Below are 57,671 nucleotides of genomic sequence, written 5' to 3' on the forward strand. Positions count from 1 at the left end.
CTTCTTAATAATTAAATTTGTAACGCGCATGTGCCCGTACGCGTGCGCGCATATATAATGTGTACGTATAAGTTAAAAAAAGAAAAAGTAAGGCACAGTAGGTATCAGTACGTACCGATACGTCACAGTACGTACCTACCCCATAAACTGAAATACTATATTTGCACAGTCTCAAAAAGCCAAGTGGAAAGAGGTCGCCCCCTTCGCTTGAGAGCAAAAAAAAGAAGCGACGCTGAAATATCAGCAATCGCTTCCTCCTAATAAAACCTACATAAATATGTCAGATTACTTATCTTATTCCAAGAAACGGAATACTATTCGTCCGGTTTGCGGTCCGTCCACCCATTTGGGTTGTGAAGAAGGTCCGCATAGATCCGTAGAGTTCACCTTATTGCGTACAGCCGGAATCACGTTCAACACGGAAATGCCACTTTCGGGCAGTGTGTATAGCAAACGATCGCGACCGTCACGTGGTTGGTATACCCCTATATACGAATCCGGAGTCTCGTTTGTCAGGCTGATCGTGCCCTCTTTCGTACGGATATTCATCCACAATACATTGTCGAAATACCCCTTAAACTCAGGATAGGTGAAAGTTTCACCCGGTATCGGATCGTTGTAGTCGTTTTCCCAAACATCGTATTGCGTACCGTGAATACGGTTCTGCCATACGCGGAAAGGACCTGCGCCCAACCAACGTTTGCTGAGTACCTGATCTTCGGGATAATCGAAACGAATTCCCATGAGATCTACCACGCCGGAAAAGTTATAGGTATAGTCGAGCATAGCCGTACCGCTGGAATCGATTGTCCATTGCGCTTTGTCGAGGTTACCCAGTTTATAGTTAGCTGTAACAACCAGATTGCCGTTGCCGTCTTCCTTCGCTTCCAGTTTAGTCAACACGCCAGCATCGGGGAATTCGCTATACGTACGGTCTTTGTCCTTGGCCTTTTCGTCGTCATGGTTGTAGAACTGATCCAGCGAACGGTCTGCACGGCGTGCTCCGATGAATCGGGGACCGTTGGAGAAGCTGATTTTCTTCTTGTTTACGGTCACTTCTTTCAACTGTCCGTCTTTCTTAGAGAAAGTCAACGTACGGTTGCTTGCTACTACAGTGATTTGATCGGCTGTTTCCGTAAAGCTGGGATGAGCAGCCAGAATCGAAATGACTTCAGCACGTTGGTTCAACTCCCTCACCGGGAATGTCCATCTCCACAACTCGTGACCGAATTTGTCGATAGCCGTCAAGAAAAGCGCATCGGCATCAGCGAGTACAGACGTTTTAATATCCAATACACCCGCACCATGAGCTGCAATATCACTACCCCGAAGTTCACCTCTTTTCAAAACCTGCATGGCTTTGTTGGAAGGATCGATGGCTGTCGGGAATTTAACCTGTTCCCATACGAAGCGACAGGTGTTCAGATTCAGGTAGTCGTATCGGTTTTCGACCGAGAATTTACCGTCAAACTTGCTGTCGATCTTTGTGTTCATGATCTGAACCGGGCTCCACAGCTGCTTAATGGTATAGAAGCTACCCTCTTTTTCGTGATGCGGGCCTACGATACCGTCGGCACCGAAGTTGCCCTGATTGTCAATGAAACCGTTCATATCCACACGTTTCACACCTTCGTCGGCCAGTACCCAAAGGAAGCCGCCGATGCAACGTGGATGCTTGCGCATCATTTCCCAGTAATCATACAAGCCGGCTCCGTGACCGCCGTCATACAAGCCGTGGAGGAACTCCGTCGGCATGAAGATTTCAGGCAGACGCATGTAGTTCTGGCTCTCACCATACGAACGGTAGTGCATCGTTTCAAAACCGGAGAAATTGCCTTGCGGATGAATAACCGGACGCTTTTGCGGATCGTACTTATGAAACTCTCCGTCGAGTTCGGTATTCCATCCCTTCTCGTTTCCATTGCTCCACCAGATTACCGAAGGATGATTCACGTCACGTTCTACCATTCCTTCAATCAGTCGTACACCTGTCGGCGTGTCATATTTGCCATGCCAGCCACCCAACTCATCCATTACGTAAAGTCCCAGCGAGTCACATGCTTGCAGGAATTCAGGATCAGCCGGATAATGGCTCAGGCGTACAGAGTTCATATTCATGTCCTTCATCAGAAGTACGTCTTCGATGTTCTTCGCTTTACTCAGCGTACGTCCACTTTCGGGACGGAAGCTGTGGCGATTGACTCCGCGTACATTGATGCGCACCCCATTGACATAAAGTCCGTCGCTCTCGCGCACTTCGATGGTACGGAAACCGAAGGTTTCTGTTTCGTTGTGCACCGCTTTACCGCTCTTATCCAACAGCGTGAATTGAGCTTTATAAAGATTAGGTGTTTCGGCAGTCCATAGTTCGGGGTTGGCAACCTTCAGGTTCAGCGTAGTCCAGTCACCTCCCGCTTTCACAGGCTGTGTTGTTTCGGCGATTTTCTTTCCGGAAGCATTCAGTATCTGCGTACGCACACTCATTCCGTCGTTGGACAGATTCAGGTGACAGTTGGCACGGAATGTTCCATCCGCCTGTGCATCGATGGCAATGTGCCGAAGGTTCAATGCCGGTTTGGCTTCCAGAAATACCGGACGAATAATTCCACCGAAGTTCCAGTAGTCGGCACGTCTTTCCGCCAGGTTCACACTTGCGTTCTCACTCTCTTTGGCTACGGTTACTTCCAGCAAGTTCTTCTTGCCATATTTAAGGAAGTCGGTCACGTTGTATGTAAAACGATAGAATGCTCCCTGATGCTTAGAACCTACTTTCCGACCATTCACTTTCACTTCGGTATCCGTCATGGAAGCTTCAAAAATCAGGTTCACCTGTTTCCCACGAAAGGTCTCGGGTACTTCAAATTCGTATTTATACATTCCCTTTTCGTCGGCAACACCTTCCGGAAAAGGTTTACCATAAAAAGAGATTCCATACTGATAGGTTCCGAAGCCTTGAAGCTCCCAGCAGGAAGGGACACCAATCTTGGTCCATTTGCCGGAGTTGCGGCCGCCGGTACAGAAAAAGTCCCATTCTACCATGTCGTCGCATCCGTGTCCGGAAAGATATTGTCTTTCCGTTTGGGCGGTCTGCTGAGCGTGCATGGTAGCAGCCAGCGCTAAGGCTGATAATAGAGTCGTTACTTTCTTCATTAATAAAACTGTTTATAATTGTAAGGTTTCAATCATTGTTTGGTTATACGTACATGCAAGGTATGCGCCTTCTTTTCGATGGCATATTTCTTCAACACACCGGGACCGCAACTGCTGTTGCCCAGTCCGAGTACGGCAGCATCCAGACTAAGGATCACTTCCGGGCGAGGTTTCAGGTCACAGTCATGCGTCTCTTTATACAGATACTGCGCAGTGAAGTTCAAGGCCGATGCTGAGAAGAGTTTATCCACCGCTTCAACGCATAACCCTCTACCCTGCCGATCGGTCAGTTTCAGGTAGCGCACCTCTTCCTTGTTGCCGCTATCTTGCGGACGGGGATAATGCACATACTGATCGGCTACCGAACCGCTCCAAAGCCCTACACCTGCCGATGTTTTACGGTCGGGGTAGTTATCCTGTGGCCCTCTGCCATACCAAGTAAACGTCTGGTAAGCGGCAGGCAGACAGAAAGCAATCCCCAAACGAGGAAGTTCGGGCAATTCACCCTGCGGCAGGAAAGTGGCTTCCAAATCAATCGTTCCGTCGGAAAGCACTGTATACGTATAATCGGTCTGTACAGAACCTGAAAGGTATTGATTGGCGGTACGAACCCGAATCACGGCCGCACCGTCTGCACGCATCTCGTGTGCAAAAGATAGCAGACTAACCTTCGGAGCATCCATACCGTGCTGTGCCCAGTCTTTCGCCAGCCAATTGCCAAAGCTCTTGTCGTTATCGGTCGGGGCACGGAACACTTGGGTAACAGGCTGTGAAGGGAAATCGCTCGGATGAGCCAACATCTCTTTACCCTGGTAAACCAGTGAAGAGATGCCTCCCTGTTTCTTATCCCATACGGCAGAGAATCCCTGTCCCTTGATGCTCAGCGATTGTGCATCTTCCTGCACGTTCAGGCGTCCTTTGTTGGCAACCTCCGAAGCGGCCAATTCTCCTTCGTGTAAGCAGAACTGCTCCCAAACGACTTCGTGTCCGGCTTTCGCCCAAAGTGCGTCGGCTTTCAGTTGGATACTCACTTTCAGTTGATAGTCCGAAGTAGCTGCCAGCTGCTTGCCCGTTAATGAACGGAAAGCGGGCAAAGCAATAGTCTTGCTCTCGCCCGGTGCAACCTCCGGTAACGTCAATTCTCCTTGTTCTTTCTGTTTGCCATCCACCGAAAGCGTCCAAAGGCAACGGTATTGAGACAGGCCGGTGTGGTGGTTGTGGTTTATAATTGTCAGCTGCCCGTTGTCCATCGTCATGTGAACGGGTGCGTATACCTTTTTCACTTCCCAGTATTTCGGTGTCGTTTCGCGGTCGCTCATCAGTAAGCCGTTAAAGCAGAACGCTTTCAAGTTCGGTTTGTCTCCGAAGTCACCGCCATAGGCTACCATTGTTCTGCCGTCCGGCAATGTCTTATAGATTCCCTGATCTACCCAGTCCCAGATAAAACCTCCCAGCATACGCGGGTTGCTGTAAATCTCGTCCCAGTATTCTTTGAAGTTACCCAACGCATTTCCCATTGAGTGCGCATATTCGCTTGTCAGCACCGGACGGTCGTCATTGGTACGTTCAGCTATCTCCAGCAGACGTTCCCAACGCGCGTTTTCCGCCCGTTCTTTATCATCTCCCTCAACGATGCCGGGGTTCAGGTATTCTTGCTTCACACGGGTATAGAAACGGCTGATTACGTCTACCGTGGCAGGGTCGGGTTCACCGTTCACTCCCTGCGCACCTTCGTAATGTACGGGACGTGTCGGGTCGAAGTCGTGCAACCAGGCAGAGATCGCGGCAAAGTTAGGTCCGTAACCGCTTTCATTCCCCATGCTCCACATCACGATGGACGGGTGATTCTTATCACGTTCCGCCATGCGGACGGCACGATCCATAAAGGCTGCATGCCAGTCGGGTGTACTTGCCAACGTACCACGCAGGCCATGTTCTTCAATATCGGCTTCGTCCATGACATAGAGCCCCAAACTGTCACAAAGCTCGTACCAACGGCTTACGTTGGGGTAATGGCTGGTTCGTGTCGCATTGATATTAGCTTGTTTCATCAAGAGAATATCTTGCAACATACGCTCTTCACTCACCACACGAGCCGTACGCGGATCATGCTCATGACGGTTCACACCACGAAAGCGAATGGGTTTATTGTTTATCAGTAATTGTCCTTTCTTTATTTCGATGCTGCGGAAACCTACTGCCTGCTTGACTCTTTCGATCACTTGCGCATCGGCATTCTGCAAAGTCAGTTCCAATTGATACAGGTAAGGAGTCTCGGCAGTCCAGAGTTCGGGCTTTTCGATTACGACGGATAAGCGTCCCATTTTACGAGGTCCCCGTTGCGGATACCATTCGTTCATCCGGCTTGCTTTATGTTCCAAGTCGAGAATATCTTCTACATCTCCTTTCAAGGTGGCAACCTCTTTTCCGGCGGCATCTTTCAACACGCCGTGAATGGAATAGCCTTGTCCCGTCAGGTTGCGGTATACGCTGAACTGCGGATCGATCTGCAAGGTGAAGTTCCGGTAATTGGTGTCCGGCAAGGTGCGTATCGCAAAGTCACGGATGCGCACATCGGGCGTATGAATCAGGTGAATGCTCCGGTGGATTCCGCCGAAACGCCAGAAGTCCTGATCTTCGAGGTAAGAACCATCGCTATATCGGTAGACTTCCAAGGCAATCTGATTGCGTCCCGGTTGTAGATAGGAAGTTACATTAAACTCACTCGGTTCCATACTTCCCTGACTGTAGCCTACCCGTTCTCCATTGATCCAGACGTAGAAGGCACTCATCACTCCTTCAAAGCGTAAGAACGTCTGTCCCTCGGCTTGCCATCCGGCTGGTAACATGAAAGTGCGGCGATACTGTCCCACGGGATTACGCTCCTTGAAAGTGGTATAATCGGCCTTAGGCTCTCCCATTACGCGGGGCGGATCGATCTTAAACGGATAACCTGCCGACACATAGATCGGAGTTCCGTAGCCGTTGTTTTCCCAGTTGGCAGGTACGGGAAAGTTAGTCCAGGCTTTATCATCAAAAGTTGTTTGGTAAAAATCAAGTACTCTTTCGTCGGGAACGGGTGTCCAGCGAAACTTCCAGGTTCCATCCAATGACAGGGAACTGTCACCTTGTTTTTGGGCAAAAGGAATGAATGCAGCCCTTGCGGGTTCACGGTTTATTTGGAGCACATGATGGTTCTCCCAGTCATGTACGTTTGTGCCTGCACTGCTCCAATGCACATCGCTCCAAGCAAAAAAGTAAATATCTTCATTTGTCTTTCGTTTTTCTACCTATCAGGTAGACGGATGAACTACCGTTTTGTACCCCTTTCTTAAAAAGATATATTCCCAAAAGACAACGGAGCAACCGAGGAATTGTTCGCTGAAAGAGGTATTATCGTTTGAATATGACTACGGTAATGACCAAGGAATTGGTCTTTGCGAAGGACACCGAAAGACTTAGGAAGAGAAAAAGGTTGATTGGCCTGTGTTGTTAAAAGATAAGAGCCCGGTATGACACCGAGCTCTTATACAAAAACACTATTTTATCAGGCGAAAAGCACTTACTGAATATCGAGTGCATCGAACGCCAATCCGTTCATATCATCAGCGGTAAGCAACACTTTATAATAACCGGCATTGATAAAGGTTCCGGTGGTAGTACTTACCATCTTCCATTTATCGGGAGTATCGGGGAAAGTGAGCACATCATCTTTCAGAACAACTCCTTTGGAATCGATGAACTGCATCCGCACAGGCATAGGCTTGCCGGTAGCGTTCAGGTATTTGAAACGCAAGGCGTATACCTGAGCCAATCCGGTAGATACATTCCACTCAATGCTGTTCTTCTTACCTTTACCAAAGAAAACTCCGGTTTGTTTGCGGTGTTCTTTCTTTGTAAAAGTACCTTTCAACAAGGCAGCTTCAGCTTCGTATGCAATGCTTACACGAGCATTCTTATCTTCGGGAAGCAATTCTTTCGGTGTCTTCTCCATAACATCCTTGTCAGCCTTTTCCCAACTCCAATCGGATGCGGGGAACTGCGCCGGTTTCAGTTCGGAGTTGGTAGAAGCAATCGCAATACCACTTATAATAGCTTGTCCGGCTTTCACTTCGGGGAAATGAACTTTCAAGAGCCCGCCCGTCACAGTAGCATAAACTACCTTCTTGCAAGCACCGTCGTGACCGCTTTCGGCCCATACATCCAAATCGTCCAATACAACCGAATCATTGATAGCCACATCGAAGATGCGAAGTCCTTCGCAATCGGTTGCCGCACTTCCGCCTGTTCCATGCCAAGGCTCGGTAAAGTAAAGTTCGACACGATACGTACCATCGGCTACCGGAAAACGGTACTCCAATTGGTGGCGTCCGAAACGGAAATGTTGGAACAGACTCCAGTCGCGCGTACCACGTATCGGATCGCTCGTTGTACGCTGGCTTGCCTGATAAGGACTCAATTCCTTGAAGCGCTCCGCCCATGAATGCGAGTAATTGGCATTATCTTGCAACCACAGCTGTCCGAAGCTATCGGTATAATCATCTCCTCCGCAATTGATGCGATAGAGATAATTGTAACCATCCGCTCCTTTCAATACCGGTGTTACGTCTTGGTAAAGAGCTTCGAAATGAGGCGCTTGTTCCAATCCTTTCAATACCAGTACATCTTCCGCTACGGCTTTACCTTTAAAATAACCTACGGCACGCAATACGTTGTAACGGATGTCGCGGTTCTCCCACATGAAGTGAGTACCGATTCCATTATTTTTCTTACGTCCGAGGAAAGTTACCCGCTCGTTAGTCGCATCGTTGTAAAGCAGTACGGAGTCGCAATTGCTATACGCTTCGATGGTAGCCCGGCGACGTCCCTTTTCAAAACGATCGGTCCAGGTGTGCGATACCAGATAGACCATCGGGTCTTTGGCAGCAGGCACGTAGTTGGCACGATACATATAATAAACGTCCAACGGCTCTTCCCACGGAGTTACCAACCTTTGTAATTGAAAGGCCCTACCTTGTCTATCTTCGATAAGCTTCATCGGGTTGGCGACGTCCGGGATTATCGTGGCTGCTGTATATCCATTGGAATTGTCCGCAAACACTGTCTCTCACCTGCTCTGCCAAGCGGATTTTAGTTTCCATCAGCTGACACATACGCTCTTCACTCCATACGCCATCGGCTTCAAAGGCTCCCGGTTCGGTATGCAGGTCGATGCTTCTCCAAGCGCCATACTCCCCGTTCAACAACTGATTGGGTTGAGCAAGTTCATTGGCATATTTGAATACATTGCCTCCGTATGTACCACTCCAGTTCTGAATTACATTCCAGTCGGTTCCTTCTCCCCCGTTACAGGTTGTTATGATTCGCATGTTACGTGCTGTAGGATCCATTTCCCGGATTATATCGCTACACTCCTGTGCAAACTCACGAGGGAGTGTGCTTTCGTTCTGTAAGCCCCAGATAACGACTGACGGAGAATTACGACGTTCCTTCACCCATTGGCGAAGCAGTTTTTTGAAGTTCTCGCGGAACTCTGGCGTATCATACCATACATGCGCGGAGAACTGAGTCCAAAACAAGACACCTTCTTTATCCCAGTAATTCTGGTAATCGAGGTGATGCGGTTGATGCGCGTCACGGAAAGCATTGAATCCTGCTGCACGCATCTGCTTCACACGAGAAGCTACCTGCTCGGTACTGAAAGCATGGCTTTGTCCGAACTGGTGTTCGTATTCGCAAACGCCATTCAGGAAGACCGGTTTATTGTTCAGGTAGAAGCGTCCGTCACCATCGTTCCGTTTCACCGGCCAACTAATGGTACGTATACCAAACGGCGTAGATACCTCGTCGGTTGTTGCCGTGCCCCGTTTAATCATACTAGCCAATTTATGCAAATACGGATTATCGTTGCTCCATAAGATCGGTGATTCGACAGGTGCTTGTTGACGGATTGTTTTAGTCTCTCCCGGAGCAAGAGTTACTTGCTCTACCAAACGGAATACTTGTTTACCATCGGCATTACTCAGTTTGTTTACCACTTCGATGCTTTCGGTGGTCTTTCCGTAATTCTTCACTTCGGTTTCTACGTACACATTAGCGGCTTTCTCATCATTCCAGATGTGAACACCGAACGGTTCGATACGAATGAGATCCGTAGCTTCCAGAACAACCGGACGGAAGATGCCCAGCGGTTGCGAACCCTCGCTGAATCCCCATTCCGAAGAACAACCGCCACATACCCAAGGCATATCAGCAATCATTTCGGGGTGCTCCGCTTTCACTTCCAATCGGTTAGCTCCTTGTTTCAAAGCCTTCGTTACATCCAACGTCAAGGTGGTTCGTCCGGCCGGGTGGCGTCCGAAGTCTTGTCCGTTCAGTTTGACAGTGGCATAGGTACCTACTCCTTCAAAGTGAAGGAAATATTCTTTTCCGGCTTCTACCTCTATATTGAAATCCTTCACATACATGGCAGTTCCGTGCATGTTGCCGTGAGTCAATTGGCGATAGCCATAATAGTCATCCCAGTTGTGCGGGATGTCAACCGTTTGAGCAGGCATCATAAAGTTGCCTTTCAAGTGTGTGGCTTCGGTAATCCAAGTCTTCCAGTCTTTATTCAACTCCGTAAGGATACGTCTGTTCTTGACTTCCGGTTTCGGGAAGCGAACAGCCGAACGTCCCATCGGTTTGCTGGTAGCTACGGCGATACCCCGTTGCTCGGCATTGTTGACCGCACAATAGAAGTGATAAATCACTCCATCGTGTTTGATCACGTAGCTCTTGTGGGCAAACAGTTCATCGTAGTTCTTGGAGGGAATAATCAGATCAGCACCTGTCCAGTCCGTCCAATGTACCAGATCATAGCTTGCGGCAAAAGTATTGTACGCTTTGTATTTGCGTGATGGTTCAAAAGCGGAGAAGTAGAACATGACATACACATCTCCCATCTTCTGAATATGAGCGTCACCGGTAATGGTACCGTCCACTTCATGCGCAAAGACCGGATTACCGGCATAGCGTTTCCACTTCTTCATATCCTTGGATAGCGCAATTCCCACACGTTCGCCTTTCAAATCGGTTTCCGGATGACGGCCGCCTGCATTGTAATACATCACAAACGGTGCACCGAGGGTCTTGTCTTTATCCCAATAGATGGTGCTTTTATACTGTGTGAGTTTCTCCCACCATTGCGCGTCTTTATCGTGAATGCTCAATATCGGTTTGTCGAGCGACTCCCATTCGTGCGCAGTGGCAATATTATCTTTTGTCCACGCGAGTCCGACATAAAGCGGGGCTTTCACGGCTTCGTAACCGGTACCTTCTCCACCGATATAGGTCATCCAGTGGCGTCCCTTATAGCTTTGGAGTTCATAGCTTCCTCCCCACTCCATGTCCGGCAGTGCAGGGAAACCGCCTCGTTGGTTAGCATCCCACGTACCGTCACGAAATGATAAAACCCGCCCTAGTGTGCGCCACTCGAGCAGGTTGTCACTTTCTGCCAGCCATGTTTCATAGCCGCGTCCGTCTGTGCCTCCTTTACCGTTATAAACAACATAAGTCATCAACACTTATCTCCCTGACGGAAAACGGTGGGACAGTCTATCTTATGATTATTATCTTCCGGAGCAACCACCATCCCGTATTTATACGGAGTCTTTGCTTCCTCATAAATCTGCTCCATCCGTTCCTGCGATACTTCACGCTGCGCAAAAGCAGCAAGTGTAGAAGCCAGATAAACAGCAGCCAATAAATACTTCTTCATCATTTAAAATCTAATCTTGTATAATGAAAGTCAGTAATCTTATTTCTTTTGTCTTGATACCTTTTCGGAGCATCAAGACAAAAGAATAAGTATATTAATAGAACAACCAGTCCATGGTTTCCTCGTCGCCAGCCAGACCGGCATTGCGAGTCTTCATATCGGTTGCACTTGTAAAGCCAAGTACTTGCAAGTAGCCTTTAGGCAGCATCAGCGTGTGCTTGCCTGCCGGGAAACTATAAGCGTGCACGTTAGCCAGAGGCATTCCGTTGATGCGTACAGCATTTGTAAGCACCGGTTCAGCCTGACCGTAGTCGTTGGCAGAAGCGTCAATCTCCAATTTAGGAGCTTTGGCGTATCTCTTTTGATCATCTTTGAAGTAAGCAACCAACAGTTTCACCGGAGCATCGTTTTCAAAGGTGAAGTTTGTTCCATCTTCGCGTTGCTTGTCACCATCGAAACGGAAAGCCGTAAGGCCCTTCAATTCGGGTGCAATCGCTTCTACTTTTCCGGGAACGTTCGTGAACAGAGATGTTCCTTCACCCAGTTTCACAGTCGGATAAGTAGACGCTACTAACTTCACAGTTGCAGGAGCCCAAGCTGTAAACGAAGCCGCAGTAGTAGCCACCTTTCCGCTTTGACGATCTTTCAGCAAAGCCAGATTCGCTTTGAAGTTCTCCAACTCCTTTTCATAATGTACTAACATCTCTTTCCAGGTTTTGTTCTTACCATCATCGCCACCGATCGGAATACGACGTTGCGCAGTCTGCATACTGTTGGCATACAAATAATGATCATCCGTCAATTCCACCAATTTGCGGTAATGCACCAAACCTTGCTCCATCAAAGGAATAGCTTCTTCGAGATTCTTAATATCTTTTCCCCACTGATAGTCGAGTACCAATTTGGCAGCTTTCACTTTGAGATTGAAAGCATACGCAAACTCGCGGTAGCAGTGCATATCGTTTTGCAAACGAGCAAACTCATCTTTATTGGCCGATACGGAATTGGCTGCTTTATCGATGGCAGCTACAGCCTTGTCGCCATGAGCGATAGCCTGAGCAATAATATCCAAGGGAAGTTCGCCTACATGAGGTTGTTTCTTCCATTCTTTCTCAACGTACTCAATCAACTTCTCTCCTTCCGGACCACAGCTTTCGTAGAATCCCGGATAGATGGTGTACTTATATGGATTAACGAACTGGCTCATGAACATACCCAGTAGGAGTGTCTGACGGTTTCCTTCGGTAATACCGAAACGGCGTAGCAGCTTAGGAGCTATCTCACCACTCTCTTCATAGGCTTCGCGGATATTTCCGGCATTCTCGTCGGAAGTTCCGTAGAACTTAGCCAACTGATGGTTCCAGTAGCCCATCTCTTCCGTACGATCGCGACGACTGTTCCATGCGTAGCTCCCCAAGTCTGATACCAGATCCAGTCACGGTCGAGTTGAAATTCACGTTTACCATCGGGCAATTTATCTGCCGTATATGGCCAATCCCAGTAAGAGGCTTGCGGATAGAGGTGCAAAGCATTCGCTCCGTGAATATCATGCATAGCTTTCACTACTTTCTGAACGAAGTCAGGAGATCCCCAACGGAAAGGTTCGAGGTTAGCGAGGATATGCACATTGCTGATGTGAATAGAACCCAATGAGCTCAAGTCCGTATGAATCTTTGTCCAAGGACCACGTGTTCGTAGGTAGTCAACGACTCTCCGTTGTACTTGTGCATGGTATAAAGATTCTTATAGATAGGTAGTGCGGCATCCATAACCAGTTTGCAATCGGTATCGTGCGCACGAACCATAATCGGAGGTTCGTCCGTACGGCCCAATGCCTGCAAACCATCTTTTACGCCCGGAATAATTGTTTTGGTAAACCATTCCACGTCATCTTCTACTGTTGCCATGGCTTCACCCAGACAAACAAGCAGACCAACATTCGGGTACTTCTCGATAAATGCGGCTATGCTCTTGCGGGTATAGTCGGCAATCAGCGGAGTAATGGGGCGGTTACGATCCTGAGTTTTCAGTCCGTAGTGTTCGGCAAAAGGTTTAGACAGAATGATATTGTAGAACATCTGTATAACGAATATTCCTCTTTTGTCGGCTTCTTCGGTCAGGAACGAGAACATTTCCTCGTTTTTCTTGAAAGTTTCTTCGTCCACTTCGAGTGCGAACGGATAATCTTTGAGCTTGACAAGGGAAGCGAACGGATGTCCGTTCCAGAGATAAAGCGAGTTCATGCGGTTGGCAACCAGCATATCGAGGTATTTGATCCACTGTTCTTTATCGTAGAACCAAGGGAAACTTTCGGGCGTATAAGGATATTCGTAAACTCCATGTCCCGGTAGGTAAGTCATTTTCTGCAAACCTACACAAGCACCACGCAGTACCATTTCGGGACCGTCTTTGAGGTCTTGCGGGAAGTCTAGCTTGTTATCGGAATCAGACACACGGTCGATCAGTTCCCGACAACCATATATTACTCCGCTTCCGTCACGTCCGGACACTTTGGTCAGATTCCCGGATGTTGTGATGTGAAAACCCTCTTTCTTCAGTGTAGTGTCATTTACTTCGGTAAGTAGAATGGTCTTGACGTCCGGATCGGAGAAGGTGGTATCTCCATGTTGCACGGTTACTTTGTAACCTGCTTTATCCAAGGAGTTTTGCAACTGTTCCGCACCAAACAGCACACGGTTTGAGGCTTCCGGCGGAGTCATGATTCTTACGGTTTGCTTACCACACGCAGCAAAAATGACAGCGCAGGCGGCAAACATGAATAATTTGGAATTCTTCATTATCTTTAAATATAGCATTTAGTTTACTATAAGAAAAGACGGGATTCTGTATTGTTTGTACTCAGTTCTGTCTACTTACATGCTGATTATAAAGCCTAATTAAAAGACTTATAGTAGTCTTTATATAGCTGTAAGTCAAATGGCAGACCGAATTCTTTTCTTTTTTATTTATTCGGCACGTTTCTCTTTTTCGGCTTCATATTTATAGAAAATCCCTGATTCATGTTCTTCCTTTTCGACAAAGAAGCATGAATCAGGATGATTGTTTTGTTTAGATACAACTGCTAACGGTAGTTCACGACTCTTTCTTGAGATGAATCAATCCAAAGACGCCATACACCTTCCGACACCTTTTCGACCTTACCCAGATTAGCTTTGGGTTGGCGACGACTTTGGATAGTCAGGTATCCCTTTCCTTCCGTAGCCTTCACTTTGATCGTTTTAGTGTCCATATAGACATGAATATCACCGTTCGGAGTAGGTACAGTTCCTTCCATCCATTTCAAGCCTCCCAGTACCGGAGTAACGGCAAACTCTTTATAACCTTCCTTCACCGGTGTAACTCCCAGGTAATATTTACCTAGCAGATAGATGGGACTTGCACCCCACGCATGACAAAGGCTTTTTCCGTAAGGACGGCCATACATAGCCAGATGCTCTGTACCCTTTTCCTCCGGATTGTATTTCTCCCAGAAAGAAGTAGCTCCTTCGTTAAGCATTCCTCCCCAATAGGCCTTCATCTCTTTCATCACTGCTTCCTGCTCACCAAGCGCACAAAGTGCTTCCAACTCATAGAAGCGCATATAAGGCGTGGTTATTTTCAGAATGCTATCGTTCAGTAGAACGGAGTGTTTGGTGGCTTGTTGTTTGTCCGCACTCATGTAATTGAAGAACACAGCGAACATATTGGCATAACGAGTCACGGCATCACTCTGCTTGCCCTCTACCCGGTTGTGTACAAACGCTTGTTTCTGATCACTCCAGAATGAGGGTTCCAGTTTCGCTTTCAAGGCACCGGCCAACTTCTCATATTTCTGTTGACCGGCTTTGTCGCCCGTCAGATTCGCGCAAAGAGCCATTGTCTCCAAGCTGCGACAGAATAAGATTTGCTCGAAAGAGAGTTCCCCTTTCTTATCGAGATAGCCGTCGGCCCAATCCACAAACACCCAGTCGCCGGAAAGTCCTTCAACCATGCCGTTCTTGTTGGTACGCCCCAGCACATAATCCATCATCGATTGCATACGGGGATATAGCTGGTTGACAAAATGAAGATCACCGCTATACATATAATAGTCATAAACACTGAGGAACCAGTAGAAGGTATAGTCCATGATTGTGTTGCTGTGGCTCGTTACCGGATCTTTTCCGCGCAACAACCAGATAGTACGCTTCACCGACTCACTATCAAAAAATAGATAGTAATTCATCAGATAACTCTGAATGGCATCGCCACTCCACACCCAACGGTCACGCTTGATGCCGTCGATAAAAAACTCCCGGGTGGTGAGATGCATCGTGTAAGCCCCCACTTCCCAAATACGGTTCAACTCTTCGTCACTCGAACGGAAACTACCTCTGTAGGTCTCCGGAAGATATTCGTACTGCATCGATACCGCGCCGATTTGTACGCCCGGATCGTGTGTTACATAAACATAGCGAAATGCTTTGCTGTTTTCCAGCGTGTATTCATTGCTCGCGCCGTTATCCAAAGAAGACGTACGGTTGATTGCCAAGTCCGTTACCCGGCCCGACTCTAATTGTAACTTATCCAAGGTTTCGCAGTAAGCTTTATCTTTGGCTTCTTCCGGACTTTCCCCGTAATAAAGAGCAATCGTTCCTTTGCCCGAGAGATTCTTCAAGGTGATAAAGCCGAATGTCTCTTTGCCGAAGTCATACAAAACGCCTCCCTCGGGTTGTGCGGTCTGCGCAACAGGTTGCTGAGGTTCGCGTTCTAACTGGAATGCCGAGGGACGTTGAGCCGCTTCGTTGAAGTTCCAACTGCCGGCATCCATATAAATCGTGGCGGACGTATCGCTGGCTTTACCACTCTCGTCGATCCATTCCTTATCTTCGTAAGTTACCTGCCAACTCGCGTCGGACTTGACTGTTTTACCTTTCACGTATACGGCAGGAGGAGTCGCCTGATTCCAAACTTTGATGTTCAGGCTATGTTTGCCGGCGGGAAGTTGAAACTTTTCCGGCATACCGAACTGCAATTTCCCATCAAGCTTTACGTTGTATTTCCCTTCGGCAGCAATCTGTATCTCTTCCGGTTCAGCGAGATTGATTTTCTTGCTGAACTCAACCACTACATAGTGGCTATCGGTTTTCCAAAAAGGAGGGAAAAAGGCTCCGCGCTCCGTACGGCGGTTGTTCATCTGGTTACCTAACCAGATTTCATAATCACCCGGATACCATATCCAGGTTTGTGCAAAAGCGCTACTTGCCATCGACAAGGCGCCTAGTAATATCATCCATCTATTTCTCATTTTTCTTTCAGTCAATAAGAGTTTCGTTATAGAAAATAATTCGTTCGACCTAGGTTTCCGGTTCGTTCCACCCGGGTTATCCTTTCGTTACACCAAGGTGTTTGTTTCGTTCGACCCAGGTGGAACGAATCGGGTATCGCATCCGCACTACTACACCAATGCTGATTTACCAAGGATTAATGGCGTATATCTTTATAGTTAGCTTCCAGTCCGGCACGCTCACGAATAGCCGGATCCACTTTCGGACCGTTATTCTCCCATACATTACCGGGACCGTTGGCGTTTTGTAAATACTGCTCTCCCTCCGTCCAATTGTCGCGCACGGTGATGAACGAAGAGCCTTCGTCGGTATAAAGATAGAACCAATGCTTCGGATCGTGTACATAACCCGGTTTATATATGCTATGCACACAGTTTTCGGTTACATAACTCTTCGGTTGCGAACCTAGCGTATAGATACCCGCCACATCATACATATGCTTGGCATAGTGATGAATTAAATTGCCATGTACCCGGTTGTTACGCATACAGTTTACCGTCTGTGTCCATCCCCAACCCAGGCTGATACCGGTATAAGGGACTTCGGATATTTCATTATGCTCGATATTTATATCGCTCACATAGCCTGCCGCGATGGCAAGACAACCCCAATCTTCGTTGGCTACATCGGTAAAGTAGCAATTGTTGATTTGCTGATGTGCACAGACCACCCGTCGGTCGGTCGGATCGTAGGGTAAATGCGTCTCGTAAGCAGCGGGAGAGAAACTTCCTACCAGCAAACCATTTCCGGCTATATCACGGAAAAGACATCCACGTACCACACCACCGTGTGTCGCTTCTTCGTAATCCAAACCGGTAGAGCCCAAACGCTCGAAACGACAACGTTCAAAGTCGATCCGGTTGGCTGCGGCTATGCGTACAGCTGCTGCCGGGCGTCCGAGCCATCCCTGATTGTCCAACGGATGGTTAAGGTAATCCCGCTGCATCATCGGATCGATCCGATAACCATCAGTCAGATACATACCGGCCTGAAGCGGCACATGTCCTTTTTCCGATGGACGCAACCAAGTGGTATAAGCGAATGTGATATTTTCAAAACGTACATGGGCTACCGGACGGTCTAAGGTGCCTTCGATCCGTACCAAGGTTTCGACAGCCGGCACAATAGCTTTTGTCTCGGTCGCCTGCATATTTTCCCCTTCACGCGGGTAGTAATAAAGCTTGCGGGATTCAATATCGTGATACCACTCTCCCGGAACATCGAGCAGTTCGCGGGCACTCGTCAGATAAAAAGCCGAATTGTGTCCGTCGGTAGTTACCATAGGCCGGGGCCAGGGATGTTCAAACTGAATCCGGCTCTCGGGTTGATGAAAGCGCACGGCTGCACTGTCTCCCCGCACTTCGATGGAGCGTATACGCAGATTGGCTACACACCACATTTGATGAAGCACCATTTCGGCATAAGCCGCTTTTAAATTCCCTTTTCCGTCAAGCAGCTTGCGAACGGCATTTGCCGGAACATAGAGAATTTCATTCTTCTCATCCACACTGCGAATACGGGACATCTTTTCAAAGTCCGCCACATCACGGGCCCGGTCGGCTTTTACACCATTCACCCACAATTGTCGGAAGTCCAACGGGCGACCGTTAAAACCCGGCACATCGGCTACCCAAAGCTTGCCTTGCTTCTTCCAACCGCCAATACGTACCCCACCACTCAATACCGCCTGATTCTTTTCAGCTGAGCGGATTATGGTAGGAGACGCCTCCGTTCCACTATCTTCGGGACGGATGAAAACCGATTCGTGAAGAGCGTACGTTCCACCCTCCAAACAAATCGTAATTCCTCCCTGAACGCGTTCATCTCCCACCCGACGCCATTCGCGTGCCTGACGCAAAGCGGAAGTCAGCGTTGCCTTGGGAGCTTGACGCGTACCGTTGTTCAGGTCGCTTCCTTGAGTCGAGACCCAGATTTCGCCTGCATAAGCGGTTGCTCCACTGCCGAGTATTCCGGCAAGAAGCAACCCGGCAGCCATTACTATTTTCTTATTCCACATATCTTATACTATCATTGTCTATAAATAGCCCGGAGCCTTAGCGGCTCAAAGGCATCCAAACAGTCATTTCTCCTTTACCCCGGTTTCCCCACGCATAGTAGGGTATCAAGCGCACTTGTACCGTTTTCTCTGCCTGTACTACCGGACGATACAGCGTACCATCCCAAGAGTTCGAGTTAACCAGCTTAGCTGTTCCCTCCAAGGCTACGATCGGGCTACCTTCAATGGTTATCTTTTTCGGAGTTAGTTGTATGTCGGCAGGAATCAGCACATCATCAATCTTCACATTCTTCGCGATGTCCATACTTTCCAAACAGTAAATGAGCGGACCACGCTTCACAACAACCTGATTGCGTATTTCTTCTGCCAACGGATGCGCTTCAAGCAGGCGTACAGGCATATCCATCGTTAGTTCGATAATATCTCCTTTCTTCCACGTACGGTTGACTTTGGCATACGCATTGGCTTTGGCATCAACCTGTACCGGCTGTCCGTTTACCGTCAGCGTAGCTTTTTCGCACCATTCGGGTATGCGGAAGAAGATTGAGAAAGCACCGGCTTTGCGCGGAAGCTTATCCAATGAAACACGTACTGCTCCGTCCCAAGGATAATCGGTAGTCTGTGTCAGCACGACTTCTCCCTTGTTCTGCCAGTTTGTAGTCAGTGTATTGGCGCCGTATAAGTTGCAATAGATTCCTTCCGAGCTCAATGTATAGGCATAGTTTTGTGCCTGACAAAGGGCACGCAAAGTGTTGGGCGGACAGCAGAAGCAGCTGATGTACTCTGTGCGTTCTTTAGGCCAGCGCAAGGTGTATGGCAGGTCTTCGCTGATACGAAGCGGGTTGGTGTAGAAATACTTCTTCCCGTCCAGGCTGATTCCACTCAACACGCTGTTGTAAAGGCATGTTTCTACCAATTCGGCATATTTGGCATCACCGGTCACTTCGAGCATACGCCAGTTGAAGAGCATATTGCCGATGTTGGCGCAGGTCTCGTTATGGGCGGTGCTATTGGGCAACTGATACGGACGACCGTAACTTTGATGCACTTTTTGTATGCTGTCCGGTTCGTAGCATGTACCGTCGGGCGAAGTTCCGTCATAAAGTGCTCCGCAAGCCCCTGTAACATACATTTTACGGGTAACAATATCATTCCAGATGCTTGTAAGATTCTTCATCAACTGTTGTTCTCCGGTCTCAGCATATACATCCGCTACGCCGGCATACAGATAATTGGCACGTACAGCGTGTCCCATGGCCTGGTATTGTTCACGGAAAGGAACCCGGTCCTGATTATCATCCGTACCGCTTTCTACCATTCCCCGAATGTCGATCAGGTTCTTCGATAATTCCAGATAACGAGGGTTTCCGGTGGCCCGATACATTTCGACTACTCCCATATAGTGAGAGGGGCAGATTGCGTTACGAGCCAACTCAGCCGAAGCGGTTTCATAAAAGTGACAAAGAAAATCCGTAGCCTTAACTGCTGCGTTGAAAAGTGTATTCTTTCCGGTTGCACGTTGGTGGACGATGCCTGCCATCATGAGGTGGCCCAGGTTGTATGTTTCAAAATTCAGGCGGTTGGCAAAAGCTCCTTTTTCCTCTTCCGAGCCGACTTTTGTACCGATGACGGTTTGTTTGTGCGGGTCGGCTGCGGCATGACTATCCACTCCTCTGTTCATCTCATCGATAATAACAGGGGTATGTATATACCCGTCGGCGCGTTGAGCTTTTACCACACAGGCTATAAAGCGATCCATCAACTTATCCAATTCAGGATCTTTGTTGACTGCATAAACCGAGGCAACTCCTTCCATCCATTTATACATATCGCCATCGTGGAACGGAGGTCCCCAATGTTCGCCCTGGCATGCACCGGAAGCTATTTCAAAGTTCCGAAAGCCATGGGAGAGTTCAGGGGTATCCCAGGTTTTCCACATACTTTGCAGGGATGTATGACTGAAAACATTGAAACGATCGCCCCAGAACCCATTGTTCCAATGTACGGCATCTATTCCGGTGTTCGTCATTTTGGCATAACGACTCTGACTCATATCCGTCAATCCATTGCTTTGCGCAAATGCTCCCGTGACAGAGGCGGAAGCTAAAAGAAATAACAGTTTAATCTGTTTCATGAATATTGGTAATTCTTAAAATAATACTTTCTCTATAAGAAAGAGACGGAATTAACTATATTTTGTACTCAAAAAACAGTAAGCAAAGGTTTATCAACAAGGATACTCCAAAGAGGTTGCAGGCAAACGAACGAGATTCACGGTTCGAGTTCCGACTGATGAGAAGAGGTATGATTTATGGCTGCTTTCCGAGCTTGTGCATGTTGATACTGCCGGGCAATCTTGTATTGCTGCCCGTCTTTCAGGAAATAGGTTCCGGTTTGCTTGAACCAGAAGCTGACATCGGCTTCCAGACATTGGCGACGAATATCCAACACCCAATCGTAATTGCACACGCGAACTTCCCTGCCCGACTCTCCGCCAGCCACGACCTGCTCTACCCAACCCCCGCTGAGTTCTCCTCCAAAGTCAATGGGGTCTAACAGTGGTTCGCAAATGATAATTTTATGCTTGATGGGAGCGGCTTTGTAGATAGGCAGGCGATGGTTGACCCGGTCTTGATTCTCCATCGTGCAACAAATCGTTACGTTGTCGTACCCATCTCCCAATCAGCCGGCAGACATTCCGCCAAGCGATCAATACGTTTGGTGATGAAGAGGAAACGGAGATCTTGCCGTATACGCATCATCTCCCACGCCTCGCTTCTCCATTCGTCGGCATCTTCTACCAGAAAATCGGAGGTAAAGCAGGTATAGACTAAATTGCCCGATGGTATTTTATATTCCTTATTCTTCTTTTGCTGCAAAGGCAGGTCAAACTTAGCCGTTTTCGTTACGACTGAGCTATCTTTCCCATATTTACCGTCCGACCGGTAAACATAACAATGCCGACAGCCTGCACTCCATTTGTGACAGCCATGCCAAGGATTCCATATCGATGCTTTTCCACTCATTTATGCTATATATGCTACTTTCTGAATCACCAACAGATAATCGTGTAATTGATTGAAGAATTTATTGCCTGCGAATATACGAATAATCATTCTTTTCCAAAAAAACTGGACGTTGAAATAAAAACTACAATCTTTTAAAGTACGAATAGCCGCTGCAATCAAAATTATCTTTATTTTTGCCTTTCAAGCCATGAAGACAGCGTATGAACACAGCCCGCGATTTGATTATCTATTACTTTTCCGGAACAGGCAACTCGAAACAAGTAGCCCTGTGGTGGGCCGAAGCTACTCTAAAAAAGGGAATAGCCGCTCGCGTAGTAGACATCACAACTGTTACAAATCCCAACTCGCTTGAAATTAACAGTGATTCGCTCATGCTGATTGTCTCGCCTACGCATGGTTTCAATTATCCTCCGGTCACGATTCGTTTTATCCGCAGACTTCCGAGAGGTAAGAATCTGGTCGTACTGGCCAATACGCGGGCCGGATTAAAAATAGGACGTTTCATTACGCCCGGACTAAGTGGGATTACGTTTATGTTGTCGGCAATCCTCCTGCTAAGTAAAGGCTACAAACTCGGCGGGTTGATATCATTCGATATGCCGTCCAACTGGCTTTCCATTCATCCGGCTTTGAGTGCTGAATCAGCCAATTATATCTTCCATTCCATGCAGCAGAAAGTGCAACGATATGCTGACAAACTGTTTGATGGTCAATCGGTGTTTCCGGCACTTCGGGATTTGATACAGGATCTGTTGATCTCGCCCGTCGCAATTGGTTATTACCTGGCGGGACGTTTCTTTTTGGCTAAATCTTTTTATGCATCCAATGCGTGTACGTCGTGCGGTTTATGCGAAAAGAACTGCCCGCTCCACGCCATAAAGAAGAGCCGCAAACGTCCTTACTGGACCTTTAGATGTGAAAGCTGTATGAAGTGTATGAATAGTTGTCCGCAGGAAGCCATTCAGACAACACACGGGCTCTGGGTGTTACTTTTCGGGCTGACTTTTCTGATCATGGGACTGTTGCAGCCTATACTGGCTGATTATTACCGGACATTCGCTGGCAAGCTTGCCTTGTTTACGCTTATACTGCTTGCGCTGGTAGCCATACTCTACCCGATACAGTATGTCTTAATAAAGAATAGACGGATCAATGCAGCGATCACATATATGTCGCTTACCTTTTATAAATTCTGGGGAAGATACAGATGCAAATAGGAGAATTTGATCAAAAAAGCAAGCAGCGGAAACAAGTTTTATGTTTCTCACTGCTTGCCAACCTTTGGAATTATTCTTCGGCTAAATTATAAGTGCTGAATTCGGAAGCGCGAACCGGCTTAAACAACAACTGCGAAAAAAGATATAAATCGTTCTTCCATACATCGAAGTCATGTCCTCCGGGTTCTACATAAAAGATGTGAGGCACACCCTTTGCTTGCAGGTATTCATGCGTACGTTTGCTGAAAGACATCAGGTTATCGCGGTCTCCACAAGAGATCCACAGAAGTTTCAATAGTTTCTTAGCGGCTTCCGGTTCGGGAACCAGAACTTCCGGAGCCTTGGTGTTAGGTGCTGATGAAAAGCCTCCTACCCAAGCAAATGTATCCAGATTGCCTAGTCCGAAGTTCAACGATTGCCCTCCTCCCATCGACAAGCCGGCGAGTGCCCGGTGTTCCCGATCTTTTAATACCGGATATTGCTTCTCGATATAGGGGATTAGGTCCTGAATAAGGTCTTGCTCGAAAGTAGAGAATGCTTCTACTTTATCGGCCGCCATGATATTGCCTGTAGCCCGGTCATCTTTCATTGCCCGGCCATTGGGAAGTACCACGATCATAGGTTCCAGTTTATTTTCAGCATACAGATTGTCAAGAATGACTTGTGGCCTTCCATTCTTCAGCCACTCTAATTCATCCCCTCCAATGCCATGTAATAAATAAAGTACGGGGTATTTCTTTCCTTTAGAGAATCCGGGAGGCGTATACACCAAGGCCTTGCGTTGAACACCAACCGTATTGGACTGATAGCGGACTGTATCGATTTTCCCTTTGGCTATTCCGGCTTGTTCGATATCAAATCCGGGACGGGAATGCGGGATGGCTTTCTGTGCCTGTCCCGCGAGTGTACACATACATGTACATAGAAATAAGAAAAAGATGCGTTTCATAATTATGATACTAAAGTTTTATGATTACGACGTAAAATTACAGCTTTTCTCGCCTGCATACCGCATATTTCTGTTACAAATTCTTTCTCTGTTGTTGCACTTGCCAATGAATTCAAATAAAAATCCCGGATAATCCTTACTTAAAAGGAATTATCGGGAATGACTTGCTAACTGTCTATTTTATTTGTTTACGATTTGCTTTTTCTTACCTTCTTTATTCACCACAGCAGGTTTGCCTTTGTACGTAATCTCTCCACTACCGGCTAATTTGGCGTCGAGTTGTTTAGATGCATAGCAGTCTATGTCTCCCGAACCGGCAACATCGGCAATCACATGAGCGGCTACTAGTTTCTGAGCTTCGATATCACCTGAACCCGCAACCTTAAGTACGGCTTTCTGCGCAGAGCCAATAACATTTATATCACCGGAACCCGCCACATTCACATTAACATTAGTTGCTGTGATATTCTTCAAATCAATATCGCCACTACCATTTACGATAGCTGTAATGTTAGTGTAGTCCAATTTATCTGCTTTTATATCTCCCGAGCCGGCAATCGCTAAGTTTAAATCGTTACCTTTTACACTTCCTTTAAGCGTAACATCTGATGAGCCTAGGATATCGACCTGTTTCAAAGCAGGAGAAGAGGCAATAACTTTTAGCCGACGCTCTCCGCCCCTAATATTCACGCCTTTTTTTATATTCACTTGCAATACACCGTTCTGAGTAGTTACCTCCAATAAATCGAGTAGATTATCGGAACCGTACAAAGTAACTTTAACTTGTTTGCCAGTACTTTGGGTATATTCTACATCCGGGCTTCCCAGTACTTTTATCGCACTGAAGTCGCTCATATTCTTCAACTCCCGCGTAATGTATTTCTTACTCGGAGTGACAGTTTGCGCTTCTACTCCTCCGACAAAAAGGAATAAAGCCATAAAAGCAAGCAATGTAATCGCTAATCTTTTCATAAGTTCTTGGTTTTTAAATATTGTAATGTACAAAAGTATGGAATAAAAAATATATTCAGTACTTTTAGAGTCATTTTTTAAAAAGTATTCAATGGGTACAAAAAGAGTTATTGACCGTCTTTTTATTAAAGAATAAAAGCGATAGAAGAGATATGAGTAAAAAAAAAATGGTTTGGATGTCTGCTTATCTTGATGTCCGCAAGTAATATCCATGCTCAGAAGGCCCAAACTTCGACACAGGAATACAAACTCTGGTATGACTGTCCGGCGCAGGTATGGACCGAGGCTTTGCCTCTGGGAAACGGGCGTTTGGGAGCTATGGTATACGGCACACCGGGAACGGAACAAATCCAACTAAACGAAGAAACAATCTGGGCGGGACGTCCCAACAACAATGCCAATCCGAATGCACTGGAATATATTCCGAAAGTGCGTGAACTAGTCTTTGCCGGAAAATACCTGGAAGCACAAACACTGGCTACCGAGAAGGTGATGGCAAAAACCAATTCCGGAATGCCTTACCAGAGCTTTGGCGATTTACGTATCTCTTTTCCGGGACATACACGCTACACAAACTATTACCGCGAACTAAGCCTGGACTCCGCGCGTACCATCGTTCGGTATGAAGTAGATGGCGTTCGGTATAAGCGCGAAACGATCACATCATTTACCGATCAGGTTGTTATGGTACGCCTTACCGCTAGCCAACCCGGTAAAATCACGTTCAACGCGCAACTGACTTCCCCGCATCAGGATGTGATGATCGCTTCCGAAGCTGGAAATCAAGTGAGCCTATCCGGGGTGTCTTCCTGGCACGAGGGATTGAAAGGGAAAGTTGAGTTCCAAGGCCGATTGAGCGCTATCCATAAAGGTGGTAAAATAGCATGCGCTGACGGAATACTTTCGGTCGAAAATGCGAATGAGGCGGTAGTCTATGTATCGATCGCCACCAACTTTAATAATTATCAGGACATCACAGGCAATCAGGTGGAACGGGCTCAGAACTATTTGTCTCAGGCCATGAAACACTCGTTTGCGGAAGCCAAGCAGAAACATACGGATTTCTATCGCAACTACCTGACACGTGTATCATTGGATTTGGGAGCAAACAAGTTTGAGGATGTAACGACCGATAAACGGGTGGAGAACTTTAAAACAACGAACGACGCGCATCTGGTAGCGACCTATTTTCAATTCGGACGCTACCTGCTGATTTGTTCTTCACAGCCCGGCGGGCAGCCTGCCAATCTTCAAGGCATCTGGAATGACAAACTGTTTCCGTCATGGGATAGTAAATATACCTGTAACATCAATTTGGAGATGAACTACTGGCCGTCGGAAGTCACCAACCTAACCGAATTGAACGATCCCTTGTTCCGCTTAATTAAGGAAGTCAGCGAGACCGGCAAAGAAACCGCTAAGATCATGTACGGAGCTGACGGATGGGTATTGCATCACAATACCGATATCTGGCGCATCACAGGGGCACTTGACAAAGCTCCTTCGGGAATGTGGCCAAGCGGAGGTGCCTGGCTCTGTCGCCACCTTTGGGAACATTATTTATATACCGGTGATGTTGAGTTCTTACGCTCGGTATATCCCATCCTGAAAGAATCCGGACGCTTCTTTGATGAAACAATGGTTCAGGAACCTGTACACAATTGGTTAGTCGTTTGCCCAAGCAATTCCCCTGAGAATGTTCATTCGGGTAGCAAAGGTGAATCGACCACAGCCGCCGGATGTACAATGGACAATCAGCTTATCTTCGATCTTTGGACAACGATCATATCGGCTTCGCAAATCTTAGGTACGGACCAGGAGTTCGCCACCCACTTGCAACAACGCCTTCAAGAAATGGCTCCGATGCAAATCGGGCACTGGGGACAATTACAGGAATGGATGTTCGACTGGGATGATCCGAACGATGTGCACCGTCATGTATCTCATTTGTACGGTCTGTTCCCTAGCAACCAGATCTCACCTTATCGCACCCCTGAACTGTTTGATGCAGCACGTACTTCGCTGATACATCGTGGCGATCCTTCCACCGGATGGAGCATGGGATGGAAAGTATGCCTTTGGGCACGCCTGTTGGATGGAGATCACGCTTATAAACTGATTACAGACCAACTAACGCTTGTACGTAATGAGAAGAAAAAAGGTGGAACTTATCCGAATCTGTTTGACGCTCATCCGCCTTTCCAGATTGATGGTAACTTTGGTTGCGCTGCCGGAATCGTAGAAATGCTTATGCAAAGTTACGATGGCTTTATCAATCTGTTGCCGGCTCTACCTAGTTTGTGGCAAGAGGGTTCTGTAAAAGGAATCATTGCACGCGGAGGGTTCGAGCTGGACTTGAGTTGGAAGAACGGGCAAGTAGAACGAATCGTTGTAAAATCGCACAAAGGAGGAAACTGCCGCCTGCGCTCTGCCCACCCATTAACCGGCAAAGGGTTGAAACAAGCTAAGGGTGAGAATCCGAATGCACTATTTGCTGTACCCGAGGTGGCTAAACCATTGATTAATGAAAAGGCCCAACTGAATAAGGTAGAGATCACAAAGACTTATTTATATGACCTGCCGACAAAAGCCGGAAAAGAATATCTATTGATTGGTAAATAACTAGTAACCTATATGAAACGAGAATTATTAAAATTATTTGTTGCTTGCGGAGCTGTTTGTTTAATGGCCTGCACAGCTTCTAAGAAAGTAGAAAAAGAAGAATGGAGTGTGCGCCTGGCCAAATCCGAGATTAAACGGTTTCCCGAACCTTGGATGATTGAGAAGGCTACAAAACCGCGTTGGGGCTACACCCATGGCTTGGTAGTAAAATCAATGCTAGAAGAGTGGAAACACACCGGAGATAGCTCGTACTATGACTATGCCAAGATTTACGCCGATAGCTTGATCGACGCAAACGGACACATCAAAACGATGAAGTATTTGTCGTTCAACATTGATAACATCAATGCCGGGAAAATCTTGTTCGACTTCTATGCAAAGACGGGCGACCAACGCTACAAGATAGCAATGGACACTTTGCGCAAGCAAATGACCGAGCAACCTCGCACGAAAGAAGGGGGCTTCTGGCATAAGTTGAAGTATACACACCAAATGTGGTTGGATGGTATCTTTATGGCTTCTCCGTTTCTGGCGCAATACGGGGCTACTTTCCAGGAGCCGGCCTTGTTCGACGAAGCAGTCAAACAAATCTTACTCATGGCCGAAAAGACCTATGACCCTGCCACCGGACTTTATTACCATGGCTGGGACGAGAGTCGCGAGCAAAAATGGGCAAATCCTGAAACGGGTTGTTCGCCTAACTTCTGGAGTCGGAGTATCGGTTGGTACGGAGCTGCCATCGTCGACGTATTGGATTACTTACCGCAAGAAACTGCCGGACGTGACAGTGTGGTTGCTATCTTGCAGGGATTGGCTAAATCAATCGTAAAATATCAGGACCCGCAATCGGGCACTTGGTATCAGGTTACCGATCAGGGAGCACGTGAGGGTAACTACCTTGAATCATCTGCCAGCGCTTTGTTTGTATATACACTTGCCAAAGCAGTCAATAAAGGATATATCGGCAAAGAATATATCGAGCTATCCGCAAAGCTTTCGACGGCATGACCAAAAACTTCCTGCGTGTAGAAGAAGACGGTTCGTATACGATTACCAACTGCTGTGCCGTAGCCGGTCTGGGTGGTGATTCTAAGAGATACCGCGACGGCTCATTCGAGTATTACATCAGCGAGCCGGTTATCGACAATGACCCCAAGTCAGTGGGTTCCTTTATCCTGGCTGCTATCGAATATGAAAAAATGACTCAAAAATAAATAGATTCAAAATTGAAGAACAAATGAGAACTTTCAAATTAATTCCTCTCTTACTATTACTACTGACATTGACAACCTCTGTCGCGGCGCAGAAGAAGGCTCCGAAAACGTACATCCCATGGAGCAACGGCCGACTGCTTGTCTCTGAAGAAGGACGCTATCTGAAACATGAAAACGGTGCCCCCTTCTTTTGGTTGGGTGAAACCGGTTGGTTGCTGCCTGAACGTTTGAATCGTGACGAAGCCGAATACTACCTGGAACAATGTAAACGCCGGGGTTATAACGTTATTCAGGTACAAACCTTGAACAACGTGCCTTCGATGAATATCTACGGGCAATACTCCATGATTGACGGCTTTAACTTCAAAAACATTAATCAAAAGGGAGTTTACGGATATTGGGACCACATGGACTACATTATACGTACGGCTGCCAAGAAAGGGCTTTATATCGGTATGGTTTGTATCTGGGGAAGTCCGGTGGGTCATGGAGATATGAATGTAGAACAAGCGAAAGCTTATGGAAAGTTCCTGGCTGAGCGATATAAGAATGAGCCGAACATCATCTGGTTTATCGGTGGAGATATTCGCGGTGATGTGAAAACAGCTGAGTGGGAAGCTCTGGCTACCTCCATCAAAGCGGTGGACAAAAACCACTTGATGACTTTCCATCCACGTGGCAGAACAACTTCCGCTACTTGGTTTAACAATGCACCTTGGTTGGACTTTAACATGTTTCAAAGTGGTCATCGCCGCTACGGACAACGCTTTGGTGATGGCGATTATCCGATCGAAGAAAACACCGAGGAAGACAACTGGCGTTTTGTAGAACGCAGCTTGGCTACACAACCGATGAAACCGGTGATTGACGGCGAACCTATTTACGAAGAGATCCCTCACGGATTGCATGATGAGAATGAATTGCTTTGGAAAGACTACGATGTACGTCGTTACGCTTACTGGTCTGTCTTTGCCGGTTCTTTCGGACATACTTACGGTCATAACTCAATCATGCAGTTTATCAAACCGGGTGTAGGTGGTGCATATGGTGCTAAGAAACCTTGGTATGAAGCGTTGAATGATCCCGGCTTTAGCCAGATGAGATATCTCAAAAACCTGATGCTGACTCTCCCCTATTTTGATCGTGTACCTGATCAATCAATCATAGCCGGAACGAATGGCGAACGCTATGACCGGGCTGTTGCTACACGCGGAAAAGATTACCTGATGGTGTACAACTATACCGGACGTCCGATGCAAATTGATTTCAGCAAGATTAGCGGAGATAAAAAGAACGCTTGGTGGTATACAACGAAAGACGGCAAGCTGGAATATATCGGCGAGTTTGGTAACGGCGTACAGAAACTCCAACACGATAGCGGCTACTCCAGTGGAAATGATCACATCTTGATTGTTATTGACAGCAGCAAAGACTACCTGAGCAAGGATTGGACAGAGCTGCCCGATGCACAACAAAAATGGAACAAATAACTCCATTTGATTCTCATCGGACGTTATCTAAAGCTGATTAATAAATAAAAATCAACGATTATGAAACATATTTATACGCTCATCTCTCTGCTGTTCCTCACCGGTTCGCTTTATGCGGCTACAGGAACAACCGATCTGCGTACCGAACAATTAAAGAATCCGTTAGGACTCGATATTCGTCAGCCCCGTTTGGGCTGGCGAATTGTGTCGGACGAACAGAATGTGATGCAAACCGCTTATCATATTCTGGTAGCTTCATCTCCGGACTTGTTGGCACAAGGAAAAGGAGATTGCTGGGATTCGGGAAAGAAAGAGAGTGATGCTTCTCAATGGATTAGCTATCAAGGCGCACCCTTGAAGCGCAACGCCGCCTACTATTGGAAAGTGAAGGTTTACACCAACAAAGGTGAAACAGCCTGGAGTACTCCGGCTTCATGGACCATGGGACTTTTCAATGAAGCCGACTGGCAAGGACAATGGATCGGACTGGATCGGGCTGCCCCCGGTGACAGTGAAACTCAATGGAGCCGGTTAGCCGCCCGTTATCTTCGCAAAGAGTTCTCTCTGAAGAAAGAAGTTAAACGAGCCACGGTACATATTTCCGGCATGGGCCTTTATGAGCTTTTCATCAATGGGAAGCGTGTAGGTGATCAAGTGCTGGCCCCTGCTCCTACCGATTATCGGAAAAGTATTTTATACAACACGTACGACGTCACCACACAATTGCAAAAAGAGAATGCGATCGGAGTTACGCTTGGTAATGGCCGTTTCTACACCATGCGCCAAGACTATAAGCCTTATAAGATACCGAATTTCGGTTATCCCAAACTTCGTTTCAATCTGATTGTCGAGTACGCAGACGGTAGCAAAGAAACAATCGTTTCGAATACGACTTGGAAACTGACTACCGAAGGACCGATACGGAGTAACAACGAATATGACGGCGAAGACTATGATGCTCGTAAAGAGTTGGGCAACTGGACACTTCCGGGCTATAACGACCAGAGTTGGAAAGCCGTAGAACGTGTCAGCATTCCCAGTGGTACATTACGTGCACAGATCATGCCGGGCATGAAAGTGACCGAAGTGGTGACTCCTGTTTCCATCAAGAAACTGGGAAATAAATACATTCTCGACATCGGACAAAACCTGGCAGGATGGGTACGCTTTCGTATCAAAGGCCAATCAGGTGATAGCATTCGCCTTCGTTTCGCTGAAACTTTGCAACCGGATGGTGAACTGTTTACCGTAAACCTGCGTGATGCCCGTTCCACGGATACTTATATCGTAAGTGGACGCGAAGCAGCTACTGCTACCTGGGCACCTCGTTTTGTATATCACGGCTTCCGTTATGTAGAAATTAGCGGCTATCCTGACGCACAACTGAAAGACTTTACGGCCGAAGTGGTGGAGGATGAAATGGAACATACCGGTTCTTTTACCTGCTCGGATGAGACTTTGAATCAGGTAGTACGCAACGCTTTCTGGGGAATCCGCAGCAACTACAAGGGAATGCCGGTAGACTGCCCGCAACGCAATGAGCGTCAGCCGTGGTTGGGCGACCGTACCATGGGATGTTGGGGAGAAAGTATGCTATTCGACAACAGAGCCATGTATGCCAAATGGACACGCGATATTCGGGATGCACAACGTGAAGACGGTTGTATTCCGGATGTAGCTCCTGCCTATTGGAACTATTACTCGGATAATGTGACTTGGCCTAGCGCACTGCCAATGGCTTGCGATATGCTCTTCACTAACTATGGAGATACGCAACCGATGGTGGAGAATTATCCGGCCATCAAACATTGGCTCAATCATATCCGTGACTATTACATGACACCGGATTACATTATCACGAAAGATAAATACGGCGACTGGTGTGTTCCACCGGAATCGCTGGAGTTAATCCATAGCAAAGATCCGGCTCGTAAGACGGATGGCGCACTGATCGCTACCGCTTATTACCTGAAGGTTCTACAATTGATGCACCGCTTCGCTACTTTGCAGGGCCTAAAGGCAGATGCTGAGGAATGGGAAGATTTCGAGCATAAGATGAAAGATGCGTTTAACGCTCGCTTCCTCCATGTAAAAGAAGGAACATCGCTTGTACCGGGTCACACCCTTTTCCCGGATAGTATCTTCTACGGTAACAATACGGCAACGGCTAATATTCTGCCGCTAGCTTTTGGACTGGTTCCGAAAGAATATGTGAAAGAGGTAGCCAAGAATGTAGTTACTACGATTATCACGACCAACAATGGGCATATCAGTACCGGTGTGATCGGGGTTCAATGGCTGCTACGCGAGTTAAGCCGCCGTGGCCACGCAGATGTAGCTTACTTGTTGGCAACGAATAATACGTATCCTTCATGGGGCTATATGGCTGCTCAGGGTGCTACTACAATCTGGGAATTATGGAATGGAGATCATGCCAATCCGGAGATGAACAGTGCCAATCACGTCATGCTGTTGGGAGACTTACTTCCGTGGTGTTTCAATAATCTGGCAGGTATTCGTGCCGACCGTTGGAAGCCCGGTTACAAACATATCGTTTTCCAACCGAACTTTGAAGTTCAAGATCTGAGTAAGGTAGATGCTTCTTATATGAGTGTTTACGGAAAGATAATCAGTCGTTGGACCAAAACTCCGATGCACTTGGAATGGGATATCGAACTCCCTGCCAATACAACGGGAGAAGTACATTTGCCAAATGGCAAAAAAGAGCTGATTGGTTCAGGTAAATATCACTTCAGCGTAGACATTCCTACCCGGAATGCCGCGATTCTGAGAGATGAGTTCCTATACGAAAAGGCTTCTTTCCCCGAATGCCACGGAGCAACAATTGTTGAGTTAAAGAATGGCGATCTGGTAGCTTCTTTCTTCGGAGGAACTAAAGAACGGAATCCCGACTGTTGCATCTGGGTTTGTCGCAAGCCCAAAGGTGCTAAAGAGTGGACATCTCCGGCACTGGCTGCCGATGGTGTCTTTGCCTTGAATGATCCGTTGGCTTCTATCGCCGGAATTGATGGGGAATGTACGGAAGTAAAAGATGCGAAAGGAAAACTCATTGCCCGGAGAAAAGCTTGCTGGAATCCGGTACTTTTTCAAATCCCCGGTGGTGATTTGATTTTATTCTATAAGATCGGTTTGAAAGTTAGTGACTGGACGGGCTGGCTTGTCCGTTCGCGTGACGGAGGAAAGACGTGGAGCAAACGTGAAGCACTGCCACAAGGTTTCCTTGGTCCGATTAAAAACAAACCGGAATATATCAACGGCCGGATTATCTGTCCCTCGAGCACGGAAGGAAGCAATGGCTGGCGTATTCATTTCGAGATCTCCGATGATAAAGGTAAGACCTGGAAGATGGTCGGCCCTTTGGATGCCGAACTCTCTGTGCTTACTCAGAACCGCTTGAAAGGCGGTGTGAGTGTAGACGATCAGGAAGCTGGAGAAGCAGTCAAAGGTGAAGGAGCGAAACCGATCTACGCCATTCAGCCAAGCATTCTGCGTCATAAAGATGGAAGATTGCAAGTACTCTGCCGTACACGTAATGCGCTATTGGCTACTGCCTGGAGCAGTGATAACGGAGATACCTGGAGCAAAGTTACATTAGTTAACGTGCCCAACAATAATTCGGGAACCGATGCGGTGACTCTAAACGACGGACGTCATGCCTTGATTTATAACAACTTCTCTACCTTACCGGGTACACCTAAAGGACCTCGCACGCCGCTTTGTGTAGCCGTATCGGAAGATGGAGTGAACTGGAAACCGGTTCTTACGTTGGAAGATAGTCCGATCAGCCAATATTCTTACCCGAGTATCATTCAGGGAAAGGATGGCAAACTACACGCTATCTATACGTGGCGTCGCCAACGTATCAAATATGCGGAAATAGATCTTTCGGGCATTCGATAGTAGAATCAGCCCTTCCTAGTGTTAAAACAATACCGTCCTGGATACATTTCAGGGCGGTATTGTCATTTATATTCGTAAAAGCAATATCTTTGCACTGTTTTATTGCTCTCTAAACACAACACTACCTAAAACTTTATAAATATGATAACAAAGAGCATGAGTGATGAGGAGCTTTTTCGAGCTTTGAAGACTGAGATCGATGAATTGGGATGGAACTTAATTAAACACAAAGGTCAAGCGTATCGCAAAGTGGTGCTTCGGCAGCGATTATTCCCCCTGTACTTTAAACCGTTTGAAGTAAAATCCAAAAGTAAAAACACCTGGTTAGTTATTCCGGTGGCACACTCACGTAAAGATGCGGACAACTCGCAATTTATGTTGTTATGTAAATTAGATTCCCCCGAAGGGATTTATTGGTACTCGATAGGAGCTGATTACTTCACGCGAGAAGCCGACGAAACAATCAGCGTATTGGCTCCGCACATGCTAAGGCGAATGAATGAGCGGTTAAATCTGCACATACTCAAGAGTGAAGACCTGCTTGTAGAGTTCATCAAACGCGAACCAAAGAATTACATGTCTTATCCACCGGAATCGAAGCAGTTCTTCCACTTGGTCAATGGAGGAATCGTTCTAGGAGAAGTGGTTGGCCGCAGATGGATACACAAAACTTTTATCGACGACGAGTCGTTTAGTAAAGTGAATAAGATGAAAGGCGATCGATTAATCTCGGGACAGAAAAGGCTAGAGTCGATTAAACAGTTATTAGATAGTTCTGATAATAAAGCAGCGGTCCTGGAGTTTATTGACTCTACCTTTGGCAGTTACAAGCATGAATTTAAATTAGAATAGATTATGGCAGACAACTATATTGAAAAGCAACACGAGCAGTACGAAGCTCGGAAAGCAGCTTGGCTACAAAGTCAAAAGAAACACGGAATAAAGAAAACCTCCGTAGTATCTCCCGCCGCTACTAAAGAGACGGCGCAAACTCAAAAGCAGCAACGAAGAGTCTTCGTAACCGGAGGAGCAGATGGCATCGGCAAAGCGATTGTACAAGCTTTCCGACAAGCCGATTGCCTGGTTGCCTTTTGTGATCAAAATGAAACCTTGGGTAAGCAAACCGCTGAAGAGACGGGAGCAATCTTCTTCCCGGTCGATGTAAGTGACCAAGCCGCTCTTGAACAATGCGTGCAGGCGTTGTTTACCCGGTGGGGCGATCTGGATGTGATAATCAACAATGTCGGCATCAGTCAGTTCTCTCCGATCACGGAAACGAGCGTGGAAGAGTTCGACCAGATATTGTCCGTCAACCTGCGCCCAGTGTTTATCACCGCAAGACTGCTTGCCATTCATCGGAAAGCACAAACTAAACCGAACCCATACGGAAGGGTTGTGAATATCTGTTCCACCCGCTATCTGATGAGTGAGGCGGGAAGTGAAGGATATGCCGCTTCCAAAGGAGGTATTTATTCGCTTACCCATGCCCTGGCCGTATCTTTGGGAGAATGGCATATTACAGTCAACTCCATTGCACCGGGATGGATACAGAACCATCAGTACGATCAGTTGCGTCCCGAAGACCACGCACAGCATCCGGCACGTCGGTAGGCAAGCCCGAAGATATAGCCCGTATGTGTTTATTCCTTTGTCAGGACGAGAATGATTTCATGACCGGCGAAAACATTACCATCGACGGAGGAATGACTAAGAAAATGATCTATATCGAATAATCGGAAGAGCTTGCGTAATCGGTCAATACCTTCCGGGTAACCTCTATACCTGTCTTTACAATGGGGCTTGCCCGGTGAAACTCAAGCATATCAAAGGCAGTGCCGGGCATCTGAATAAGTATGTCCGGCTGATATTGCTCAATCTGGTAACAGGTTATCTGCTGCATCATCATTCGTGACGACTCGGTCAGCACCATATACGGACTTAACCGGCCTTTCCTCCCACCCTCGGCCGGTGCATTTACATCTACGGCAATCAACAGGTCGTCTTCCGTACGCTGCACATGTTTCAAAGGAAGCGGATTCAAGATCCCTCCATCAATGAGTATCATTCCCTCTTTGCGCATGGGACGGAAAAGCATGGGGATGGAAATGGAAGCCCGAATGGCATCATGCAGACTACCGCTATCGAACCGCACCTCTTGTTCGCTTACAATATCGGTTGCCATCGCGACATAGGGTATCGGCAAGTCTTCGATATTCATGTCCGGAATGATTTCCTTTAATTCTTTGATAAAGCGGTCGCCCTTCACCAGTCCGTCCCGGCTCAGCGTAAGATCGACCAGTTGCCACATCTTCCGCTTATCCCAACTAAACAACCACTCTTTACATTCTTCCAATTTACCCGAAGCGTACATCGCTCCTACCATGGCTCCCATGGAACTTCCGGCAATGGAAGTTATCTCGAAGTCATGTCGTAATAATTCTTCGATGACTCCGATATGCGCAATTCCACGCGCTCCGCCCATGGAAAGAACCAGGGCTACCTTTCGCTTATTCATCCTATTTTCTCTTTGGTTTTCTACAAAGAAAATAAATTCTTGCGTAAAAAGGATATTTATTACCTAGAATGTATTGAATAATCTTTTATTATTCAATGTGATAAAAAGACACCTTGTAACATTTGTTACGCCCGTTCTGACAAAATCGTTGTACTTTTGTGCAATTAACTGGATCTTGTACTAAGAATGAGGAAGCTTCTATATATAATACCACACTATTTTGTTGTTCCGCTATTTGTTATTGCCGGAATAGCAGCCGGGCTAGGCGGTTATACCGTTTATATGTCTCGTGCTCATTCTTACTTATCCGACGATCCGTCATCCTGTACCAATTGCCACATCATGGCACCCTACTATCAGTCCTGGCAACATAGCTCGCACCAAGCCTGGGCGAACTGCAACGATTGCCACGTTCCTCAAGATAATGTATTAAGTAAATATGCGTTCAAAGCAATGGACGGACTTTATCATGCGGCCGTTTTTACAGTTAAAGCCGAGCCGCAAGTAATCCGTCCGCGCGATGCAAGCAAGCAGGTTATCATGAATAACTGCATTCGTTGTCACACGCAACTGAATACGGAATTTGTGAAAACCGGCATGATTAGTTATACGGAAGTAGAGCATGGCCAAGGAAAAGCCTGCTGGGATTGTCACCGGGAAGTACCTCACACGCAAGTGAGCAACCTCTCGTCCTCACCCAATGCCCTTGTGCCTCTACCGAAATCTCCCGTACCGGAATGGCTGAAGAAGAGTATGAAAAATAAAAAATAGCATATAGTTATGTTTAAGAAATTAGCGGAATCAATCAGACAAAGACCCATCATTGGATGGGCAATATTTGCAGTCGTAATGGTTGCAGTGTTTATTTTAGGGCTATTGGCTGCTTCCATAACCGAACGCAGGGCAGAGATCGCCACGCTTTATAATAATAAAAAAGTAGAGATCTCAGGAATCAACCCCAACAATGAAGAATGGGGCCTGAATTATCCCCGTGAGTATGACACTTGGAAGAAGACCAAAGAGATGGATTTCCGAAGCAAACATCTAGGCAATATGCCTGAAGACATCCTGGAAAATCGTCCTGAAATGGTTCTACTCTGGGCCGGATATGCTTTTTCAAGGGAATATACCGCTCCGCGTGGCCATATGCATACGATTGACGACATGACGCATACACTTCGTACCGGTACTCCGGATCATGACCATAAAGATATGCAACCTGCTACGTGCTGGACTTGTAAGAGTCCCGACGTGCCTAGAATGATGCATGAAGTCGGCATAGAGAACTTCTACAAAGCTTCCTGGAGTGAGTTTGGTAAAGAGATCGTCAACCCCCTAGGCTGTGCCGACTGTCACGACCCGCAGACAATGAATCTGATCATCACTCGCCCAGCGTTAATTGAAGCTTTCCAGCGACAAGGCAAAGATATCACACAGTCCACTCCGCAAGAGATGCGTACGTTGGTATGTGCGCAATGCCATGTGGAATACTTCTTCAAAGGAGACGGCAAGTATCTGACCTTCCCTTGGGATGGCGGTATGACGGTTGAAACGATGGAAGCGTATTACGACAATGCCGAGTACACCGACTGGGTTCACGGGTTGAGTAAGGCTCCGATGCTAAAAGCTCAGCATCCCGACTATGAAATATTCCTGTTAGGCCCTCACGCACAACGCGGATTGGCGTGTGCCGATTGCCATATGCCCTATATGGCCGAAGGAGGTATAAAATACTCCAATCACCAGATTATGAGTCCGCTTAAGAATATATCTTCCACTTGCCAGACCTGTCACCGGGATACCGAAGAGAACTTGAGAAACTATGTTTATCAGTATCAGGACAAGGCGTTGGAGATCAGAGATAGAATCGAAGTTGAACTTTCCAAAGCTCACGTTATGGCGAAGACTGCCTGGGATCATGGAGTAGACGAAGCGAAGATGAAGGAAGCGTTGAAGTTGATCCGTCAGGCACAATGGCGTTGGGACTTTGCAGTGGCTTCTCATGGGGCTTCTTTCCATGCTCCGGTAGAAACACAACGTATTCTGGCACACAGCTTGGACCGTACCATGCAAGCACAATTGGAATTGCAGAAAGTACTCTTCTCATTGGGCGTAACCGATGTCAAGATGCCGGATATCTCCACGAAAGCTCTGGCGCAGGCTTTATCGGTCTGGATATGAAAAAGCTTCGCAGTGAAAAAGACCAGTGGATTAAGACTACGCTTCCTACTTGGGTTAAGAAAGCGAAGGAACAAGTTGCTATAAACTAGGCTCTTTCTTCTACATTCATTGATGAAAGAAACCAATAGACGGCAAATGTGGCAAACCCCTTGGGGATATCCTGAGGGGATTGTTACGGTTATCGGAATCGTTATTGTAGGTTTTATGTTGCAGATAACGATCGGCAGCTTCAACTTTTACCTCTTGGCAGCTCCGGTAAATATGATACTGGGGGGAGTGTTAATCGGCTTATGCTACTCTCCTTACTCTTACGCAAAACTTCATTTTTCCGATGGTTCACAGGTGTTCCGGTTTCGGTATGCCTGACTGTCTCTTTATTAGTCCTCAGCTTAATCATGGGACTTACCCCACAAGGGACTCCCGCTACCGGCGAAACGGCTGATTGGTTTACCCGGTTGGGATTCACCGGCATGACCAGTTCGTGGGCATTCGTATTGATCTACTTCTTCACCCTCCTCTCCCTCGGCTGCTTGATAGCCCGTAAGTTGCTCCGTTTTCATTGGAGAAACTATGCGTTCTACATGAACCACATCGGTCTTTGGCTCGTTCTTTTCGCAGCCGGAATAGGCTACGCGGATATGGAGAGATACGTAATGCACGTGCGCGAAGGCGAAGTTGAATGGCGAGTGTACGATAGTGAGGGAGTTGTGAAGGAACTTCCCATTGCCATCCAACTCAATGATTTCGATATGGAAGAATATCCCCCACAGTTGACGGTTATCGATCGGCAAAGTGGCGCTCCGCAACCTGTTGTAAAGCCCGATTATTACCAGATAGATACCAAGTCGCCCAAAGGCCATTTGGATGGGTGGGATATTCAATTGGAAGAATACATTCATCACGCAGTCCGCAACAGTGACAGCACCTATCGGGAAGTTCCTATGCCCGGAGCAAGTCCAGCAGCCAGGATACAAGCAGTTCGGAAAGCGGACGGAAGTAAGGCGAGCGGATGGGTGTGCGGAGGAAATCAAGCACAACTCTACATGACTCTGCCGCTTAACGAGCAGCTATGTGTGGTCATGACTGCTCCCGAACCCAAAAGCTTCACATCCGATGTTGAGGTATATATGCCCGACGGAGTGACCAAAAAGGGTGTGCTGGAAGTAAACAAGCCCCTACGCATCGAAAGTTGGACTATCTATCAATATGGGTACGACAATAAAGCCGGGCGTCTGTCGTCATACAGCAGTATGGAACTGGTTTACGACCCGTGGATTATCCCCGTTTATATCGGATTCGCATTGATAGCTTTAGGCTCTGTTGCGATGATTTGGAACGGTCGGCTAGTGAAACGGAGGAAAGAGAATGACGAGCGAAATGATAACGATAGTCCTGAGAAAGAATAGTTATGAATTGGAATAATTTTATCTGGTTTGCTTTGCCGGCTATGCTACTTTGGGGTGCTGCCGGGATTACCGTGTACAAGTCTCAGAAGAAGCTGGCAAACTGCCTGATGCTCTGTGGCATCGGTGTATTTGCCGTCTTTATTGTAGGGTTCTGGATCAACCTGGAACGTCCGCCTATGCGAACCATGGGAGAAACTCGTTTGTGGTATTCATTCTTTTTATCGGCTGTGGGCTATGTTGCCTATCGTCGGTGGAAATATCCCTGGTTACTCTCTTTCTCGGCCTTAGTAGCTATCGTCTTTGTATGTGTCAATCTGTTCAAGCCTGAGATTCATTCCAAGAATCTGATGCCTGCCTTGCAGAGTGTCTGGTTTGTTCCCCATGTTACCTCCTATATCCTCTCCTACGCCATGTTGGGAGCGGCCACGATAGGCTCATTTGTTCAGTTACGGAATATTCACCGCCAACGAGCGACTGATCGTAAGTTGCTCGACTTTATAGATAACATTGTCTACATCGGTTTCGGTTTCCTCATACTGGGTATGCTCATGGGAGCCGTATGGGCAAAAGAAGCGTGGGGACACTATTGGTCGTGGGACCCGAAAGAGACTTGGGCGTTTATTACCTCGATGGCATACCTTGCCTACATACACCTCCGGTTGCATGAGAGTAAGCACATCAAGGTTGCGCTTTGGGCACTTCCTGTGGCTTTCCTGCTACTGATGATTACTTGGGTCGGGGTTAATTACCTGCCCGCTGCCCAGGGAAGCATTCACGTGTATTAGTTGTGACCGCGATATTCGGGCTTTAGGGTTGTACGTTTTTAGTCTTTCCGGAGATCTCCCGAATGTCGAGACGCAGAATATCGGTGCGGTGAAATGACTTCTCGGCATATTTCAGTCCGACTTCTTTATCCTCCGGCGAGTACTTATCCAAGATCAACGCTAAAGCCTTCATCCGTTCGTCTGTTGACAGGTTCATGCTTATGCGGCCACGAACGACGATACTTTCGTAAGCGGTCGTAAATTTGTGTGAGATTACATTCGTAGATCCGACCACACAGAACGATACGTTCGGATTTCCTTGCAGATTGTTCAACTTATGTCCCTCAGGTGCGCAGTGAAGGTAGATAGACGCAGCATGATCCCAGACATAGCTGATCGGAATCCCATAGCCTCCTACTCCCCCATTCACTTCTTCAACCATTGATAAGATGCCGTATTCTCCACGCTCCAACAGTTTGATTGCATTCTCTTCGTCCAACAGGCGGTCTTGTCTGCGAACCTCCGCATTGTTATATGGTATTTCACTCATTATCCTACTAATTGATTGATCCGATGGTAATCTAATATCTTGCCTTTCCCTGCTTCAAACTCAATGATGCCGTCGCGAACGATCTCCGATATCGCCCGGGATAAGGAAGGACGCTCTACACCGAAGTATTCGGCCAGACAAGCGATCGTTCTATCCAGTTCGAAATGCCCGCCCTTTTCACGTTGCAGAATATAATACGCGATCTTCGCCTTAATCCCCTTCTGAGAGAATATCTTTAAGCGATCGGCAAGCACTTGGGTTTGATTGGCTATGAAGGATATAACTCCTTTCAGGAATCCGGGGCATTTGAGCATCTGTCTTTCGATGGCTACTTTACTTATCAGAATAACTTCGCACTCTTCTAAAGCGATGACATCAACCGGGAAGCGGTTGTTCTCCGCAAACATAAAAGCTGCTGCCAATGGATAGGGCGCTATGATCTCTTCCACGGAAAGCGTCAATCCGGAGTTAGCTATTATTTCAGTCTTCACCCTCCCCTTGGTCAGCATAAACAAATAGGACACACGATCTCCTTGAGAAGCGATGTACTCGCCTTTCTTGTATTTCCGTATCGTATGTTCGATGCTGCACTGAACCCCTGCAATTTGTTCCGGAGTCTTTTCACGGCACATGGTACAGAAAAAAAGTAAATCCGTATTCATAACTCTGTTTTGCTACAAAAATACAATATATTTTGTAAATCACTAGAAACGCCCCTAGAATTCTGCTTCTTGTAAAGGTTGGTTCTTTTCATTTCTCCGCTGTTTGTCTTTCGTTCTATTGGCTGCCACCTATCTAAACAACCACTCTGTCATCCATCGGCATCATGCAGGGCATTTCAACAGAAATATTCTTTTACCTCAAAACAATCTTTCTTTTGCATGTAAACAAGTATTCTTTTGGGGCAAATGAAGCGGGGACTTGGCCAAGCCCTGTATTCATTCGAATGAATACGAGTAGTTGATTGAAATTCGTTGAGTGAGTGAGTGTCCGAAAACAAGCGGTCGATTGGTAAAGTATCTCCGCGCTGATTATTTAGTTTATCCTACTGTAACGACAGTGCCAACGCCTTGGCACAGCCTAATTCACTACTTCTTTGCGGACATTCAAGCGGAGATAGCATACGAAAGCAAGGCGTAATACCCAAACCTCCTTATCGACTTAATAAAAGAAGAATCGCTGAAATCGGATAAAGTCAGCACCCAAGCCCCCAAATATGTAAAGCAGGTTAATACGAAGAATATACTAATGACAATGAAAAACGCACGATCATAAAGAACGTATAAGCAGAGAGCTGGTAAAGCCAGCCCTTTGTGGTTGCATTTCAATAGCCCTGGGCAAATTTGAAAATGCCCAGGGATAACCAGTCAATTGCCCAGGGCATTCTATGACTTTGCCCAGGGCAATTGGAATGGATACTCGGCAGCAAAGAATGAGGAGCTATTTCCGTCCTTTTCATTCAGACAGAAACAGCTCCTCATAAGGTCACAGCTTAACTATTTTCTCAAACCGTTAAGTCGTATATCATTTGTTGTAAAATAAAATAGCGTCGGTTTACAGAAGCGTTACTTCTTCTGTTTTTCTTGTTCTTTCTCGGCCTTACGCTTATTGACGTAATCCTTGAACATCTGTCTCCAATTGCGTCCGTGGTCGTTGAAGTACTGTTCGCAGTTGTTCTTATAGATCTCAAATACGGCCGAAATCTGTTTCATATTCTTGTAGTCGATCGCTTGTTCGCGAGCCAACTTCAGTTGCTCAAGTACATAAGTAGTCTCCGCTTCGGTCATGTTGGGGACAATAGCCTGATAACCTTTCAACGTAAAGGCAACTTTGCCTACGGTGTACTTATCCAGAATGAGTTCAATCTGTTCCTCGGTCAATACTCTACGAAGCTCCTTCATCAAACGTTCGTGCACCTCTTTCGGCATGGCAGAGTCCGCAATCATTTCGCGGTCGAGCTGACTCAACGGTTTACCAGTCAGCGGATTCATACCGGCGGGAATGGTAGTATACGGATGATCGTTGTGCCAATCGCGCACTTTACGTAAGTGGTTGTAGATGGCTGTTACGGCAAAACTAGCTTTTTGATCGTCTTTCAGATTCAGGGAAGCAACCCAATCCATCGCTTTCTTTTCGAGCGAAGCATCTGAATTCAGTTTGGCAAAAGCCTTCTTGTCGAAATAAGCCGATACCTTCTCGAACGAACGAATTGCGTTAGCCGGAAGAAGCTCGCCTTTCGTTCCGAAGCTATACATAGCCGATTCGGGTTCGATAGTTACCTTGTTTTCATCCCACATCTTCTTATTGAGTTGGAATACGTCAGCGAAAAACGCATATACCGCATTCCGCTTGTTCGGGCCAAAGTCGTGACTCTCTTGGGCAAGATGTACGTTTTGTACCTTATCCGTTGCCTGATAGAATCCATAAATACGCTGTAAATATGGGAATTCCAGTGTGGGAACGCTAGCTGTCCAGTCGCCCCCATCGGAAACAACCAATTGCGGACGCGGAGCGAACGCGGCAGCCAATTCGGCATTACATGTCCCTCCGGCAGCCAATTGGATAGGCATACCGCTTTCACACGGACATCCTCCGTCGAAATGAGAGGCAAGGCTGACAACAGGAGCCGAAGCCGTGAAACGATTGTCCAATGCAGTCAGCAAAACAGTCTGCGTACCACCTCCGGAACCACCGTTTGCTCCGATGCGGGTATGATCAATATCTTTACGAGAAGCAAGCATATAGTCCAGAATCAGTAAGCCGTTCATTGCCTGAATGACGTGTGCGGCACTGCTACGATGTGCGGCTCCTCCGACTTGCAAAGCAGACTCGCCCCAACCAAAAAGGTCGAAGTCAACACAGATAGCTCCCATACGTGCCAGCGTACCCATACGTTGCTGTTGATCTTTCCGGTAACGTCCGCCACCGAAATGGCCGTTCGGGCAAATGATAAGCGCATGTTGTCCCTTTGCCTGCGGGGTATAGATGGAACCACAAACATAGAGTCCGGGCAATGTTTCGAGTGCGAAGTTCTGCACCGTATAGCCATCGAACTTGCGTATCTTAGAAAGAATTGGTTTCGCCTTTACACATTGGGCAAGCAGCCCATCGATCTGGAGACGCTGGCGCACCTCTTTTCTGAGCGAATCGGCACGCAGTTCGAAAGCCTCTTTATTGGCATATAGCGTATTGAGGTAGGTAAGCATTTTCTCGCCGTCTTCATCGGTCCGACGAGGGTATTCATACGCTTTGAGCTTGTACATATTGCCTTTCTGCTTGACAAACTTATAGTCGAAAGGTGCAAGTACATTCGTCAGTGACTCTTCTGCGGAATAGGGACGAATACGGAAATCGGCGTAAGGCAATACTTTGCCTACCGTGTCAATGTCGTATTTCAACCGAATGCCGAAACGATTTTGAATATCGTTCAACACTTCGTTCAAAGGACGGGCAAACTCAGTTTCATAAGTTTGTGCCTGCGCTCCTGCCGATAGAGATGTGGCAAGAAGCATGGAAAATAGTATTCGTTTCATTTCTCTAAGTTGATAATTAACGCATTCTCCGTTCGCATCCGGCATTCAAAATAAACCTGCGAAGCGACCGGAGATGCTTATCTATTATTTCAGTTTAATTTCTTCACCGTTAACGACGACATCATTCAGCGTGATGCGTTCGCAGTTCTCAAAGACACAAGCTTGCTTTCCGCCTTGGATGTGTATGTCGCGAAGCACAATATCCGAGATGGGCGCTTCTTCAAGTCCAACGATTTTAATCGGCGTCTTCACGCCCGTTACCGTCATACCACTGATATGCACATTGCGAAAGATGGGTGTACGTTCGGACTTCGGTTCATCCGGCATCTTACTGTACTTCAAATCCAACACTACGGCTTCTTGCTTGATGTTACTCATTACAATGTTACTTACGCGGATATCTTCAACGATCCCACCGCGTCCACGGGAAGATTTGAGACGGATTCCACGATCAGTACCGTCGAACACGCAGTTGGAAATAGTTACTTTGCGAACGCTTCCACTCATCTCACTGCCGATAACGACTCCCCCGTGACCGGAAAGCATCGTACAATTAGTAATGGTGATATTCTCACAAGGAACACCGATGCGACGTGCTTGTGCGTCTCTGCCCGATTTAAGGGTAATGCAATCGTCGCCAACGGAGATGTGACAATCGCTGATGTGAACATTCCGGCAAGATTCCGGATTGATACCGTCGGTATTGGGCGAAGGTACGTTGTGAATGGTAATTCCTTTCACCTTTACATTCTCGCAGAACTCAGGGTTGACCGTCCAGAACGGAGAATTGATAATCTTAATGCCTTCGATCTTCACATTCTTGCAGCGCACCGGCTGAATAAACGGAGGACGGAAGAAACGGCGTTGCAAGGTATTGATATAATCTTCGTTTGTTTCGGCGTAAATAGCTTTCGTATCATTTTCCTTATCCCACATGGGTTGGTATTTGTTGATATCACGCATACCGTTATCTTTCAGGTCGATCATCACGCGGAAGAACTCCATCCACCATTTCTTTCCCTGTCCGTCTAAGGTTCCTTCACCTTTGATCGTGATGTTCTCGGCATCTACGGCATAGATCAGCGGTTGGAAACTCTTCATCATCACCCCCTCGTGGCGCACTTCAACAAAAGGCAAATAGTTGTCAAAGTCGTCCGAGAAGAGCAAAGTAGCTCCGGCTCCCAAGTCGAGCGTAATGTTACTTTTCAGGTGAATGCTCCCGGTCAGGTAAGTTCCGGCAGGGAAATAAAGTGTACCTCCACCGTTTGCGTTCAAACGGTTAATGGTCGAATTGATCAGTTTGGTATTCAAGGTTTTCCCATTTGCCTTAGCTCCTGCTTTCAGCATATCGACGCGCTCCGCACGCAAAGCAACAGCGGTGCACAGACAAAGAAGGGATAAAAAGAGTGTTCGTATTCTCATTATATTGTATTTTACAAATTATAGTACAAGCGCACGCTTGCCGAATCAGTTTCCGGGCAAGCTGACAGTAAACTTATGCGTACCGCTTTCTACCTTGCGAGGTTCTTTCTCACCGGGCACAGACACAACAGCCGTCGTATTGACAGGTACCGCAACATGCAGCGTAAACACGCCATTCTGATGCGTCCAATCGACAGAAACCGTTCCGTAAAGCGTCTCGTAAGTAGATTTCACATAAGCCAGATCACCTACCGGCTGGGGAGCGATCCGGAAAGTCTGATAACCTTCGCACACTTCTTTCTGATCCTCAGTCGTGAGAACGGTAGAAGTTGCGGGACGAATACCAACCAACGAGTTAAAGAACCATTCGTCAATCTGTCCCATCATGAAGTGATTCCAAGAGGAACCTTGACGGGGATCCCATTGTTCGGTCAGTGTGGTCGCACCGAATTTCAATTGGAAACCGTAGCCCGGCGCTTCTTCGTGATTGAACATCTTATAGATTAATTCATTCTCACCGTGACGTGCCAAGGTTTGAATCAGATACCGATTGCCGACATCTCCGGTAGTCAACCGGTTCCCGTGAGCTTCCACATCTTTCACCAGATTCATAAACACTTGGTTGTTCAAGGCTTGATTCTCACCGGAGATTCCCTGCCCATCTGTATTCTTAATCATATGTAGGAACAACGGCAGTGCGTTGCTGCACTGGCTTCCTGTACCATACTGTGCCGTGTGGTCATCGAAGAATGTTTGATTGAAAGCCTTCTTTATATCATTCGCCAAAGCGCTGTAATGATTCACATCGTATGTATTGCCTACCAATGCAGCGGCTTTTACCAGATATTGTATCGTCATGTAGTAATGAGCGGTGGCAACCAGCGGCACGGGTGTATTGCGTGAGAAACCTGCACGGAAGTCTCCATAATCGTACCAGTCGCCCAGTCCGAAAGAAAGAATACCCTTGTCCGCACGAGTCGTCAGGTAGTCCGCATAGCGACGCATGTTCTGATAATACGTTCTGATTAGCGTGTCATCACCATACGTCTCGTAATACATGAACGGAAAGATGACCAACGCGCCACCCCATTCGGGCGATTCGGCGAATGCATCCATGCCCGGACCTTCAAACACAACGTATTCGGGTGCGGTTGTCGGCATGGCTCCATTAGCGTGCTGTGCGTCCGCCATGTTCTGCATGATTTGCGGACCGAAAGCTGCCAAGTCATAATTGTACAACAGTCCGGGACCGTTGAGATGTACTTGTTCCAACCAGCCGAGCTTCTCACGGTGCGGACAGTCTGTGAACACCGACTGCATATTACTCCGCACAGCCTTTTCGATCAAGCGGTGAGCCGCATTGAAGATCGGATTCGAACTATCGAAAGTCGATACTTTCTTCGCTGAGTTATAAATGAAACAAGACTGTATTTGCTTTACTACGGGAAGCTTCTGCGGATTCTTCTGGCCTTTCAACACGGCACCTTCCACTTGTATGTAACGGAAGCCGTAATACGAGAAACGTGGATGCCAGGTTTCATCTCCTTCGCCTTTGAGCGTATATTCGTAATAGTGTTGGCGACCGGTTTGACGTTGGTCGCATGCTCCTTCACTCGTCAGTGCTTCGGCAACCAGCAAAGTAATTTTCTGTCCTTTCTTACCACGTACGGTTATCTCCGGGAAACCGGCTAAGTTCTGCCCCATATCCAAAACCAGTGCCGAAGGATCGACCGTTCGTTTGGTTGATTTGCATGCGGCGGTTACTTCTTCCGGTGTCAATTTCGTTACTTTCTGAATGCCATAACGCTCCATTATCTTCACAGGAGCGGCCTTTTGCGGGCGAAGTACTCCCTTAGGAGCTTCTTGGAGAACAACCGAATGCCAGCGGTTATCATTAAAACCGGCTTGGTTCCATCCTTTTTGCTCCCGACGAGCATCGTAATCCTCACCTCCATAGATACAGTTGAAGGTTATCGGACTTAGATCATATTTCCACTGGTCGTCCGAATAGATCGTTTCCTTACTTCCATCTTCGTAATTGATCTCCAACGTAAACAAGAGTGTGGGAGGCCCGAAGCTGATTTGCAGTTTGCGGTAGCGTCCGCCCTGCACATTATAAAAACCGTTGCCTAACAGAATCCCGGCAACATTCTCTCCACGCTTCAAGAGTGTTGTTACGTCGTAGGTATTATAATAAACACTTTTATCATAATCACTCCAAAGCGGGGCGAACTCGCTCTCTCCTACCTTTTTCCCATTCAATGAAAATTCGTAGAAGCCAAGTCCGCAGACATAAGCCGTAGCTTCGGCAATCTTTTTATTGGCTTGGAATGCTCGACGCAGACTAATGCTTTTCTTTGCCAAGGTGTCTACAGCATCCCAAGCGGCTTTCACTTCGGGCTTCTTCAATTCACTTCCATGAAATCTTCGGCCTTCGGGCAGATGAGCATCTGCACGGGTTATCGCTCCGATCCATTTACCGGAGGAAAGGTTTTCGGGAGCTAAGCGAAACTTCGCTTCCCCACTCCATGCCGAAGGTGTGTCTGTTTCATCCCAAACACGTACCTTCCATATATAATTATAGGAACCGTTACGGCTGAGTTTAGCCACATTGGTAGATACTAGCTGACTTTGTGAAGAGATTACTTTTCCACTATTCCAAACGGAGCGGTTTGTACAAGCCTCACGTATATCAAGCTCGTAGGCTGTTTGTCGTGTACCATTCTGCGGTGATTCCATCACCCATCAAGCGGGGATGAGTTTCGACCACTACCAGTCCTTCTTGCATTTCACATGTAAGACGACTTATCGTTATGTTCTTTGCCTGCACGCAGAATGGCAGGCAAAGAAGCAATAAAAGTATTTGTTTTCTTATATTCATTATTTCAATCATTCACTATTTCAACACATCCGGACAGACGATTCGGGTTAGCTTATCTGCATGTCCGACCTCTTTGCCATCAACAAAAATACGGAATCCTTTGCCATAATGGTAGCGATCTCCATTTTTATCCCAAAGAATAGTCAGGTTGTGTCCATGATAAAGCACATTATCCAGACAGAACCAATCCCACTTGCCTTCCGGAATCAACGGATTCACTTCAATCGTGTTGTCCAAGCGAGGACGTAAACCGATCAGTCCGGTAATCATCAGATCATTGAATGTGGAGTGGTTATAGTAACGGCTACGTTCCTGATCGCCTTTCAACCAATAACCGGTCACTTCATCCAGGTATTCGCCAATATACGGACGGCCGCGATGATATTGGGACTCTACATACAATTCCATCTGACGAAAGTAAACGCTATCTGTCAAAGCACGGAACAGTTCGTCGTTCTTGGCACTTGGCTGATAATGGTTCAGGTAGTTGCCCAATGCCGTCAAGGTCTGTGCCGAAGCAAACGGCCAGATCGCTCCATCCCATTCGCACTTACCTACTCCACGGGTACGGAACTCGGGATGACGACGTTCGGCTGTAGTCAATCCATAAGGAGCTGCAAAACCGTTTTCGTCCATTACTTCTTTCCAAGCAGAGTCGTACTTATCTGCGTCCGGTAGATTGAAATACCAGGGCATGTAACCGATGGCTTCACGCACATTGGCTGAAGAATCCGTACGCATCGTTTCGAAGAAGTTGTGACGGGTGTTCCACAGTTTGTCTTGTACCAGTTGCTTCAGCGTATCTGCTTTCAAGCCGTAGGTCATAGCCATTCCTTCATCTCCGGAAAGAACTCCCATCAATGAAAGCGCTTTGGCATTACCATACATATAGCTGTTGATTGTCGGACGAGCATATTTCTTCTTACGTCCTCCACTGATCGACTCTTCCATACCATCCTGCACATCACCTTGCCAGTACAGGCCATTTGATAGGCGGTTGGTACGCTCCCAACGTTTGTATTCCGTATCCAAATCTTTCTTCATGTCAAGCATGAATTCCCGTTTTCCATCTACCATGTAGCGAGCTAGTACGGCATCGGCATTCCAAGAGCTGAACTTATCCATCTTCTTCATCGGTCCGCCCTCGTTGCCACGATACCAGGTATGGATGATCTGATCCAAGTATTTGGGATCACGCAACCAACGGCTTTCATAGATATGGTGACCGATGGCACAAGCAATCAAGTTGTACTTATCCGAATAAGAGCGTTGTACAAGGAATTCGGTCATGCCGTAGCCTACCGGAGTCTCTTTGATGTGCTTGCGCAAGCTCCACCAACGGTAGTAATACATCTCTTCAAAGTTGTGCTGAGGACATTCAAATAGCGGAATGTTCTCTTCCATCCATTCGGACGCCTGAGCATTGGGAATAGCCTGAGCGATATTCTCATCTTCCATACCATTGAAGTAATCGGTATAGCGGGCAAAGTTTTCATATTTCAAGACTGCCGAAGTCGCATCTTTATCGACTGAGGATGTTTTCACATTGGCAATGCGATATTCTACCAAAGGGGCTTGTGAACCAGCATCAGCTACATCATAATCCTGATCGGCCGGTGTGTCTACGGTAGGGAATGTACGTGGTATGCCGGTACGGAAAGAAATTCGTTCAATGGAAGCTACGGGAGCATAGAACATACGCAATCCAACGCGCTTTCCATCAACAGATACTTGGATATTCCGATCCGCAACCGAAAGGACTGCTTCTACATGGTAAGTCTTTCCGGCTTCATATTTCATCATATTACCGAAACGTGAACCTCCTTTTGCACGGAATGTTCCGTCATCAGTCATTTCCAAGCGAGAACAAGCAATTCCATTCTCATCCAGGAAGTCTATCTGAAGAGTTCCCTTATCGTTTTGTCCGGCTTGCAGGTCGAAAGAGACTTTCAACTCTTTAGAAGCCGGTATCTTACGTTCTACTTTGGCATAATCAAACGGATCTTTATCCTGCAAAGTCAGCCACTGACCGGATAAAGAAACCGGAGCCCATACCGGAGAATAGATATTCCAATTGGTTAGATCGGATAGCTTCTTGCAGTCGGCGAAGTTGTCATTGGCATGTGCTGATGCGTTCAACTCAACCGGAACCGGGATGCGGGAGATCCACATATCTTCTTTGTTCACACTGTAAGCCACCCAGAGATCTTTATCAGCCGGCACTCCGTTGCCTTCCTGAATACCGCGAACATATTGCGGTCCGTACGATTTATAGTTGCCCCCATAACGCATGGGAGGTATTTCTCCATTTACAAGGTTCAGTGTTGTATATTCCAAACCGTCTTTACTCAGGGAGATAGCGAGCGGCCAACGGAATTCTGACGGGTTATATACAGTAGCATAGGTACCGTCACTTAGGCGTTGTCCCCATATCTTAGCATTGCTATTTACAAAGCCCTTAGCTCGTAATACATGTTCGGCCCATGTGTGTCCGCCATCTGCACTGATTGATGTCAACGCGTGCTTCCACAGACTGGCTATTTTTCCATCGGGCAGCGTATAGCAATTAAAAGCTTTATAGCCTTTCTTCAGTGGAATTAGCGGATCTTCACGGTCAGCCTCTTCCACCCATTGCATCATATACAAGGGGTTATCGAGTATTTCCTGACACGACTTAACGAATTCACGATCTTTGCTTTTCTTGAAATTGGGATAGTCCGTGTTCTTTTCACTAAAGCCGTGGTTGTAATAGATAAAGTAGATCGGACCGTAAGAACCATCCTTTTTGATCTCGCGGACTACACGTCCAATTCCATTGCCATCATTGGGATCGTCTTTCTTGTCTAACGCCACTCCATAATTTCCCATAGTAATGAGCCGTCCTGACTTAGACACATAAAAGCCAACACGTTGATGCATGATTGCGATCAAGTCTTTGGCTTTAACGCCCGGATAGGTATCTTTCGTATACCCGTCCGGTACTTTGTAAGGAGGAAATACGACTTCCGGATTTGTCCATTGATACCCATCTTTTGAAGTCATCAGGAATGTTTGAGAAGGTGGTACATGCTCGTCTACCGGATCAGCCAGATATTGATAAAAGAACTGTCCGTTCCAATAGGCCAACATCGGTTGGTGATTGTAGGTCCATCCGCTACCGTTGGAAGCATCCGGATGTTCGCGATTGGCGCGTACCAACTGGATATTGTGTACACCTACCACCGGTGACAGTTGTCCGTCATGGTAAGTAGGGTTCGATAATTCTTTGCCAGTGTAATGTATTAGATCTTGTGCTGACATGGTAACTGATAACCAACCGGCTGCCAGCAAACAAAGAACCTTTGCAGAATTATTCATGATATATTATAGGTTTTTAATTATTTCTTCTCGCTTTCCTTGATCAGGTTCTTCACTACTGATTCGGAAGCTTTAAAAATGGTGCCGTGTTTATGTCCTACCGGAACGCTCACCTGCTGGGTTGCATCGGTAAACTGTTTGAAATCCTTTGTACGTACTGCACCATATATCTTTCTCTTATATACATCAAAATAGATCAAATAGTCATCTCCTATCTTCTCTACGGATGGTCCTTCAACAAAAGACTCCGTGAAAGGTTCAGACGCCGGGCTATAAGGTCCTTCGGCTGATTCGGCAAACGCCACTTTCAAGTTACGTTCGGGACGTGTATTGTCTTTAAGTACCATTACATAATCTTTGGGTGCTCGCTTGACAATAACCGCATCGATGGAACTGAAGCCGGGATCATACAAAACCTTAGCCTTAGAGACGGTTTTGAAATCCTTGGTCTTGATGTAATAAAGTCGATGATTATTGTCCTCATCTTCGATACCGCGTTCAAACCGTCCGGGAATACATGATGCCCACACAACCATAAACTCTTGCGTTTCGTCATCATAAAAGATTTCAGGCGCCCATACATTTACCGTTGTCGGCTCATCGGCCATTACCGGAATTGTCTGTTGCTCCGACCAATGTACGAGGTCTTTGGAATGGGCATACCCGAAGCCCAGGTCTCCTTTCCAGCTTGTTGTCCAAACCAAATGAAAGGTTCCATCAGGCGTTCTGACCATGGAAGGGTCGCGCATCAATTGATGTTTCCCTAACTCCGGTTTAAGCCATGTGCCGGCAATCGTATCCCAACGCAATCCATCTTCACTATATAAATAACGCAGTCCCTCATCTGCCGGTTCATGAAAAGAAGTGAACATATAATATTCCTTCGGAGCCTGACACGATGCCAAGCATAATAAACCTAAAGCCGCAACAATATTTCTTATCTTTTTCATTTACGCGATTTCTTCTCTTATATACTTTCTTTGTTTATGATGAGACGGAGTACAAATGCATTTGTACTCAAATATCCTCGTCTATTTTGCGATAGCTACCCTATGATCAGTTGCAAGAAGGGGACTGTTCATCAAGAACAGTCCCCTTCGCCATCAAACAAACTAACCATTATATATAATGGGAAAGTGTTCTTTCTTTGCAGATCTTTTACAAGGATCCGCCACGTGCTTTAACTCGTTTGTACCATGCTTCACGCTCTTTGGTCAAGTCATATCCGCGTTTAGCCAAGTAGTTATTGATTCTACCTTTGTACTTACCGAACGCAGCATGTTTCTTATTTGAGTTTTCCGCATCCAGTGCAAACTCGCGAGCTTCGACCAACCAAGCATAAATCTGTGCCTTCTCGTCTTCCTTCAAAGTCGGAATCATATCGAGCGTGGCCTCATAAGTCACCTTAACAACGCCATAAGTCATTCCATCTTTCACGGCTTCTATCTGCTTCTCGTTTAAGAAGAGCGATAGATTGGCAGGAAAAGCAAAATGCGAACGGTATAGAGCGCCATCCTTTTCATCTTCGGCAGCTTTCAGTGTTTCGGTCTTTGTATTGCCGGTCAGCCCGGAATCTTTTACCTTCTGCACTTTCGCATCCCGTACTTCGTAAATATCATTCAGCTCGAAATAACGGTTAGCTATCGTATAGCACACCTCTTGAGCTACCTTTTTATCAGTAATCCCCAATTGGTCTACAATCTTTTGCGAACGGTTCACGATAGACTCTACGTACTTCGGATCGCGATTTTCTTTGTTCAGATCGACTGCTCCGGCTGACATCCAGCCGAAACAGAAGAGTAAACAACTTATTATTACTTTTTTCATCAATCTTATTTTTTTAGGTAAGGCGCCGAAGGGAAATCCGGCTCCGGCACCTTGCCGGCAATTACATTAACTTTCCTTTTTCAGCTAATGTGTCGTAGTTGTTCTTCAAGTCAGACCAATCAATTCTGTTCTTAGTGCTGATACCATTGATGTATTTCTCAAGGTTGGTGTATCCGTCACCTGTACAGTCTTTGTTGGCATCACTCGGATCATTCGGATTCAAGCCGTTAGCTTTCTCCCAAGCATCCGGCATACCATCACCGTCTGTATCTACATACGGAGTGCCTTTGTATTCAGGATAACCACCCATCTGACGAATATCAGTAATGATACCTTGCTTATATGAATCCTTAGGCATACGACGGTATCTGAACTGGCCATCATCACCAATTGATTTCGGAGACAAACCTGTTATATCGCCATTTGCATTCTTGGCAACCTTCTTGTCATAATAAGGAACACCGGTTTTTACTTCATCAATAATACGTTCGTCTACAATATCACGAGTAGGAATATTAGCACCTACATGCTTTGTTACATAATCGTAAGCATCATTAGCAGATGTGATATCGATATAAGGCATAGCAAACGGAACATTGCTTCTCATCTTTTCAGTGTATCCGTCTGTATTTGTCTGAGTCTCAATTTGGATACCACCATTCCAGTTATCAGCAGTGACTTTAGCGTTACCTTCCATTACATTACCATCCGCATATACACGGCCATAAACTTTATAGTTCAATTTGCTACGTCCTGCTTCCGGTTTCAAGATACGAGCACCTACGTTGTCATTTTTAGGAGTAGCCGGTCCCGGTTTGTAGTAGTTGTTGATCATGTTGAACATAGCAGTGTAATCACCACCATCTACCGAACGGTGTACCCAGTTGAATACAACGTTATTGACGAAGTTAAACACGCCATTCCATCCTACTGAAGGGTTACGTCCTGAATTACTAGCCCAAAGGTTGCGTACAAACGCACAGTTCTCACCGCCCAATGTGCTACCGAATGCATGGTTGTAAGTATCCAGTGCTTTGGCTGAGATTGTATTTTGAATGGTTACGTTTACAGTACCCAACTTTTCGTCTTTGCTTTCATACTGTCCTTCACTTGGATCGTACATGTGGCGATAGAAGGAAATGTTTTCATCCAATCCCCATGTACAAGAACAGTGGTCGATCATAATGTTTCCAATCGGATTACCACCGAAGGAGTCATCACGATGCTAACTTTTGTTTCGCCACGACGGAAACGCATATGACGTACGATTACATCATGTGTATCTACCCAAAAAGATTCACCTGCAATACAAACGCCATCACCCGGAGCTGTTTGTCCGGCAATTGTTACATAAGGAGCGCGAACAATAATCGGCGAGTTCAAACGAATAACACCTGCCACATTGAATACAATGGTACGAGCACCGCCTGTTTCACAAGCTTCACGGAAAGAGCCCGGACCACGATCATTCAAATTGGTAACTGTAATTACTTTACCTCCACGACCGCCGAAAGTGTACATACCACCTCCCTCAGCTCCCGGGAATGAAGGGATTCTAGCTTGTGGCAAATCGTAAGGACGAGAAGCCCATGAAATGTACGGGCGGCCTTCTTTTGCTTCTTTTTCAACAATAGGCAACGCTTTTGCCCATGCTTCATCAGAAAGACGACGTTCTTCCGTCATCATCTTTTTATAATCCTCTTTTGCTTCGTCGGTAATCTGCGGGTATTGTGCCCAGACGGACTTCGGAGTCAGCATTGCGACAGCACAAACTGCCAGAAATACATGTTTCTTTTTCATTTTCTTATTGGGTTTAGCCAGATTGTAATTTCAAAAATACAATAATAAGACGAAATAGAAAAAGAAATGTAATCAGCTAAATCTAATAATTTACTTTTTTATAGGATAGATTACCAAGTTTGCTCATTCAACCCGGTTTTTCACCAGTTGCAATGTATATCTCAATAATAAAAGAAGCGCCTCCAACTTCCTGGTTACAGGTTGTTGAAGGCGCACTTCTTATTTAATCGGATATAGTCCGAAATCTTATTCTGCTAATGGGTCATACGTTCCGTTGGCACCACCATTCACGTAATCTCCCCAACCAATAGTTTGCTTTAAAGTTGCATTAGCATTTTGCGCTCCTTGATAGAGACCTAAAAGATAATACTTTGGATAGAATTTCATATATTTTTCTCCCTTATCAGAAGTATAGGCATCTCCCTTTTTCTTCTTACGAGTCAAATAAGTAGCATAAAAATTCTTCAATCCAGTTTGCTGAGTAGAAAGGTCCTTTGTCAAATCTATAGCAGCAGGACGAGTTGCTACTCCATATAACGGATCCGGGTTAGTACCACCAATAGCCCACTCTTTTCCTCCGAGACCATTCTTATTGCTATTGTTTACACGGAACTCAAGATTGTCACGACGCTGTCCGTTAAGAGGTGTAAAGCCCAAATAAGTGCAAGTATTTCCACCCCAACCGGTCAATGTCCATGAATCAGGCGCACCTGCAACCTTTTCCACACCTCCATCAAACAACATCCAACGACGCAAATCGTCAAAACGCTTTCCTTCATAAGCCAATTCCACTTGGCGTTCGTATAAAACAGCAGCCATACATGCGGCCTGATCACTCAACAAATTACTTTGTAAACCACAATCACCTGTATATCCTACGCGTGTACGTATTTTCTTTAGCTGTTCAACAGCTATATCCATATGACCGGCTCCACAAGCAGCTTCAGCATAGTTCAGCAAAACTTCAGCATACCGAAGCTCAATATAAGGATTTGCAGAATACTTAAATCCATTCGCAGCTTCATATCTATATCGTGGGCTATTAACATCGGCATCATCAGAACGTTTGCGGATATAGAAACCCTTAGCATTACCTAATAAATTATCTGCTCCATATGTACTTCCACTTTCCACATTATCTCTATCAGTTTCGGTGGTATACCACACATAGTTCCATAACTCATATTCAGAACCATTATATGGATTATTGTTTTTCTCATTTCTTGGGTCACCACTAAACTTCCAACGTACTCCAGGGAAAGCGAATGTACGATAGAAACGTGGATCTCTATTTAAGAATGGTGCTTCTGAATCATATGAAATTTCTGAAGAGGCCAATTTTGTATAAGTGGTTGTCGAGCCAGGCTTTTTACCATCAGACATTGGGAACATATCTACCAGCATTGCAGAAGGTGTTTTTCCTCCACCACCTAGTGTATTCGAAGGGCGAATTCCATTTTCCCATGCATTATTTTTGCTAAAGTCTGCAGAACTTGCTGAAGCGAGTGTATTATAAAGCGTCACAAATACAGCTTCAGAATTTCCTTCAACAGTAGAAAAGATATTAGCCCAACCTGATGCATTCGCTCCTGGATTATTCTCGTTATACAGGCCATATCCACATGCATTTAGAGTTGCTATTGACTCTCCTATTACTTCATAAGCTTTCTCCCAACGCGTTACATCATTTTTCCGATTGAATACCGGGCTTGCATACAGTAATAGAAGACGTCCTTTCAGTGCTAGTGCAGTTCCTGAAGTTACACGA

24 protein-coding genes and 9 pseudogenes (1 of these 33 running past the window's edge) are annotated in these 57,671 nt (G+C 46.5%); 12 read left to right on the top strand and 21 right to left on the bottom strand.

The window, feature by feature from the left end:
• Positions 1 to 294 precede the first annotated feature (294 nt).
• From JCM10512_RS11835 to JCM10512_RS11870, 8 genes and pseudogenes are all read right to left on the bottom strand, one after another.
• A complete protein-coding gene (locus JCM10512_RS11835) occupies positions 295 to 3,150 on the bottom strand; it encodes a glycoside hydrolase family 2 protein (protein WP_044163318.1) in 2,856 nt (951 codons plus the stop codon).
• Positions 3,151 to 3,182: 32 nt separating this feature from the next.
• A pseudogene (locus JCM10512_RS11840) lies at positions 3,183 to 6,421 on the bottom strand (glycoside hydrolase family 2 TIM barrel-domain containing protein).
• 291 nt (positions 6,422 to 6,712) lie between these two features.
• Positions 6,713 to 10,909 (bottom strand): annotated as a pseudogene (locus JCM10512_RS11845) (beta-d-glucuronidase/beta-L-arabinofuranosidase).
• 94 nt (positions 10,910 to 11,003) lie between these two features.
• Positions 11,004 to 13,707, bottom strand: a pseudogene (locus tag JCM10512_RS11850) (alpha-d-galacturonidase).
• 284 nt (positions 13,708 to 13,991) lie between these two features.
• Positions 13,992 to 16,196 (bottom strand): alpha-L-rhamnosidase-related protein, encoded by a 2,205-nt coding sequence (locus JCM10512_RS11855; protein WP_044163320.1) that lies wholly within the window; start codon positions 16,194 to 16,196, stop codon positions 13,992 to 13,994.
• A gap of 176 nt (positions 16,197 to 16,372) precedes the next feature.
• Entirely contained in the window at positions 16,373 to 18,232 is a 1,860-nt protein-coding gene (locus JCM10512_RS11860) for a right-handed parallel beta-helix repeat-containing protein (protein ID WP_044163322.1), read from the bottom strand.
• Between the two features lie 58 nt (positions 18,233 to 18,290).
• Positions 18,291 to 20,387 carry an aceric acid hydrolase gene (locus JCM10512_RS11865; RefSeq protein WP_044163324.1) on the bottom strand — a complete coding sequence of 699 codons (2,097 nt, stop codon included), beginning with the start codon at positions 20,385 to 20,387 and terminating at the stop codon, positions 18,291 to 18,293.
• 137 nt (positions 20,388 to 20,524) lie between these two features.
• Positions 20,525 to 21,279 (bottom strand): annotated as a pseudogene (locus tag JCM10512_RS11870) (DUF5131 family protein).
• Between the two features lie 203 nt (positions 21,280 to 21,482).
• Here JCM10512_RS11870 and JCM10512_RS11875 point away from each other — a divergent pair.
• Complete coding sequence (locus tag JCM10512_RS11875; RefSeq protein ID WP_044163326.1) at positions 21,483 to 22,499, top strand: EFR1 family ferrodoxin; 1,017 nt, start codon at positions 21,483 to 21,485, stop codon at positions 22,497 to 22,499.
• A 70-nt stretch (positions 22,500 to 22,569) separates the two neighbouring features.
• Here JCM10512_RS11875 and JCM10512_RS11880 read toward each other — a convergent pair whose 3' ends face one another.
• Both JCM10512_RS11880 and JCM10512_RS11885 read right to left on the bottom strand, forming a co-directional pair.
• Positions 22,570 to 23,412: an alpha/beta hydrolase gene (locus tag JCM10512_RS11880; RefSeq protein WP_244437140.1), complete on the bottom strand. Its 843-nt coding sequence runs from the start codon at positions 23,410 to 23,412 to the stop codon at positions 22,570 to 22,572.
• Between the two features lie 216 nt (positions 23,413 to 23,628).
• The gene (locus tag JCM10512_RS11885) at positions 23,629 to 24,420 is read right to left on the bottom strand and encodes a head GIN domain-containing protein (RefSeq protein WP_044163335.1); all 792 of its coding nucleotides are present in this window, start codon (positions 24,418 to 24,420) and stop codon (positions 23,629 to 23,631) included.
• 192 nt (positions 24,421 to 24,612) lie between these two features.
• Here JCM10512_RS11885 and JCM10512_RS11890 point away from each other — a divergent pair, with 192 nt between their 5' ends.
• From JCM10512_RS11890 to JCM10512_RS11915, 6 genes and pseudogenes are all read left to right on the top strand, one after another.
• Positions 24,613 to 27,042 (top strand): glycoside hydrolase family 95 protein, encoded by a 2,430-nt coding sequence (locus tag JCM10512_RS11890; protein ID WP_044163337.1) that lies wholly within the window; start codon positions 24,613 to 24,615, stop codon positions 27,040 to 27,042.
• 12 nt (positions 27,043 to 27,054) lie between these two features.
• Positions 27,055 to 28,256, top strand: a pseudogene (locus tag JCM10512_RS11895) (glycoside hydrolase family 88/105 protein).
• A 23-nt stretch (positions 28,257 to 28,279) separates the two neighbouring features.
• On the top strand, positions 28,280 to 29,746 hold the full coding sequence (locus tag JCM10512_RS11900; RefSeq protein WP_044163338.1) for a glycoside hydrolase family 140 protein: 1,467 nt from the start codon (positions 28,280 to 28,282) through the stop codon (positions 29,744 to 29,746).
• Between the two features lie 60 nt (positions 29,747 to 29,806).
• Positions 29,807 to 33,667 carry a family 78 glycoside hydrolase catalytic domain gene (locus tag JCM10512_RS11905; protein WP_148298381.1) on the top strand — a complete coding sequence of 1,287 codons (3,861 nt, stop codon included), beginning with the start codon at positions 29,807 to 29,809 and terminating at the stop codon, positions 33,665 to 33,667.
• A 141-nt stretch (positions 33,668 to 33,808) separates the two neighbouring features.
• Positions 33,809 to 34,519 (top strand): hypothetical protein, encoded by a 711-nt coding sequence (locus JCM10512_RS11910; protein ID WP_044163343.1) that lies wholly within the window; start codon positions 33,809 to 33,811, stop codon positions 34,517 to 34,519.
• Between the two features lie 3 nt (positions 34,520 to 34,522).
• A pseudogene (locus tag JCM10512_RS11915) lies at positions 34,523 to 35,400 on the top strand (SDR family NAD(P)-dependent oxidoreductase).
• On the opposite strand, the gene JCM10512_RS11920 reads toward JCM10512_RS11915, so the two are convergent.
• The gene (locus JCM10512_RS11920; protein WP_044163345.1) at positions 35,388 to 36,182 is read right to left on the bottom strand and encodes a patatin-like phospholipase family protein; all 795 of its coding nucleotides are present in this window, start codon (positions 36,180 to 36,182) and stop codon (positions 35,388 to 35,390) included. The pseudogene JCM10512_RS11915 and the gene JCM10512_RS11920 sit on opposite strands and share 13 nt — an antisense overlap.
• 186 nt (positions 36,183 to 36,368) lie before the next feature.
• On the opposite strand from JCM10512_RS11920, the gene nrfH reads away from it, so the two are divergent.
• From nrfH to ccsA, 5 genes and pseudogenes are all read left to right on the top strand, one after another.
• Positions 36,369 to 36,953 (top strand): cytochrome c nitrite reductase small subunit, encoded by a 585-nt coding sequence (gene nrfH, locus JCM10512_RS11925; protein ID WP_044163347.1) that lies wholly within the window; start codon positions 36,369 to 36,371, stop codon positions 36,951 to 36,953.
• A gap of 9 nt (positions 36,954 to 36,962) precedes the next feature.
• Positions 36,963 to 38,452 (top strand): annotated as a pseudogene (nrfA, locus tag JCM10512_RS11930) (ammonia-forming cytochrome c nitrite reductase).
• 22 nt (positions 38,453 to 38,474) lie between these two features.
• Positions 38,475 to 38,729: a hypothetical protein gene (locus JCM10512_RS23890; RefSeq protein ID WP_244437141.1), complete on the top strand. Its 255-nt coding sequence runs from the start codon at positions 38,475 to 38,477 to the stop codon at positions 38,727 to 38,729.
• Positions 38,730 to 38,758: 29 nt separating this feature from the next.
• Positions 38,759 to 39,769, top strand: coding sequence for a cytochrome c biogenesis ResB family protein (locus JCM10512_RS11935; protein WP_244437143.1), 1,011 nt, complete (start codon positions 38,759 to 38,761; stop codon positions 39,767 to 39,769).
• 2 nt (positions 39,770 to 39,771) lie between these two features.
• Positions 39,772 to 40,554: a cytochrome c biogenesis protein CcsA gene (gene ccsA / locus JCM10512_RS11940; protein ID WP_044163349.1), complete on the top strand. Its 783-nt coding sequence runs from the start codon at positions 39,772 to 39,774 to the stop codon at positions 40,552 to 40,554.
• 22 nt (positions 40,555 to 40,576) lie between these two features.
• Here ccsA and JCM10512_RS11945 read toward each other — a convergent pair whose 3' ends face one another.
• The 10 genes and pseudogenes from JCM10512_RS11945 to JCM10512_RS11990 all read right to left on the bottom strand — a co-directional run.
• Positions 40,577 to 41,074, bottom strand: coding sequence for a pyridoxamine 5'-phosphate oxidase family protein (locus JCM10512_RS11945; protein WP_044163401.1), 498 nt, complete (start codon positions 41,072 to 41,074; stop codon positions 40,577 to 40,579).
• A gap of 8 nt (positions 41,075 to 41,082) precedes the next feature.
• Positions 41,083 to 41,745 (bottom strand): Crp/Fnr family transcriptional regulator, encoded by a 663-nt coding sequence (locus JCM10512_RS11950; protein WP_044163350.1) that lies wholly within the window; start codon positions 41,743 to 41,745, stop codon positions 41,083 to 41,085.
• Positions 41,746 to 42,648: 903 nt separating this feature from the next.
• Entirely contained in the window at positions 42,649 to 44,616 is a 1,968-nt protein-coding gene (locus tag JCM10512_RS11955) for a 6-O-methylesterase (RefSeq protein WP_044163402.1), read from the bottom strand.
• 84 nt (positions 44,617 to 44,700) lie between these two features.
• A complete protein-coding gene (locus JCM10512_RS11960) occupies positions 44,701 to 46,038 on the bottom strand; it encodes a glycoside hydrolase family 28 protein (RefSeq protein WP_044163353.1) in 1,338 nt (445 codons plus the stop codon).
• Positions 46,039 to 46,083: 45 nt separating this feature from the next.
• Positions 46,084 to 48,919, bottom strand: a pseudogene (locus tag JCM10512_RS11965) (glycoside hydrolase family 78 protein).
• A gap of 15 nt (positions 48,920 to 48,934) precedes the next feature.
• Entirely contained in the window at positions 48,935 to 52,276 is a 3,342-nt protein-coding gene (locus tag JCM10512_RS11970) for an MGH1-like glycoside hydrolase domain-containing protein (RefSeq protein ID WP_044163355.1), read from the bottom strand.
• A 20-nt stretch (positions 52,277 to 52,296) separates the two neighbouring features.
• On the bottom strand, positions 52,297 to 53,226 hold the full coding sequence (locus tag JCM10512_RS11975) for a glycoside hydrolase family 43 protein (protein ID WP_044163357.1): 930 nt from the start codon (positions 53,224 to 53,226) through the stop codon (positions 52,297 to 52,299).
• A gap of 208 nt (positions 53,227 to 53,434) precedes the next feature.
• Positions 53,435 to 54,103, bottom strand: a complete 669-nt coding sequence (locus JCM10512_RS11980; protein WP_044163359.1) for a DUF3826 domain-containing protein — start codon at positions 54,101 to 54,103, stop codon at positions 53,435 to 53,437.
• 61 nt (positions 54,104 to 54,164) lie between these two features.
• Positions 54,165 to 55,903: pseudogene (locus tag JCM10512_RS11985) on the bottom strand (polysaccharide lyase).
• A 246-nt stretch (positions 55,904 to 56,149) separates the two neighbouring features.
• Positions 56,150 to 57,671 carry the 3' portion of a RagB/SusD family nutrient uptake outer membrane protein gene (locus JCM10512_RS11990; RefSeq protein ID WP_044163361.1) on the bottom strand. 674 nt of this gene lie beyond the right edge of the window, so the window shows 1,522 of its 2,196 coding nt (coding positions 675–2,196); the start codon falls outside the window, past its right edge — the gene reads right to left on this strand; the stop codon is at positions 56,150 to 56,152.

Source organism: Bacteroides reticulotermitis JCM 10512 (assembly GCF_000517545.1).
GTDB classification, from domain to species: domain Bacteria; phylum Bacteroidota; class Bacteroidia; order Bacteroidales; family Bacteroidaceae; genus Bacteroides; species Bacteroides reticulotermitis.

Coding starts and splice junctions, on each gene's coding strand:
- JCM10512_RS11855 (WP_044163320.1), bottom strand. CDS start 16,196: ATGAGAAATAGATGGATGATATTACTAGGCGCCTTGTCGATGGCAAGT.
- JCM10512_RS11865 (WP_044163324.1), bottom strand. CDS start 20,387: ATGAAACAGATTAAACTGTTATTTCTTTTAGCTTCCGCCTCTGTCACG.
- JCM10512_RS11890 (WP_044163337.1), top strand. CDS start 24,613: ATGTCCGCAAGTAATATCCATGCTCAGAAGGCCCAAACTTCGACACAG.
- JCM10512_RS11970 (WP_044163355.1), bottom strand. CDS start 52,276: ATGAATAATTCTGCAAAGGTTCTTTGTTTGCTGGCAGCCGGTTGGTTA.
- JCM10512_RS11955 (WP_044163402.1), bottom strand. CDS start 44,616: ATGAAACGAATACTATTTTCCATGCTTCTTGCCACATCTCTATCGGCA.
- JCM10512_RS11835 (WP_044163318.1), bottom strand. CDS start 3,150: ATGAAGAAAGTAACGACTCTATTATCAGCCTTAGCGCTGGCTGCTACC.
- JCM10512_RS11860 (WP_044163322.1), bottom strand. CDS start 18,232: ATGGCTGCCGGGTTGCTTCTTGCCGGAATACTCGGCAGTGGAGCAACC.
- JCM10512_RS11960 (WP_044163353.1), bottom strand. CDS start 46,038: ATGAGAATACGAACACTCTTTTTATCCCTTCTTTGTCTGTGCACCGCT.
- JCM10512_RS11880 (WP_244437140.1), bottom strand. CDS start 23,412: ATGTGTACACTCGCGGGACAGGCACAGAAAGCCATCCCGCATTCCCGT.
- JCM10512_RS11910 (WP_044163343.1), top strand. CDS start 33,809: ATGATAACAAAGAGCATGAGTGATGAGGAGCTTTTTCGAGCTTTGAAG.
- JCM10512_RS11980 (WP_044163359.1), bottom strand. CDS start 54,103: ATGAAAAAAGTAATAATAAGTTGTTTACTCTTCTGTTTCGGCTGGATG.
- JCM10512_RS11975 (WP_044163357.1), bottom strand. CDS start 53,226: ATGAAAAAGATAAGAAATATTGTTGCGGCTTTAGGTTTATTATGCTTG.
- JCM10512_RS11920 (WP_044163345.1), bottom strand. CDS start 36,182: ATGAATAAGCGAAAGGTAGCCCTGGTTCTTTCCATGGGCGGAGCGCGT.
- JCM10512_RS11905 (WP_148298381.1), top strand. CDS start 29,807: ATGAAACATATTTATACGCTCATCTCTCTGCTGTTCCTCACCGGTTCG.
- JCM10512_RS11900 (WP_044163338.1), top strand. CDS start 28,280: ATGAGAACTTTCAAATTAATTCCTCTCTTACTATTACTACTGACATTG.
- JCM10512_RS23890 (WP_244437141.1), top strand. CDS start 38,475: ATGAAAGAAACCAATAGACGGCAAATGTGGCAAACCCCTTGGGGATAT.
- nrfH (WP_044163347.1), top strand. CDS start 36,369: ATGAGGAAGCTTCTATATATAATACCACACTATTTTGTTGTTCCGCTA.
- ccsA (WP_044163349.1), top strand. CDS start 39,772: ATGAATTGGAATAATTTTATCTGGTTTGCTTTGCCGGCTATGCTACTT.
- JCM10512_RS11950 (WP_044163350.1), bottom strand. CDS start 41,745: ATGAATACGGATTTACTTTTTTTCTGTACCATGTGCCGTGAAAAGACT.
- JCM10512_RS11875 (WP_044163326.1), top strand. CDS start 21,483: ATGAACACAGCCCGCGATTTGATTATCTATTACTTTTCCGGAACAGGC.
- JCM10512_RS11935 (WP_244437143.1), top strand. CDS start 38,759: ATGGGACTTACCCCACAAGGGACTCCCGCTACCGGCGAAACGGCTGAT.
- JCM10512_RS11885 (WP_044163335.1), bottom strand. CDS start 24,420: ATGAAAAGATTAGCGATTACATTGCTTGCTTTTATGGCTTTATTCCTT.